The following is a 57,671-nucleotide window of genomic DNA, read 5'->3' on the forward strand; positions in this document are numbered from 1 at the left end:
TTCACGTTCGCGATGTCGACGCCCGTGCCGTCGCTCTTCACACGAACTTTTACGTTGTAATCCACTACCCGTTTGACCGGTACCAGGATCTTCATGAACTCGCTCCAAAGTTACGTTTACGTCAATCCGCTGCCATTATAACCACTCGGCTTATGACGTATTTATTGCATATTTGAGGCAATTTGTGGCAAAAATCCATGAGACGCTCTGATTTTTCCACGCATGCGCGATCTCGTGAAACTCGGTGTCGGTGCCTGACGGGACGCGCCTGAGCGCCGCATCCTCACCCCGAACGATCGTGCTATTTTTATGCAAATCGCCCATCACAGCCAGTTTCCTCGTGGTGCGTTTCCTCTAGAGAAATCGCACCAGCGCGCTGACGGCTATGATCGAATGGCGCACCAACAAATACACCAACGGTTTCACCGACAAATCGCAAAATCGCAGCGCCGTCGTGCGTATGACGGCCACCCGGGCATTGCGCCAGGAGGAGACATGACAACGCATTCGGAATCGCGCCTGCAAGCCAGCGACGGGTTGACGCTCCACGTCCATACCTGGCAACCGGAAAACGCCCGCACCGAGGGCATCGTGGGCATCGTGGGCACCGAGGACAGCAAGGGTGCCGAAGGTGTCGAACGCACCCCGCTTCGTGCCGTGGTCGCCATCGTGCATGGCATGGGCGAACATGGTGGACGGTACGCACGTCTGGCCGAGCACTTCGCGCAGCAGGGTATTGCGACCGTCGCCTACGATTTGCGTGGGCACGGCCGCTCGGAAGGCGCGCGCGTCTACGTCGATCGGTTCGACGAGTATCTGAACGACACCGAGATCTTCCTCACGCACGTGCGCACCACGTTCGGCCCGACACCGCTGTTCCTGCTCGGTCACAGCATGGGCGGCGCCATCGCCGCGCTCTATACGATCACGCGCGCGCCGGCCAATGTCAGCGGACTGATGCTGAGCAGCCCGGCGCTCGCGCCGGGCGAACCCGTCGCGCCCTGGATGGTCACGGCCGGACGCTGGGTGTCGCGCTGGTTGCCGAAGGTACCGGTCTTCAAGATCGATCCGACAGCCATCGCCCGCGACAAGGCCGTCGTCGATGCCGCGAAAAAGGATCCGCTCAACGCGTACCGCGGCACACCGGCGCGCACGGCCGCCGAGTTGCTCGACGCCATGGCGCGCATCCACGCCAATGCCGGCGCCCTGCATCTGCCGATCTACCTCTTCCACGGCACGGCGGACCGGCTCACCGCGCCATGGGCGAGCGAGCAGTTTCACGGCAATGTCGGCTCGCAGGACAAGACCCTGCGGCTCTATCCCGGTCACTTTCACGAAACGCTCAACGACCTGGACCGCGAGAAGGTCATCGACGATTTGACGGCCTGGCTGGTGGCGCACCTCCCGCAAATGCAGGCCCGGCAACCCGAAGCGTCGGAAGTAGAAGGGGTGCAAGGGGCGTCGGAACCCTCCGAACTGGAGATGGACGCGATGCAAGGCACGCGCAACGCCGGCACGGCCCGGACGCCTTTCGGCACACATCGGCGTATTTGACGCGCGACGCCGAACCGTCCTGCCCCGCGCAGGACGGAATCCGCCCTGCAAGCAGGGTCTCGCGATGGAATGCCTCGGTGCGCGTTACACTGAAGCGGTATGGATTCGCGAGGAGCCTACGGCATGCAAGCGCAGACGAAATACTCGCCGCAAACGGTCACCGGCATGCATTTCTGGACGCCGACGATCTTCAGCATCAAGACGACCCGCCCGCCCGGCCTGCAATTTACGGCCGGCCAGTTCGTGCGGCTCGGACTGCCGGGCGACGATGGCGCGCTGATCTGGCGCGCCTATTCCTTCGTGAACTCGCCCGCCGAAGATACATTGGAGTTCTATGTCATCACCATTCCCGAAGGGCAACTCACGCCGCGACTGGCGCAACTCAAGGTCGGTGACGCACTGTTCGTCGACCACACCGCATACGGCTTCCTCACGCTAGATCGCTTCACCGGCGGCGAAGACCTCTGGTTACTCGCCACCGGTACGGGGCTCGCGCCCTTCGTCTCGATCCTGCGCGACCCGACCGTATGGCAACGCTTCGAGCGTATCTTCGTCGTACACAGCGTGCGGTGGGCGCGCGACCTCGCGTATTACGAGGCGCTCAAGCATTTCTCTCACCCTGACGTCGATCCGTCGTGGGTGGACAAACTCCACTTCGCGGTGAGCGTGACGCGAGAGCAAACGCCGGGCGCACTTGACGGACGCATCACCTCGCTGCTGTCGTCGGGCGAACTCGAAAAAGCGCTGGGCGCGACGCTCGATCCGGCAACATCGCGCATCATGGTCTGCGGCAATCCCGACATGATCAAGGAACTGCGCACATGGTTCACCGGCCATGGTTACGCCGTCAGCCGCACGGCGACGCCGGGGCCGTTGGTGCTGGAAAAACAATGGTGAATGCACACGGCGTCATGCGCGAGCGAAACGCGGCTGGCGTGTCGGGTAGCCTGTCATGCGCCGCGCCACCCGAGCGCGGCGATCAGTCCGTCGGCTTCGCCCAATCGGGCGCACGTTTCTCGATGAACGCCTGTACGCCTTCGAGGGCACACGCGTCCATCATGTTGCATGCCATCGTCTGCCCGGCCATCTGGTACGCGGCCTCGATGCCGGTTTCGGCCTGCCGGTAGAACAACCCCTTGCCTGCGGCCACCGCTGCGGCGGGCTTGGCGAGAATCGAGCGACACAGCGCCGCCACTTCGGCATCGAGCCGCTCCATAGCCACCACACGATTGACGAGTCCGCGCTCGCGCGCCGTGTGTGCATCGATGAAATCGCCCGTCAGCAGCATTTCCATCGCCTGCTTGCGCGTGAGGTTGCGCGAGAGCGCAACGCCGGGCGTGGCACAGAACAAACCGACATTGATGCCGGAGACGGCAAAGCGGGCCACCGACGTCGCCACCGCAAGATCGCACATCGCCACGAGCTGACAGCCGGCGGCCGTCGCAATACCGTGCACACGCGCGATAACCGGCTGCGGCATGCGTTGTATCGTCAGCATGACGCGCGTGCACCGGTCGAACAACGCCCGATAGCCATCGAGCGACGGTTCGGCGCGCATCTCCTTGAGGTCGTGCCCCGCGCAAAACGCCGGACCGGCGGCGGCGAGCACCACCACGCGAGCGCTGTCGTCGCGCGCGACATCGTCGAGTGCGCCTTGCAGCGCGTCAAGCATCGCCTCGGAGAGTGCATTGAAATGACGCGGACGATTGAGTGTGAGCGTGACCACGCCGGCCAGCGCACCGTCTGCACGACTGACGCACACCAGCGGCTCGGGGGCCGCCGTCGCTTGCAATGACGTCATGTTGTCTCCTGTGCCACACGTTCGCGCCGCCGTGAGGAGGCACGCCAGGCGACTATCGAACCGGAACGCCGGCGTGCGGCCATCAGACGTCGGCGAGCACCTTCAGATGCGCCACCACACTGCGGCCGAGCGCCGAGAGGTTGTAACCACCTTCGAGGCAGCTCACGATGCGTCCCTTCGCGTGGCGATCCGCGATGGCCTTCACTTCCTTCGTGATCCAGGCGAAATCCGCCTCGGTCAGTCCCAGCCCGCCAAGGTCGTCTTCCCGGTGCGCATCGAAGCCCGCCGAGAAGAAAATCATCTCCGGACGGAACGCGTTCAGGCGTCCCAGCCAGCCGTACTCGATGGCTTCGCGCGCGGCCATGCCGGACGTGCGCGCTTCGAGCGGAATGTTGAGCATGTTCGGCGCCGGGTCCTTCGCGCCGGAGAACGGGTAGAACGGGTGCTGGAAAATGCCGCACATCAGCACGCGCTCGTCGTTGCCGAACGCCGCCTCCGTGCCGTTGCCGTGGTGCACGTCGAAGTCGACGATCGCCACGCGCGACAGTCCGTGGACTTCGAGCGCGTGAGCCGCCGCGATCGCCACGCTGTTGAACAGACAGAAGCCCATGGCGCGCGTGGGCGTGGCGTGGTGCCCCGGCGGACGCACGCTGCAAAACGCGTTGTCGAGTTCACCGCGAAGCACGGCGTCCGTCGCCGCCACGGCAGCCCCCGCCGCACGCGTTGCCGCACGCCACGAATACGGATTGAGCAGCGTATCGGGATCGATTGGGAAGTAGCCGGACTCGGGAATGTTGTCGCGAATAAAATCGATGTGGTCTTGGGTGTGCACGAGCCGCAGGCTGGCCTCGTCGGCCACCGGCGCTTCACGGCGTTCGAGCAGACCGTCGATGCGTCCGGCGATCAGTTGGTCCTCGATGGCACGCAGCCGCTCGGGGCATTCCGGATGCCACTCGCCCATCTCGTGACGGACGCAATCGGGATGTGTATAAAACCCGGTAGCCATTCGTTGTGTCGCCTATCGCTTCGAATCGTTATATTGGGACGGGCGGGGGATGCCCGCCGCGCCGTCGTCTCCACGTCCGGTAGCGGCCGGATGCGGAGCCTGGCTCGCGCCGCAACGATGTGACTGACAGCAGTCGACGACACCTGCAAACGCGTGCCGATGGCCGGCATCCCCCATGAACACTGTCACGGACAGTGCACAGGCCTTAAGGTATCACAGGTGCACTCGGTTATACTGCCAGGCAGTCTCCCAGCAGACCCGTGACAGCCGGCAACGGCCGTTCTCCCGAAATTCGGGACGGCAGGAACTGGCATGAATGGTTGACGCTCTAGGTAACAACGCACGCCGAGTCACTTATCGACGCCGATCGCATCAATACCGTGCGCATCGAAAATGGCTTCGACGAGAGCATCAACGCGACTAACGTGACGATGGCCCCAACGGCAGCGTCGCCTTCGGACTTCATACAGGCCTGACAGACAGCATGACATCACCGGTACGGATGTACGATTCTCTCCCGACGGCGCACGCGCGCCTCACCCATCGACCGGAGACTGGCCGCCATCCCGCGATGGCCGCACTCGGCAAACCTGCCGCACCAACGCCCCGGTCGCCCTCGGTTGCGCAACACACCCGCCGCTCGCGGGCTTCACGCTCGATGCGCGTCATCGGTTCGCTCGGTATTGCGCTGTGCATCGGCGCGTTGGCGCTCGCGAACGTGGGCGCGCACGCGCAGTCACGCGGCAAACAGGCGGCACAAACGGAGTTCGAGGAGGAAGTGGTGCCGCAGCGCTACGCGGCGAATCCGGAAGTCGACGCGTTCATCAACGATATCGTGGCGCGCGACGGCTTCGACCGTAACGAATTGCAGAAGGTCTTCTCGCGCGTCGTGTTCTCGCAGACGGCTGCCCGCCTTGCTGCCCCGCCCGCGAGCCCCGGTCAGAAGAACTGGACGAATTACGAGAAGCGCTTCCTCGACAACACGCGCATCAACGGCGGTGTGCGATTCTGGAATCAAAACGCCACGGCGCTCTCGCGCGCCTCGAAGGAATACGGCGTGCCCGAGGAGATCATCGTCGCGATCATCGGCGTCGAGACGATCTACGGGCGCAACATGGGCAACTTCCGCACCATCGATGCGCTCACCACGCTCGCGTTCGACTATCCCCCTGCACGCAACCGTTCGGAGCGTATGGCGTTGTTCCGCAAGGAACTGGAAAACCTGCTGCTCTACGCACGCGAGCGCGGTGTCGATCCGTTCAGCATCTATGGCTCATATGCGGGCGCGATCGGCATTCCGCAATTCATGCCGTCGTCGATCCGCAACTTCGCGGTCGATTACAGCGGCGACGGCAAGATCAACCTGACGACGGATGTCGCCGATGCCATCGGCAGCGTCGCCAACTTCCTCAAACAGCATGGTTGGCAACCGGGCCAGCCGGTCGTATGGAACATCGCGGCGGACCGCGGCAGTCAGGGGCTGGCGGAGGCCGGTGCCGACGGGCAACCCGAACCGCATTGGAAACTCGGCGACTTCATCAAGGCCGGCATGCTCATGAACGAGCCGCGCCTCGATGTCGGCTCGGCGCTCGACACGCCGGTGCTGATCGTCGATCTGCCGACGCCGGGACAAGCCACGCAGTACCGCATGGGCCTGACGAACTTCTATGTGCTCACGCGATACAACCGTAGCTTCTTCTACGCGATGTCCGTCTACGACCTGGCGGACGCCATCAAGGCGGCACGCGCTCCCTGACCCTCGTCGGCCGGCCGTCGTCATGAAAAACGGGACCCTCGGGTCCCGTTTTCGTTTAAGGCGTCATTGGCCGGCTCATGCCGGGAAAACGCCCGTCGAGAGGTAGCGGTCGCCACGGTCGCAGACGACGAATACGATGGTCGCGTTCTCGACTTCATGCGCGAGATTCAGGGCGATCTGGCATGCGCCGGCCGCCGAGATGCCGCAGAAAATCCCCTCTTCCGCCGCAAGCCGGCGCGCCATGATTTCCGCGTCGGCCTGCGTCACCGACACCGTACGATCAACGCGTGCGCGGTCGAAAATCTTCGGCAGGTACGCTTCGGGCCACTTGCGGATGCCGGGAATGCGCGAGCCTTCGGCCGGTTCCGCGCCGATGATCTGCACCGCCTCGCTCTGCTCCTTCAGATACTGCGAAACGCCCATGATCGTGCCCGTCGTTCCCATCGCGGACACAAAGTGCGTGACGCGGCCTTCGGTATCGCGCCAGATTTCCGGACCGGTGGTTTCGTAGTGGGCGAGCGGGTTATCGGGATTGGCGAACTGATCGAGGATGACGCCACGGCCGTCGCGCTGCATCTGTTCGGCGAGGTCACGCGCATATTCCATACCGCCTTTGACCGGCGTGAGGATGATCTCCGCACCGTAGGCGCCCATGCTCTGACGGCGCTCGATGGAGAGGTCTTCCGGCATGATCAGGACCATCTTGTAGCCGCGGATCGCGGCGGCCATCGCCAGTGCGATGCCGGTGTTGCCCGAGGTCGCTTCGATCAGCGTGTCGCCCGGTTTGATGCGGCCGCGCAACTCGGCGTGTTTGATCATCGACAGCGCGGGACGATCCTTCACCGAGCCCGCCGGGTTATTGCCCTCGAGCTTGCCGAGAATCACGTTGTTGCGGCGACGGATCTCGTCGTCGGGCAAACGCACCAGTTGCACCAGAGGCGTATTGCCGATGGTGTCTTCGATAGTCTTATAGGCCATTGCGCTAAGCTTTTTTCGGTCGGGAATCAGAACATTCTAATCCACCGGCCATGACCGCGCTCGGGCGCGGTCTCGCGGCCGGGCATCGCGCTGACGAATGCCCCGATGCATGCCCGGACGCACACCCGGCGAGTTGGGAATCAGGAATAGGGAATTCGGGCGCCGGTGACGTCAGTGTTCCGGGGCGCCGGCGCTCGCCGGTGCAAATCGCCGGACCAACAGGTCCATATCCCGCATGAACCGGAAGTAAGCATGTCGATCGTACGCCATGCCTGAGTCGTCCACGGACGCGCTCAGCGCATCGAGACTTGCCACAGTGGCCGTCTCGTCCAGAATCAGCAGCCCTCCACGAACCCGATGCAACAGCCCGGCGATTCGCGCAGTGTCGCCACGCTCAACTGCCATGTCGATCAACGCGCGATCCTCGAACCATTGTTCGAGAAAGAGACTTCTCAGTTTCGCCGAGGGTGTGTCGATCTCGGTCTCCCGCTCCGCCCGGGGCGTCAAGGGCATTTCCGGAAAAAATCTGCTGAGCATGCTTCGAATCTCGGACATCGATATCGGCTTGATCAATACGCCGTCAAAAACGGCCTCCGCCCCCGAGGCAACCGTGACATCCGCGCTGCACAGCAGCATCGGGATCCGCATGCCCATCGCTCGCAACTGTTCGCACAGAGACATCCCGCTCATGCCGGGCAGGTTCGAATCGGTCACCACCATGTCGTACTGCCGCCGGGAAACCATCGACATGGCCTGTTCGGCCGAATCGGCGAGGTCCACGACGGATATCCCGACAATCTGTAGCTGGTCGCGAAGCAGACGGGCGCTGACGCCGTCATCCTCGACGACCAGCGCCGTCAAATCGCGACCTCGCCACGCCTCGGCGCCCGGCCGCGCGTGTCCCGCCAGCGGCCGGGCGCTCTCCAGGAGGATTTCGGCAACGCCATCGAGCCACGCGCGCCCGCTGTATGCCGAGACTTGCAGGCGCGAACCGCGCCACGTCGGTGTAAAAGGTGCGTCGAGCGCGATCAGCAAACTACGCTGCGTGTCCGAGGCGCCGTCGGGCACGTCGTCCACGGACATCGCCACCATCACGCAGAGCGTTTTTTCGCCACGGGGAAGTCCTGCAAAGGCGTCGCCGAACCGCGCGGATTCGTCGAGTCTGACGACTGCGCCGGGAAACCATGCGCGGAACTGCTCTCTCAGCGACGTCGCCCACAGTGGGTGTTCGCAGCGAATGGCGATGTGTTCGGGGGCCGGCGAAATGCCCGGCGCGGCATCGCCCCCCACTTTCGGTGCCGGCAGCGACACGGAAAACAGCGTGCCGACACCGCACTCGCTTTGCACGGCAATCTCGCCGCCCATGTGCGCGACGATCTTTTCGCATAGCGCAAGCCCCAGCCCCGTGCCACCGCCCTGCCGATGTGCGGCGCCCCCCTGCACGAACGGCATGAAGATCCGGTCAATCTCGCTCTCCGGTATGCCACGGCCGGTGTCGGCAACGCGCAGCAACAGCCGATCGGCGTCGTCGACCGACAACGCCACCGTCACGGTCCCGTGATCGGTAAATTTCACGGCATTGCTTGTCAGGTTCATCATGACCTGCGACACCCGCACCGGATCGACATGCCAAACCCCGCGCGCCTGCGGCGCAATCAGGCAAAGCAAACGCACGCCTTTGGCCCGAGCAATCGGAAAGAGTGTGCGAACCGTCAGTTCGAGCGACTCGTCGACGCGGGTATCGACATTACGCAAGGCAAATTCAGCGTCGCTCAGTTTCGAAAAGTCGAGAACATCGTTGATCAGCGACAACAAGGTCTTGAACGAATCCATGGCAACTTCGAGATACCCGCGTTGGCCACGGCTCAGCGTGGACATGCCGAGGAGTTCGAGGTTGCCGAGCGCGCCGTGCAGCGGCGTTCGGATTTCGTGGCTGATCGTTGCGACGAAGACGCTTTTGGCGTTGTTCGCCTCCTCCGCCCTTCGTCGCGAGTCCAACAGCGTTCGCTCGATGTCTTTTTGCTGCGCAAGATTCACGAGCCCGATCACAAAGACCTCCTGGCCTTTGTATTGAGCGCTTGCGTAGGCCACGTCCAGTTCGGGCGCCATCTCGAACCGGCCGATATCCCCGGCGGCGGCCTCGCCTCGCGCGTGAGCGTTCACGCGTTGCCCCACCTGGGCCAAAAAGGCGGATGGCGTCACCCCGTCGTTCAATCGTGACGCCGCCAGTACGCTCAGCTCTTGCGCTTCCGTATTCTGCATAAGCACCTCGCCGGTCGAGCGGTCGACGACGGCGAGGCTCACCGGTGCGACATCCAATACGGAACGGCTGAACGCCTCGCTTTCCGCGAGCCGTTTGACCTGCTCGCTTGCCGGCCTGACAACGCGATTTCTGAGCCAGACGGCGCCGATCCATACGAGGCCAAGACCGAGCGTCGTCGCCAGCATGAGCCAAAACAACTCGGTTCTCACGCCCAGCAGCAAGTCCTGCCATGTGTAGGCGTAGACGGCAATCCAGTCCGGCCCCGGCACCCGCTGCGTGATCAAAAAAATGCCGTCACGCCAGAAGGTCTGCGTCTTGTTGCCGGACGCCAGGTGCAACTCAGGATATCGCTCGAATACGCGAATCCACTTGGCTTGATAGGGGTCGGACGAATCGATTCCCAGGAACCGGTTATTGCGGCATGTCACGACGAAGAAGTTCGGGTCGACATCCCCCTGAAGAAAATTGTGGCTGAACTTTTCACATGGGATCGTGAGCACAATGGTCGCGAGACGGCGACCGTGTTCGAAGACGGGCGCGGCGACATATGTGGTGGTCAGATCGCTCAACGGGTCTCGGGCAACCGTCAGCCAAAAGACCTTGTGGATCATTTCGTCGTCGGTCAGATTCCCTAGCCTCTGCTCGATCGGTGCGCTGCGGTCCTTGATGTATTGAACGATCGAGACGTTCCGAGGCGGGCCGGCGTCCAACGGTGCCGGCATGACCGATGGAGACGAGCCCAGAAACCGCCCGCTGGGGCTGTACACGAAGCCGCGCAGCGCATCCGTCGCGGCCGCATCGCGCAACACGCGCGATGTGGACATTACGCCGGTCAGTTCGAGCAGGTCCTGCAATTCATGTGGATCGTCGTGCTGGTCCGCGCTCAACAATATCGAGTACGGCGCGGTGGTCTGCCCGTTTTGCAACGGTAGCCACGGGGGCTCCTCGAGCCAATGCCCGGTTTGTGCAGCGCTGCCGGCATAAGGCGAGAATTGCCAGTTCCAGTGGGCGAACTCGAAGGTACTTACCAGTTGACGAACACTGGCCTCCTGCATGTCGACTTCCGTCTTCAACGACTCGCGGCGAGCGGCAAACGTCTGGAGGTATTCCTGCTTCTGATGCGACACCAGCAAGTAGCTAACGCCAGCCGCACACACGAGCATGAGCGCGCTAAGACACAGCGCTGACGCGAGTAGCAAGGGTTCCGTCAAGGCAACGCCGCGCGCTCCCGGGATTCGGGAGGGGCGCAAGCCGCTTCGAGACGTCATTGCCATGCCTGTGTCGGAGATGACTTAGCCGAAATATTCAACGTACAGGCGGTACAACTCGGCGTCGGATTTCGCGCCCAGCTTTTGCATCGCCTTGAGCTTTTGTGTACTGACGGTTTTAACGCTTCGGTTCGTTCGCATGGCGATTTCAGTGACCGATACGCCCTGACCGACGAGCCGGAAGACTTCGAGTTCGCGCTCGGAAAGACTGCTCAGCGTGCCGGTGTCCCCGTCGGGTCCCAGCAATTCGGCCGCCGTTTGCGGATCCAGATACTTTCCACCTGCGTTGATGTTGCGAATGATGCCGGGCAGGCGCGATATTTCGTCGCTCGATTTTCGAAGGAATCCGGCGACGCCCAGATTCATGACGCGGCGCACCAGCGATGCGATGTCGCGGTGGCCGGTCAGGACAATAATGGCAAGGTGGGGAAACTTTCGGCGAATGCGGTGCAGCAGATGCAATCCATCGGGCTCCGAATCTCGCTCGAAAGCGTAATCGCAGATCAATACGTCGCATTCAACGTCGTTCAATGTGCTCATCAGACTTTCGATCGTCACGCACACGGCCTGAAGTTGAATATACGAATGCCTGCTCAACACGGCGCCCACCCCTTCGCCGACCACGGGGTGGTCATCTGCAACAACCACTCGGACAACATGCGATGCCGCTCTGGAAGTGCGATCCATAAACTTACCTATGGAGAAGCGCGAACGTTCCCGCATGATACTGCTTATGGTCATTGGGGGGCGTTCGGTAAATTGGGACGCGCAGTTATTCTCTTGACCGGCGATACCGAGCCTGCGGCTTCATTGCCGGTGTTCACACGTAAGCGGGCGCGCCGCGATGAAAAACGGTCGAAATAATGGCCGAACGAACGGCCGGAATAACGACTGCAAATCGGTTATTCCGGCCGCCCGACGGATTGAAACAGCGCCGTTAGAACTCGAACCCCACACCGGCGCCCGCTGTAACGCGTCGGCTCATGTTGTCGTACGCGACACCGGCACGCGCCGAAAAGGTGTCACTGAATCGCCGCCCGGCGCCGACAGCAAAGGCGACGGCGCGACCCGACGTGCCCGTGGCGAGCGAAACCGACGTCTTGCCGACGGTGTACGGAATCACCAGGTTGGCCTGCGCGGCACTTTGCGCCATGAAGCCATCCACTTTCCGATCGAGCTTACCGACACGGCTCTCCAGCCCCGAAACACGGTTATCGAACGCATTCATTCGTTCCGTGTTTGCGGCGATTGCTTTGCTATTTCCGACGATGTCTGCCGTATTTTGACGAATGGAATTACCGTTACTATTGATCCGGTCTTCAAGTCCTACCATTAGATCAAGACCTGCATCAATGTCTTCTGCATTTGTCCGAATGGCATTGCCATGCCGACTGATGTTATGACCGATATCCTCAATTACCTTTCCATGCCCCACGACGAGTTCTCCAGTGCTGACCACCAAGTCCGTGTTAGCTTGGATCTGGTTGCCAAGAGCCTCTTGGTTTTGCGCTAGTGCCACAATGTCCATCCCGTTCTCGATCGTGCTGATCAGGTTCTCAACGCCAAGAGGGAGCTTGGCCTTTGCGCCGTCCGCATCACCGTCGCCTTTGGTCACGGGGACCAGCGTACCGCCTTTGCCTTGATCGGGAACATGGACCAGTGCACCGCCTTTGCCTTGATCGGGAACATGGACCAGCGCACCGCCTTTGCCTTGATCGGGAACATGGACCAGTGCACCGCCTTTGCCTTGATCGGGAACATGGACCAGCGCGCCGCCTTTGCCTTGATCGGGAACATGGACCAGCGCACCGCCTTTGCCTTGATCGGGAACATGGACCAGCGCACCGCCCGTGGCAACTGCCTTGACACTCGCGTCTGCGCCAGACTCGACTTTCTTGCTTTCAGCGTAAACATCGAAACTGAAGACTGGCAGCGACGCCAGGAAAATCGCCTTAACCTTAAAAGAATTAAAAATACTCATGAAAACTCCAGAAACATTATTCGAATAACCACTTAAAACGCAACCTGCGTCCAATGCGTGGGCTACCGGTGTATTTTCTGGAATCCCATTAGCACTTCACATACCAAAAGTCCGACATTCAAATAAGAAAATTCTTATTCGAAAAAGCGGACCCGATGAAACGAATCAGGCGACGCGCTATCCACCAACGCGATCATCAACGACTGAATAAGCGCCACAGATGCGAGGCACGAAACAAAACGGGGAGCCATCTGGCTCCCCGTGCGTCGGGCGAATCCCGACGTTGTGCTTTGCGCGGTCCGGCCGCGCTTCGGCGCGGTTACTGCGCTAACAACCACCGCACGTAACGCGACACTCCCTCGCCGACCGTGTAGAACGGCTGCTGATAGCCGCCGGCCTGCCGCAGATGCGCAACGCTCGCCTGCGTGAAGCATTGATACTTGCCGCGCAGGGCGTCCGGGAACGGGATGTACTCGACGAGTCCCTGCTTGACCATCTCGTCGAGCGAAAGCGGCGCTTCGCCGGCTTCCTCGCGCAACGTGTTGATCACGGCGATCGCAATGTCGTTGAACGGCTGCGCACGCCCCGTACCGAGGTTGAAGATGCCGCTGCGCTCCGGATGATCGAAGAAGTGCAGATTCACCTTCACGACGTCTTCGACCGACACGAAGTCACGGCTTTGCGTACCGGCCGCATAACCGTTGTACTCACCGAAGAGCTTCACACGGCCGTTAGCACGGAATTCGTTGAAGTTGTGAAACGCCACCGACGCCATACGCCCCTTATGCGCTTCGCGAGGGCCATACACGTTGAAGTATCGGAAGCCCGCGACCTGACTCGGCAGCTTGCCGCCGGCATCGCGCATGGCGCGACGCACGATCTGGTCGAACAGGAACTTCGAATAACCGTAGACGTTCAGCGGCTTCTCGTATTCGCGCGTCTCCACGAACGTCTCCGATGCCCCGTAAGTCGCCGCAGACGACGCATACAGGAACGGCACGGTCTGCGTCTGACAGGCGTCGAACAACGCCCGCGTGTAGCGGAAGTTGTTCTCCATCATGTAACGGCCATCCGTCTCCATCGTGTCGGAGCAGGCGCCTTCGTGGAAGATCGCCCGCACCCGACCGAATTCCCGACGCTGGAAACGCGCCACGAAGTCGGCCTTGTCGAGGTAGTCGCTGATCTCGCAATCGACCAGATTACGGAATTTGTCGGCGCGCGTGAGATTGTCGACCGCTACGATGTCGGTCTCTCCGCGCTCATTGAGGGCTTTGACGAGGTTGGCGCCGATGAAGCCCGCGGCGCCCGTCACGATGATGGTCATGTCAGCTCGGAAAAGAGTTCGGTGTAGTCAACGGTCGCCGTACCCAGCTTGCCGACGACGATGCTGCCCGCGCGATTGGCGAGCACGACCGCCTGCGGCAACGGCAGACCGGCGGAAAGCGATGCGGCCAGCGTGGCGATCACAGTGTCGCCCGCCCCCGACACGTCATACACTTCGCGCGCCTGCGCCGGCACGTGCAGCGCACCGCTTTCGGTGAAGAGCGTCATGCCCTCTTCCGAGCGCGTGAGCAGCAGCGCTTCCAGGTCGAGCGATTCACGCAGATTCTGCGCCCGCGCCGTCAGATCGTCTTCCGAGCGCCACACACCCACGACCTGCTGCAACTCGGAACGGTTCGGCGTCAGGATCGTGGCGCCGCGATAGCGCTCGTAATCGCTGCCCTTGGGGTCGACTAGCACGGCCTTGCCCGCAGTACGCGCAGCCTCGATCATCGGCTGCACATGCGTCAGGCCGCCCTTGGCATAGTCCGAGAGCAGCACGACATCGTAGTTGGAGAGCAACTGACGATACTGATCGAGCACCGCCAGCAACACCTCGCGCGCCGGCTGATTCTCGAAGTCGATACGCAGCAGTTGCTGTTGACGCGACACGATGCGCAGCTTGATGGTGGTCGCGAGATCGGCGTCGCGCGTCACGAACGCGGTCACGCCGCTGGCATCGAGCATGTCGACCACTCGCTCGGCAGGTTCGTCCTCACCGAGCACGCAAAGCAGACCGGCCTGCGCGCCGAGCGAGGTGGCGTTGAGCGCCACGTTGGCCGCGCCGCCCAAACGCTCTTCATTGCGCTTGACGTGCACCACAGGCACCGGCGCTTCCGGCGAAATGCGGTTGACGTCGCCAAACCAGTAGCGGTCGAGCATCACGTCGCCGACGATCAGCACCCGGGCACGGCTGAACGCCTCGCGGGGTACGTTGGGCACGCCCGGCGCCTGAACCGTACGTGTGAGCGAAGTTGCCGTCAAAGTCATCCGTCGTTCCTCGAAATTCAGGCGGACTCGCCCAGACCCCGGCCAATGCCGTGGTACTCGATACCCAGCTCTTGCATGGCTTCCGGATCGTACAGATTACGGCCGTCGAAGATCAGCGGCAGCGTCAACGCCTGCTTCACCTTGGCAAAGTCCGGGCTGCGGAATGCCTTCCATTCCGTGACGATGATCAGGGCGTCGGCACCGACCAGCGTGTCGTTCTGCGTCGCACAGAACTCGATGCGGCTGCGGGCCTGTGCGTCGTCGGCAAAGTCCAGCGCGATCACACGACGCGCTTCCTCGAGGGCCACCGGGTCGTAGGCACGCACACGTGCGCCGCGACGCACCAGTTCCGCGATCACACGGCGGCTCGGTGCCTCGCGCATGTCGTCCGTGTTCGGCTTGAACGCCAGCCCCCACAGCGAGAAGGTCTTGCCCTTCAGATCCTCGCCCAGACGCGCCACGACCTTGTCGATCAGCACCGTCTTCTGCGTTTCGTTGACGGCTTCCACCGCGTTCAGAATCCGCAGCGGCAGGCCGTAATCCTCGGCGGTGCGCACGAGCGCCTGCACGTCCTTGGGGAAGCACGAACCGCCGTAGCCGCAGCCGGCGTAAAGGAAGTGGTACCCGATTCGCGGATCCGAGCCGATGCCCTGGCGCACGTCCTCGATATCCACGCCCACGCGATCGGCCAGATTGGCCAGTTCGTTCATGAACGAAATCCGCGTCGCCAGCATGGCATTGGCGGCGTACTTCGTGAATTCCGCCGAGCGAACGTCCATGTAAAGCGTGCGCTCGTGATTGCGGTTGAACGGCGAATACAGGCGCTTCATCATCGCGCGCGCCTGCTGGCCGTCGGCGTCGTCGTCCACCCCGATCACGATGCGGTCAGGACGCATGAAATCGTCGACCGCCGCGCCTTCCTTCAAAAATTCGGGATTCGAGACGACCGAGAACTTCACATCTTCACCGCGTCTTGCCAGTTCTTCCGATACCGCGGCACGCACTTTGTCCGCCGTGCCGACCGGCACCGTCGACTTGTCGACGATCACCTTGAAGCTGTTGGCGTAACGGCCGATGTTACGCGCCGCAGCCACGACATATTGCAAGTCGGCCGAGCCGTCTTCATCGGGCGGCGTGCCGACCGCGATGAATTGCACATCGCCATGCGCCACGGAGGCTTCGACGTCCGTCGAGAATTGCAGACGGCCGGCTTCACGGTTGCGCGCGATGACCTCCTGGAGGCCCGGTTCGTGAATCGGCACGCCGCCGTTGTTCAGGATCTCGATCTTGCGCGGGTCGACGTCCAGACAGAACACGTCATTGCCGACGTCCGCGAGACAGGCGCCCGTAACAAGGCCGACGTAGCCGGAACCGATGATGGTGATCTTCATGATTTTGCGATGTTATGAAACTTATGATGCCGCCGGCACGTCGGCGCGGCGCGGCGTGTACGTCTCCCAGCCGTTACAGCCGGGGCACTGCCAATAGAAAAGTCGCGCGCGGAACCCGCATTGGTCGCAAACGTAACGTGGCAACGATTTGGTACGTTGCGTAATCAGCTTGCCCATGAGTTGCAGGTCCGACTGCGTGTCGCCGTGGGCGGTCGCCGCATGGGCTTCGAGCAGGCGCGCCATGCCGGGCGCACTCGGGGCACGATGCATCTGCTCGCGCATCAACGCGAGGGCGGCTTCCGGCCCATCGAGCGACAACGTCTTCTCGTATACGATTTCCAGCAGATCGTCCGACGGATTCTTGCGCAGTGCGTCGCGCAGCATCGTGAGCCCTTCCGGGGCACGGCCCAGCGCCTCGTAAGCCTTCATGACACGCTTCGCGGCCAGCCCGAGGTACATCGGGTTCTGCTCCTCGATCGTGCGCAGCACGCGCAGCGCGCCTTCGGCGTCGCCGGCGGCGAGCAGCATGTCGCCGCGTAGCAGCGGCGCACGCACGTTGGCCGGATTGACGGCGAGCGCGGCGTCCAGTTCACGTCCCACCGCTTCGGTATCTTTGCGTTGCAGCGCTTCCTGCGCCAGTTCGCAGTGGAACTGAGCGATCTCCTTGCGATAGGAGACGGCCGGGTCCAGATCGGTCAGCGTCTCGGCTTCTGCAAGCGCCTTGCGCCATTCCTTTTCGATCTGATAGATCGTGAGCTTTGCGTGCTGCGCGGCCTTCGCGTAGGCGCCGGTGTGCAAGCGGCTGAAGGCGTCTTCCGCACGGTCGAGCAGACCCGCCTTGAGAAAGTCGTGGCCCAGCTCATAGAGCGCATGCTCCTGATCCGCTTGCGGCAGATCGTCGCGCGAGAGCAGATTCTGATGCACGCGAATGGCGCGCTCGGTCTCGCCGCGACGACGGAACAGACTGCCAAGGGCGAAGTGCAGTTCGGTCGTTTCGGGATCGAGCTTGGCGACTTCGATGAAGGCGTCGATGGCCTTGTCCGGCTGTTCGTTCAGCAGGAAATTCAGACCGCGGAAGTAGGATGCCGGCAGATTGCGGCTTTCCGAGAGCAGGCTGCGCAAGTCCAGTCGCGCAGCCACCCAGCCGCAGCCGAAGATCACGGGGATGGCCAGTAGCCACCAGACCTCGAATTCCATGAATGCGTGTTGTCGTTGAAACAGTCGATGAGGATGGCGAGAGTCGTGCGCCGCGCCGCCTTAGACCGGCGGCAGCATCGGCGGCTGATCGCTCGCCTCGGGATCACGCTGGGCACGGACCAGATCGCGTCGCGTACGACGCAGTTCAAGACGCTGGCGCATCAGGCTCGGCAGCGTGGCGAGCACGCCGATGACGCCACCGACCACAAAAAACGCCAGCCCGATCATGATGAGCGGCGCCGTCCACGTATGCCCCAGGAACAGGTTCAACGTGACCTCGCCGGTATTGGCCAGCGCGAGACACAGCAACACCACGAATACAATCAGACGAACGATCCAAACAATCAGCTTCATGCCGAAAGGCTCCTGCGGCAGGATTGCCGTATGTTTTGCAACTTGGGCCGCCCGCATGAGGCATGAAAGCCATCAACGCACCGGGCCGCCACGTGGGCGTATTGTACCGGATGTGCTCTGCGAGGCGTCGTTCCTGCAAAGGGCTTCACATTTCCGGCGATTGTCCGCACCGGCGATCTCTCGTTGATCGCCAGAGACAAAAAAAGCGCCCGAAGGCGCTTTTCTTGCGTAGTAGATCCCAAAGGGCCTTATTGGTCCGACGCCTTGTGATCAACCCGCTCTCGCAACTCCTTGCCGGGCTTGAAGTGCGGCACGAATTTCTCCGGCACCATCACTTTCTCGCCCGACTTCGGGTTGCGGCCGACGCGCGGAGGCCGACGGTTGAGCCCGAAACTGCCGAAACCGCGGATCTCGATTCGATGACCGCGCGCAAGCGCGTCAGCCATCGCGTCGAGAATCGTCTTCACCGCGAAATCGGCATCCTTGAGCACCAACTGGGGAAACCGCGCCGCCAACTGGTTGACCAATTCAGACTTGGTCATAGGCCTTGGACCTTACTGATTCTGGCTGTCCAGCTTGGCCTTGAGCAGGGCACCGAGGTTCGTGGTGCCGCTCGCTGCCGAGCTATCCGACGACATCTTGCTCATCGCTTCCTGTTGTTCGGCCGAATCCTTAGCCTTGATCGACAGGTTGATGTTGCGCGACTTGCGATCGATGTTGACGATCATGGCGTTGACGGCTTCGCCTTCCTTCAGCACGTTACGGGCATCTTCCACACGGTCGTGCGAGATTTCCGAAGCGCGGAGGTAGCCTTCCACGTCATCGCCCAGCGACACGACGGCGCCCTTCGGGTCGACGGCCTTGATGGTGCCGTCAACGATCGAGCCCTTGTCGTGAATCGCCACGAAGGTGTTGAACGGATCGCCTTCGAGCTGCTTGATACCCAGCGAAATGCGTTCCTTCTCGACGTCGATGCCCAGAACCACGGCTTCGACTTCGTCGCCCTTCTTGTACTTGCGAACGGCTTCTTCGCCGGCTTCGCTCCACGACAGGTCCGAGAGGTGGACCAGGCCGTCGATGCCGCCAGGCAGACCGATGAACACGCCGAAGTCGGTGATCGACTTGATTGCGCCCTTGATCTTGTCGCCCTTCTTGAAGTTGCGCGAGAAGTCATCCCACGGATTCGGCTTGCATTGCTTCATGCCGAGGCTGATACGACGACGGTCTTCGTCGATCTCGAGCACCATGACTTCGACTTCGTCGCCCAGCTGGACAACCTTGGTCGGGGCAACGTTCTTGTTGGTCCAGTCCATTTCCGACACGTGGACCAGGCCTTCGATGCCCGATTCCACTTCGACGAATGCGCCGTAGTCGGTAATGTTGGTGACCTTGCCGAACAGGCGGGTGCCTTGCGGGTAACGGCGAGCAATGCCTTCCCACGGATCTTCGCCGAGTTGCTTGACGCCCAGCGAGACGCGACCCTTTTCCTGATCGAACTTGAGGATCTTGGCGGTGACTTCCTGGCCAACCGACAGGACTTCGCTCGGGTGACGCACGCGACGCCATGCGATGTCGGTGATGTGCAGCAGACCGTCGATGCCGCCGAGGTCGACGAACGCACCGTAGTCGGTGATGTTCTTGACCACGCCCTTGACGATCGCGCCTTCCTTGAGCGTTTCGAGCAGCTTGGCGCGCTCTTCGCCCTGGGTGGCTTCGATCACGGCGCGGCGCGACAGCACAACGTTGTTGCGCTTGCGGTCGAGCTTGATGACCTTGAATTCGAGGGTCTTGCCTTCGTACGGGGTCGTGTCCTTGACCGGACGCGTATCAACCAGCGAACCCGGCAGGAATGCACGGATGCCGTTGACCATCACGGTCAGACCGCCCTTGACCTTGCCGGTGATCGTACCGGTCACGAGGTCGCCCGATTCGAGGGCCTTTTCCAGTTGCAGCCACGAGGCCAGACGCTTGGCCTTGTCGCGCGACAGCACGGTGTCGCCGTAGCCGTTTTCCAGGGCGTCGATCGCCACGGAAACGAAATCGCCGGCCTGAACTTCGACCTCGCCCTGATCGTTCAGGAATTCTTCGATGGGGATGTACGCTTCGGACTTGAGGCCGGCGTTGACGACCACGAAGTTGTGGTCAACCCGAACGACTTCAGCGCTGATGACTTCACCAGCACGCATGTCTTGACGGGAGAGCGACTCTTCGAAAAGCGCCGCGAAAGATTCGTTGGTCGAGGTTTGCAGGTCGGACATAAAAGTGGATTACGCCGCTGACGTCCGTCACCCGAGGGGGGCTGACGATAACGCACAACGGTTGGGTTAAAGGTTAAACAAAGCCATGCCGGGTGACTGCATGAAACACCCGGTCAGGCGCCTTGCGGGTACTGCACTTGCGCGAACCATTCGAGCACCTGAGCCACCGCCTGATCGACGTTGAGCCCCGATGTGTCGAGTACCCGCGCACCCTCTGCTGGCCGCAGCGGCGCTTCGGCACGGGTACGATCCCGCGCATCACGCGCCTCAAGATCCAGCATGAGACTGTCTATGTTAGCAGAAAATCCTTTTTCTATCAATTGCTTATACCGCCTCTCAGCACGCGCCTGTGGCGTGGCGGTCAAAAACACTTTCAAATCGGCTTCCGGGAAGATCACCGTCCCCATGTCGCGACCGTCCGCCACCAGCCCCGGCGCGGTCTTGAAGCCCCGCTGGAGCGCCATGAGCGCTTGCCGCACCGCCTTGTGCACCGCAATGCTGGATGCCCGGTTGCCGATCGCCTCGGCCCGGATCGCATCGGTCACATCCTCGCCCGCCAGCCAGATACGCTGATCGCGGAAACGCACATCGAGGGTTTCCGCAAGCACGGCCAGCGCGCCGACATCGTCCGGATCGATCCCATGGCGAGCGCTCGCCAGCGCGGTCAGCCGGTAAAGCGCCCCGCTGTCGAGGTAATGAAACCCCAGTTCGTCGGCCACACGGTGCGCCACCGTACCTTTACCGGATGCCGTCGGTCCATCCACCGTAATGACCGGAATCGAGTCGTCCACCACCGTCAAATCAGGCATTCCTTCGTCTCTGTCTATCGAACACATTGAAAAATAAAACTTCCCATCTAAATAATAATGATTATCATTTAGATATAGGCGCTATTTGCGTCGCCGGAAGGTGTGACTGCCATGCAAAGCCGCGATTATCCCTTAGCCGCCCCCGAATGGGTGCCGCCGCCCGATCCGCAAAACGGGACGCCGCGCCGTGCGCAGCGCTGGATGGGGTTTGCCGGGGCGGGAACGCTCATCGCCGTCGGCTATATGGATCCGGGCAACTGGGCCACGGCGATCGCGGGAGGCGCCCGCTATGGCTACACGCTGCTGAGCGTGGTGCTGCTCTCGAGCGTCATGGCGTTGTTGTTGCAATGGTTGGCGGCACGCGTCGGTCTGGTGACCGGGCGCGATCTCGCGCAACTCTCACGTGACCAGTATAGCCGCCGCACTTCCCTGGCGTTATGGGGGCTTTGCGAGATCGCCATCATCGCCTGCGATCTGGCCGAAATCATCGGCAGCGCCGTCGCCCTGCAATTGCTGTTCGGCCTGTCGCTGCCGGTCGGTGTCGTGCTCGCCGGCGCGCTTGCCTTTGCCATGCTGGGCCTTCAAGGTTTTGGACAGCGCCGCCTGGAAGGCGCCGTCGCGGCCCTGATCCTGCTCACTGCCGGCTGCTTCGCAGCCCAACTGGCACTGGCCAATCCCGACTGGGGCGCGGCCATCTCCGGGCTGCGGCCGCGCAGCGAAATCGTCTCTCAGGCGGGCATGCTCTGGCTGGCGGTCGGTATTCTCGGCGCCACGGTAATGCCGCATAACCTGTACCTTCACTCCGCCTTGCTTCGCATGCGTGGCGAGGCGATGCCAGAACGCACGCCGTCCACGATGCATCAGGCGCTGCGGACAACCCAGTGGGACACCACGCTCTCGCTCGGCTTCGCCTTCCTCATCAACGCGGCGCTGCTGATCCTCGCTGCGGCCGTGTTTCACGCCAGTGGCAATACCACCGTGGAATCGCTTGGCGATGCGCACAAGTTGCTCACACCGCTACTCGGCAGTCAATGGGCGGGCGTCATGTTCGCGGCCGCCCTGCTCGCCTGCGGCCTGAACTCCACCGTGACAGCCACGCTCGCCGGTCAGGTCACGATGGAAGGCTTTCTGAATATGCGTATGAAGCCATGGCAGCGCGCGCTCATCACCCGCGGGCTGGCATTGGTTCCGGCATTGCTGATCGTCGGCCACGGCGGCGACGCGCAGACCACTAACCTGCTGATTTTCAGTCAGGTAGTGCTCAGTCTCCAATTACCGTTTGCCGTCATTCCCCTCGTGCGGTTTGCTGGCGATGCAACGCTGATGGGCCAATGGCGCGTTCGCGGCGCGTTGCTCACGACGGCATGGCTCATCGCCGCCGCCATCGTCCTGCTCAATGGCGTATTGCTCTGGCAAACGATGACGGGACAGGCGTGAGGATCGCCTGAGGATACCTTGCAGGCGCTTGCCGGCCCGATGCAGCCCCGTGCGAGATCGGCACAGGACTGCATCGGGCCCTGCCGATATCGCGCAAATTACGAGGCGACGCGCGAGAACTCGGCGAAGTAAGTCGGAAACGTCTTGGCAACGCACTTCGGATCATTGATCGTCACGGGCACACCGCCGAGACTCACCAGCGAGAAGCACATCGCCATACGGTGATCGTCATAGGTGTCGATCGCCGCGTTAGGCGTCAGCGCGGCCGGCGGCGTCACGCGCAGATAGTCCGCCCCCTCCTCCACTGTCGCCCCGACCTTGCGCAACTCGATAGCCATCGCCGCCAATCGGTCCGTTTCCTTCACACGCCAGCTCGCAATATTGCGTAGCGTCGTAGTCCCGTCGGCAAACAGCGCCGCCACGGCAATCGTCATCGCCGCATCCGGAATGTGATTGAAGTCCATATCCAGCGCGCGCAGCTTGCCGGTGGGCGTATCGATGCCATGGACTTCGATGGCGTCTTCGTGCAGCGTCACGCGGGCTCCCATTGCAGCGAGGGCGTCGACGAAACGCACATCGCCCTGAATGCTGTCACGCCCCACCCCTTCGACGCGCAAAGGACCTCCCCCGATCGCACCCGCCGCAAGGAAATACGATGCCGACGAGGCATCGCCTTCCACACGAATCTCGCCCGGGCTACGGTACTTGGCGCCCGCAGAGTCGGCGGCAGGCAGCGTGAATCGCGACCAGCCGTCCTGACGCACGTCGATGCCGAATCGGCGCAGCAGTCGCAGCGTGATGTCGATATACGGCTTGGAAATCAGCTCGCCGTCAACCTCGACAACGATTTCCCCCGTCTCTGACGGCAACAGCGGCAACGTGAGCAGCAAAGCCGTCAGGAACTGACTCGAGACATCACCACGAACGCGAATCGGCGTGGCAGGCGCCTTCACATCAGAGGGCTTGATATGCAGCGGCGGATATCCCGCGTTACCGAGATACTCGATCTGCGCGCCAAGCTGGCGCAGACCGTCGACCAGATCCCCGATCGGACGCTCGTGCATGCGCGCCACCCCCGACACCTCGTAGTCGCCGTGGCTCAGCGACAACGCTGCCGTCAGCGGACGAATCGCCGTACCCGCATTCCCCATGAACAGCTTCGCCGCTTTCACGGGAAACACGCCGCCACAGCCTTCGACGATAAAGTCACGCGAGTCGCCGACCTGCGTGCATTTGACGCCAAGCGCCGCGAGCGCGTCGAGCATGACCTGCGTGTCGTCCGACGCCAGCAGTTCGCGCACGCGAGTCGTGCCGCGTGAGAGCGCAGCGAGCAACAACACACGGTTCGAGATGCTTTTCGAGCCGGGCAGTCGAAGCGTGCCTTCGGCGTGGCCGTACGGGCCGAGATCGAGCGTTTCCATTACTTTTCCTGTTGCTTGGCCCAGTCCGTTCGCGCCTGGCTGGTGCGGGCGAACACGGCCTCGAGACCGGCGCCGTCGCCGGCATCGATCAATTCACGTAGCGAGCCGAGCGTGGCGAGATAGCCATCGAGTTCGGCCAGCAATGCATCGCGATTTGCCACGCAGATGTCGCGCCACATTTCCGGATTCGACGCGGCGATGCGCGTGAAATCGCGAAAGCCGCCGCCGGCGAACCCGAACTTCTGCGCAGCATCGGGAGCGTCGAGAATCTGTGCGATCAGCGCATACGACAGCACGTGGGGCAGATGACTGACCGATGCAAACACGCGGTCATGTTGCGTCTCCGTCATTTCGGAAACACGCGCGCCTGTCGCTTCCCACATCGCACGCACGCGAGCAACGTCTTCGCTTCGATTGCCCGCTTGAGGGCAGAGCACGACGCGGCGGTCACGATAGAGATCGACCTTCGCCGCATCCACGCCCGACAACTCTGCACCGGCAATGGGATGCCCCGGCACGAAACGCCATGCGTCGTCGCCCAGCGCCGAGCGCGCTGCGGCGACCGCGTCCGTCTTCGTGCTGCCCGCATCGGTCACGATGGTGTGACCTTCCAGATAAGGGCGAATGGCCGCGAGCAACGCAGGGGTTTGCGCGACCGGTGCGGCCAGCAGGACGATGTCGGCGCCGGCGACGGCATCCGCCATCGAGGTCGCCGCCCGGTCGATCACGCCGAGTTCGCATGCGCGCGCGAGCGACGACTCGGTGCGCCCCACGCCCACGATTTCTTTCACGGCACCGGCCGCTTTGAGCGCACGCGCGAGCGAGCCGCCGATCAGACCGACGCCGCAGATAACGAGCTTATTCAGACTCATGGTGTCTTGCTCCCCGGCGTCATGCGGAACGCGGGTACGAGCCGAGCACCTTGCAGTAGGCCGCGTTCTGCCGAAGCGCTTCGAGCGCCTTGGCGACGTTCGGATCGTCGCGATGCCCTTCGAAGTCGACGTAGAAGTAATACTCCCACGCCCCGCTCTTGGCCGGACGCGACTCGAAGCGTGTCATCGACACGCCGTTATTCGCCAACGGCTCGAGCAATGCGACGACCGCGCCGGCGCGGTTCGGCACCGAGAGAATCAGCGAGGTTTGATCGCGTCCGCTGGGTGCTGCATCCTGCGTTCCGATCACGACGAAACGCGTGCGATTGTGCGGGTCGTCCTGCACATGCGAAAACGCGATCTGCAAGCCGTATTGGGTGGCCGCCGACTCACCGGCAATCGCGGCGATGGTGGGGTCCGCAGCCGCCATGCGCGCCGCTTCGGCGTTGCTCGACACGGCCTGACGTTCAAGCTGCGGGAAGTGTGCCGTCAGCCAGTGCTGGCATTGGGCAAGCGACTGCGCGTGCGAACAGATACGCGTCACGCCATCGAGCGCCCCCGAACGGGACATCAGGTTATGGTGAATCGGCAACGCCACCTCACCGCCGATCGTCAGCGGGCTTTGCAGCAACAAATCGAGCGTGCGCGACACAACGCCTTCGGTCGAGTTTTCGACCGGCACCACGCCAAAGTCCGCGCTACCGGCCTCAACGGCACGGAACACTTCGTCCAGCGACGGGCATGGCAGGCCCTTCACGCTCTGACCGAAATAGTTCAGCGCCGCTTGCTCGCTGTAGGTACCCGCCGGGCCAAGATAGGCGACGGTCATCACCTTTTCCAGCGCACGACTGGCCGACATGATCTCGCGCCAGATGGACGCCAGATTGTCGCCGTACAACGGGCCGTCATTGGCTTGTTGCAGACGCGAAATCACCTGCAACTCGCGCTCGGGCCGAAACACCGGCGCACCAAAGCGCTTCTTGACCTCGCCCACTTCAAGGGCGATGGCGGCACGTTGATTGAGCAGCTTGAGCAGTTGCGCATCGATGGCATCGATTTTTTCGCGCAAGGGGCGCAGCGATGCGTTCAGATCGTCTTCCATGGAGCGTATTGTCTTCTTGCTATGTGACATGGTCAGGCACCTCGCGGCGTAACATCGTCAAGACATCGCGCCGGCCGTGCGCCCTCGTCAGCCGTGGCTGCGCTCGAATTCGCGCAGATAGTCGACCAGCGCCTCGACGCCGGCAAGCGGCATTGCGTTGTAGATCGAGGCGCGCATGCCTCCCACGGACTTGTGGCCCTTGAGTTGCAGCAGGCCGCGCTCTCGAGCACCAGCCAGGAATGTTTCGTTCAATGCGTCGTCGTGCAGGAAGAACGGCACGTTCATGCGCGAGCGGCAATCCGGCGCGACTGACGTGCGGTAAAAATCGCTGCCGTCGAGGAAACCGTACAACAGCTCCGCCTTCGCCTTGTTCACGGCGTCCATGGCGGCAAGACCGCCCTGGCGTTTAAGCCATTGGAACACGAGTCCCGCGATGTAGATTGCGTATGTCGGCGGTGTGTTGTACATCGAATCGTTATCTGCGACCGTCTTCCAGTCGAACGCGCTCGGCGTGAACGGCAACGCACGGCCGAGCAGGTCGTCGCGCACGATCACCACCGTCAGTCCCGACGGCCCGATGTTCTTCTGGGCACCGCCGTACATCACGCCGAACTTCGACACGTCCATCGGGCGCGAAAGAATGTGCGAGGAAACATCGGCGACCAGCGGCACGTCCGGCAACCCGGCGGCGGCGAGATCCGGCGTCCAGAAATACTCGACGCCGTGAATCGTTTCATTCGTGCAAATGTGAACGTAAGCCGGATCCTTCGAGAGCTTCCACTCGTCGATCTGCGGCAACCGCGTGAAATTCTCCGCTTCGGTACTCGCTGCGATATTGACGTCGCAATACTTGCGCGCTTCCTTTTGCGACTTCACCGACCACGAGCCGGTCACGACGTAATCGGCCGTACGGCGTTCGTTGGCACGGGCGCCACCGAGCAGGTTCATCGGAATGATCGCGTTCTCTGCGAGCGCACCGCCCTGCATGAAGAGAATCCGGTAGTTGTCCGGCACGGCAAGCAGTTCGCGCAGATCGGCTTGCGCCTGCGCCAGGATGCTCATGAACTCGCGGCCGCGATGGCTCATCTCCATCACGCCCATGCCGGCACCATGCCAGTCCAGCATTTCCTCAGCCGCCTGACGGAGTACCTCCTCGGGCAACGCCGCCGGACCGGCGGAAAAATTGAAAGCGCGCGTCATAGTGGTTTTGCAGCAGTAAAAGTGAAACGCAAGCCGGCGGATATTGACCCGTGCGGCTTGCGTTTCACGTCTTGCGAGGACTCGCGATGTGCCGGGATTCCCGGCCGAGCGGCGGCGGCAAAGACCAACTATACCGCCAGTTAGCCTTTAAGTGCGGGCGCAGGCCGTAATTCCGGCGCGCGATGATCATTTTACGGAAAATTCCGAGCAGAACCTGCCGGCAAACCTCTCGAATGCAAAATGGCCGTTTGCGATCTCTCGCAAACGGCCATGATCGGCGAATCCCCGAGGGGCCGGCCGGATTACTTCTTGGCCGGCGCCTTCGGTGCCGACTTGGCGGCCGCAGCGATTTCGGCGTCAGCTTGCTTGCTGGTCGCGTCGATCGATTGCGGCATGTACTTCTGCATCAGACCGCCAACCACTTCCTGGCCGACCTGATCCTGCACCTTGATGTACTTCTGGCCGACCGCGCTCTTGTAGAACGTCGTCAGACCCTTGATTTCGTCGGTCGTGTAGAACTTGCCGTACGCATTGTATTGCGCCTGGACGGCGTCGTTCTTGAAACCGTCGGTCGTGAAGACCTTGCCGGCGCCGTCGACCAGCTTCTGCACCGAATTCTGTTGCAGGGTCGGAACGATCGCCTGCTTCTGGGCATCGGTCAACGTCTTGTTTTCGACCAGTTGGCGCTCGAGCACTTGCGGAGCCAGTTGCTTGGCTTGCCCTTGTGCGCCCTCACCGATAGCGGCCACGAGCTTGTTCGCGTCGATGGCGTCCAGCAGTTCCTTGATGGCTGCCTTCTTGTCCGCGTCAAGCGGAGCGCTCTGCTGAGCCATTGCCATTGCCGGTGCTGCGAGCAGCAGCCACATCCACTTCTTGACGTTGCGTTGCATAGTAATAGTCACTCCAAAGTTCGTCGGTTTGCACCGACGATAAATAGATGCATCCTCGCCTGGGCACTTCACTGCATCGGGCCAGATTCTACTGACTTTTCGGGGCAATGCACCCCTAGATTACATCGAGTTACGCCGGTATTACTCGGTGACATCCGTTTCCGGCGTCTCATCGTCGCCCTGCGCGTCGCCGTTCTCGGCGACTTCCGCATCGGACTCAACGATGCGTTGCAGCCCCGAGAGCGTCGTGCCTTCGTCCAGGCTGATCAGCGTCACCCCCTGCGTTGCGCGCCCCATTTCGCGAATCTCCGAGACTCGCGTACGGATCAGCACCCCGCCTGTCGTGATCAGCATGATCTCGTCATCCGGCTCGACCAGCGTCGCGGCGACCACACGGCCGTTGCGCTCGCTCGTCTGGATCGCAATCATACCCTTAGTGCCACGGCCGTGGCGGGTATATTCCGTGATCGACGTGCGTTTGCCGTAGCCGTTTTCGGTCGCCGTCAGCACCGACTGCTGCTCGTTCTCCGCGACCAGTAACGCGATGACCGTCTGGCCGTCTTCGAGCTGCATGCCGCGAACGCCACGAGCCTCGCGACCCATCGGGCGCACGTCGTTCTCGTCGAAGCGCACAGCCTTGCCGGCGTCGGAGAACAACATGACGTCGTGAGCACCGTCGGTAATGGCCGCACCGATCAACACGTCGCCGTCATCGAGATTCACGGCGATGATGCCCTTCTTGAGCGGACGGCTGAAGGCCGCCAGCGGCGTCTTCTTGACCGTGCCCAAGCTCGTTGCCATGAACACGAAACGATCTTCGGTGTACTCCTTGACCGGCAGCACCACGTTGATCTTCTCGCCTTCCTGCAACGGGAACATATTGACGATCGGACGGCCACGAGAGTTCCGCGAACCTTGCGGCACCTCATACACCTTGATCCAGTAGACGCGGCCACGGTTCGAGAAACACAGGATCGTGTCGTGCGTGTTCGCAATGAACAGCGTATCGATCCAGTCGTCGTCCTTCGTGGCTGCCGCCTGCTTGCCGCGACCGCCACGCTTTTGCGCACGGTATTCCGACAGCGGCATCGACTTGATGTAACCCGAATGCGACAGCGTCACCACCATGTCCTGCGGCGTGATGAGGTCTTCGGTATCGAGTTCGGTGGCGTTGTGTTCGATGGTCGAGCGACGGGCGTCGCCGAACTCCGCGCGCACTGCGGTCAGTTCTTCGCTGATGATCGCCGTCACCCGCGGCGGGCTGGCCAGAATGTCGAGCAGGTCGGCGATCTGCGCCATCACTTCCTTGTACTCGGAGACGATCTTGTCCTGCTCGAGACCAGTCAGGCGTTGCAGGCGCATCTGCAGAATTTCCTGCGCCTGCGTCTCCGACAAACGGTACAGCCCGTCGGGCTGAACGCCGACCGCGGCATCGAGCCCGTCCGGACGATAGGCGGCCAGGCCCCCTTGCGTCTCGCTCTCGGCGCGCGCCAGCATCTCGCGCACGACCGACGAATCCCACGACTTTTCCATCAACGCGGCCTTCGCGATCGGCGGCGTCGGCGCCGCCTTGATGATCGCGATGAAGTCGTCGATGTTAGCGAGCGCTACCGCCAGACCTTCGAGCACGTGACCGCGCTCGCGGGCGCGGCGCAGTTCATAAATAGTGCGGCGAGTAATCACTTCGCGGCGATGGGCCAGGAAGTGCACCAGCATTTCGCGCAGGTTCAACAGCTTGGGCTGGCCGTCGACCAGCGCCACCATGTTCATGCCGAACGTGTCTTGCAACTGCGTGTGCTTATAGAGATTGTTGAGCACAACCTCCGGCACTTCGCCGCGCTTGAGTTCGATCACGACACGCATGCCGCTCTTGTCAGATTCGTCGCGAATGTCCGAAATACCTTCCAGACGCTTCTCATTGACGAGTTCCGCGATCCGTTCGAGCAGTGAGCGCTTGTTCACCTGATACGGCAGCTCGTCGACGATGATCGCCACACGCTGGCCGCGATCGATGTCTTCGAAGTGCGTCTTGGCGCGCATCACCACGCGGCCACGGCCGGTGCGATAGCCTTCACGCACGCCCGAGATGCCGTAGATGATGCCGGCGGTCGGGAAGTCGGGCGCCGGAATGATCTCGATCAGTTCATCGACGGTCGCTTCCGGATGCTTCAACACATGCAGACAGCCCTCGACGACTTCGTTGAGGTTGTGCGGCGGAATGTTGGTCGCCATACCGACCGCGATCCCGGACGAGCCGTTGAGCAACAGGTTCGGGATGCGCGCCGGCAGAATGAGCGGCTCTTTTTCGCTGCCGTCGTAGTTGGGACCGAAGTCGACGGTTTCCTTGTCGATATCGGCGAGCAGTTCGTGACCGATCTTGGCCATACGAACTTCGGTGTATCGCATGGCGGCGGCATTGTCGCCGTCGACCGAACCGAAGTTGCCCTGACCGTCGACGAGCATGTAGCGCAGCGAGAACGGCTGCGCCATACGAACGATGGTGTCGTATACAGAAGCGTCGCCGTGCGGATGGTACTTACCGATGACGTCACCGACGATACGTGCCGACTTCTTATAGGTACGGTTCCAGTCGTTGTTCAGCTCGTGCATGGCGAACAGCGCCCGGCGGTGAACCGGCTTCAGGCCGTCGCGCACATCCGGCAGAGCGCGGCCGACGATCACGCTCATGGCGTAATCGAGGTACGACCGCCGCATTTCTTCTTCGAGCGAAATCGGGAGAGTTTCTTTGGCGAACTGATCCATTATCCGTGTCTATCAAGCCCTAATCGCGATAGGCGGCTGCCGGCGATATGATCTTGCGATTCTAACATGCCCGTCATAGGCATCCGAAACGAGCGTGATGAGCACGTGATGCGACGCACAAGAGACGTTCGGCATGCCAAAACGCCAAACAAGGGAAAGAAATGAAACGGTTGGCGAGGGGCCTCAAAAGGTGTTGCGCTCAAACCACAACTGCGCCACGACGGGCGGCAAAGCTGGGGTTTTTCTCGCGACCGTCTGAGTCGCTATGGCAAAATGCCGTGGCATAAGTTAGACATTATTCGAAGTGCATGGGCCATGCTTTCGCGCACTTGCCGATGTTATACTTCGAGCGATGTAAGACTTTGGTTCTGTCGTCTAGGCTCGCAGTAAACCTGCGGTAATCTCATTTCGAGAGGAGAAATATGAATAAATTCGCTAAGCTCGCGATCGTTGCAGCTACCGCAGTGATGGCTGCTTCGGCTATGGCCCAAAACTACGTCCAGACCGCTCCGGGCCCGATCGCGGCCTCGAAGCAAGCCGTCAACGACAACTGGGTGAACGGCAGCGGCGAGTGGGCATGGAAGAACGGCACCGACGAACTGTGCTGGCGCGATGCCTACTGGACGCCGGCTACGGCTAATGCCAAGTGCGATGGCTCGATCATCCCGCAAGTGGCTCAAGCTCCGGCCCCGGCACCGACTCCGGTCGCTCCGGTCTCGCAAAAGGTCACGTACCAGGCTGACGCGCTGTTCGACTTCGACAAGGCCGTCCTGAAGCCGGCTGGCAAGCAGAAGCTGGACGACCTGGCTGGCAAGGTTCAGGCACTGAACCTCGAAGTCGTGGTTGCTACGGGTTACACCGACCGCATCGGTTCGGACAAGTACAACGACCGTCTGTCGCTGCGCCGTGCACAAGCTGTGAAGGCTTATCTGGTCAGCAAGGGCGTCGAAGCCAACCGCGTGTACACCGAAGGCAAGGGCAAGCGTAACCCGGTTACGACTGGTTGCAACCAGAAGAACCGTACGCAACTGATCAGCTGCCTGGCTCCGGATCGTCGCGTGGAAGTCGAAGTCGTCGGCACGAACAAGTAATACGGTTCGCCGACAACGAAAAAACCCCGCCGAGGCGGGGTTTTTTTTCGTCTGCCGTCGCAGGCATGGCAAGACGGGAAGCCTCAACCTGACCTCAGGCGATGTCAGGCCTCGCTGCCGAGCTGAGGATACTGACGCTTCACCATGAAAGACATCAGCGCCTTGACGGGGCGATCGCGCCACCACGAGCCGGTCTCCAGCGGCTTGAACATCATGCGTGTAGCCGCTTCCACCGGCATGTATTGCTTCATGACGTCACCCGACATGGCGAGGAAGGCGTCCCAACTCATCGTCTCGAACGGCGGCGGCGAGCGCCAGAACCGATTGAGCGGCTCGAAGGCAAACGCGATGTCCTCATCGCGCACGAGTTCGCTTCGGGCCACCATCGTGCGCAACCGACTGATCACACCGTGCTGCTCCACCGCGTTGTACCGGTCGAAGGTCTTGCGGAAGTAACGGTAGTGGCCGACCTCTTCGCTGCTCAGCTTGTGCATCATGGCTTTGAGTTCGTCGACCGGCATATACGATTCGAGGCAGCGATAAATCATGGCGGTCTGCGTCTCGGTGACGCACCGCGACAGCGCCTCGAGGGCGAGCGAAGGCCGCATGTACTGCACGTCGCAACGAGGTTTGTAGCGCGCCAGAAAAGCGTCGTACGCCTGTGTCCAGTCGAACTCCGGCCACACACGTGCGATATAGTCTTTGGCAAGCCGCCCGTGCTCGACCTCCTCGGGCAGCCAGGTATCCTGAAGCCACGTGCGCATCTCGTCGTCGTCGCCATACATCTGATTGAGCGTGGAAACGAACTCGGGGACACTGGTCTCGATGAACGACACCGTGGCAAGGGAATAGAAGATGAACGCGTTGCTACGAACAGACGACTCTGCTGCCATGACTCACTCTCCTATCGGCATAGGCGGTTGAACATGTACATGAAACGTCACGCAAAGGTCACAAAGGCATAGTATAGGAATTGGCCCAATGTCGCAGTGCGGCAACCTATCGATGACGAGTGCCTCGCCTGCGTCATGCCTCAGGCCATTGACGTGATGGCTTGTCTCTCAGGCGACCCGCTCGCATATCTTCCGACGCCAACCGCTAGCCACCCGGAACACGAAAACGACATGACGCAACGTTACTGGCTGATGAAGTCCGAACCCGACGAGGCAAGCATCGACGACCTCGCCAATGCCAAACAACACACCCTCCCCTGGACCGGTGTGCGCAACTATCAGGCGCGCAACTTCATGCGTGACGATATGGGGGTGGGCGACGGGGTACTCTTCTACCATTCGAGCTGTGCCGTACCGGGTATCGCAGGCCTCGCTACCGTGGCCTCCACAGCGTATCCGGATCCCACGCAGTTCGACCCAAAAAGCCCATACTTCGATCCCAAATCCAAGCCCGAGTCGCCTCGCTGGTTACTCGTAGACGTCAAACTCGATCGCAAGACACGGCTCGTGCCACTCACGGAAATGCGTCAGACGCCTGAACTCGATGGCATGTTGGTCCTCGCGCGCGGCAACCGTCTCTCGATCACCCCCGTGTCGCCCGAGCATTGGAAATTCATCAGCAAGCACTTACTTAGAGTCTGAGATTTACAGGAAGGATCCCAAAAGGGAACAAAATTGTTGCGATAGCGTCTGTATAACGTTGCTGACACACGCATAGCGCGTACTTACTTGCCACGCGTGTGTCGTCGACCGGTCAAACGTTCGCCGTCAAGATGCGAACTTACATTCGAAAAAGGACATAACTATGCGCAAGTCTCTCGCTGCCGCTCTTCTTATCGCCACTGCCGCCAATGCCGCCTATGCCCAATCGGGGGACGAATCGGCGCGTCAGGTGTCCGGCGTGCTGGGTCTCGAAGCGAGCGCCACGAAGGAAGTCGAACAGGACACAGTCCACATCACCATGTCGGCGCAGGAACAAGGTGCCGATGCCGCCACGGTGTCGCGCAACCTCACGCAAAGGGCGAACAAGGCGATGTCCGTCGCCAAGAGCCAGAGCGTGGTCGAAGTGCAGACCGGCAATGTGTCGCTCTACCCGACGACCAACCGCGACGGCAAGATCACCGCATGGCGTGGTCGCACGGAGTTGCAAATGACGTCGAAGGATTTCGGCGCGGCATCGCGTCTCGCGAGCCAGATCTCGGACCAGATGCAGATGGACGGCGTGTCGTTCTCGCTCTCGCGCGAAGCGCAGGAGAAGACGCAGGCCGAACTGACCAATCAGGCTATTCAGGCATTCCGCAATCAGGCGCAGAACAACGTGAAGGCGTTCGGCTATAGCGGCTACACGATCCGTCAGGTGCAAGTCGGTGCGAACGCGCCGATGATGCCGCGACCGTACGCCATGAAGGCGATGGCCATGAGAGAAAGCGCCGACGCGGCTCCGCCGATGCAACTCGAAGGCGGCAAGACGCAAGTGACCGTCACGGTCTCGGGCACCGTGCAAATGAAGTAAGTCGTGACGATGGTGTGAAAGCGCCATCGATCGCAGCAACGAAAATGCCGCCTCACGAACGTTGTCGAGGCGGCATTTTTTTATCGGACGCAGACCGGACCCACACCCCCATCGCACTCGGCGCGGCATGTTGTCGCATGATGCTACGCCCTCTCATGCCGCCCCTTCTCACGCATCACTCAACACATCGCTCAACACATCGCTCAACACATCGCTCAACACATCACTCAACACATCGCTCAGCGCAGCGTGAACGCACACCTGCCCCCCGGTCGCAAACGGCTTATCGGAAGCGATCGCGCAGCACGTTCTTCTGCACCTTGCCCATCGTATTGCGCGGCAACTCGCTCACGACATGCACGCGCTTCGGCACCTTGAAGTTGGCGATGCGCTGCTTGAGCGCATCGATCACCGCACGTTCATCAGGGGCCTGAGCCCCCTCTCGCGGGACGATGACAGCGACCACGGCTTCCCCGAAATCCGGATGCGGCACGCCGATCACCGCGGACTCGGCCACCCCCTCAATTTCGTCGATGAACCCCTCGATTTCCTTGGGGTAGACGTTGTAGCCGCCGGAGATGATGAGATCCTTCGAGCGTCCGACGATATGCAAGTACCCGTGCTCGTCGAACTTGCCGACGTCGCCTGTCTTGAAAAAACCGTCGTTCGTGAATTCTTCGGCGGTCTTCTCCGGCATGCGCCAGTATCCCGCAAAGACGTTAGGCCCCTTGACCTGGATGTGACCGATGTCGCCCTGCGCGCTCGGCAGGCCGTCTTCGCCGACCACGCGCACGCTCACCTCCGGCAACGGCACGCCGACCGTTCCGGCGCGACGCACCCTCTCCGCCTCGCCGCGATAAGGATTGGACACGAGCATCACCGTCTCGGACATGCCGTAGCGCTCCAGAATCGTGTGCCCCGTGCGCTCGCGAAAGGCGTCGAAAGTCTCGCGCAACAGCGGCGCCGATCCCGAGATGAACAACCGCATATGACGGCACACGTCGCGATTCAGTCCCGACTCCGCAAGCAACCGCACGTAGTACGTCGGCACGCCCATGAAGACCGTCGCGCGCGGCAACTGATGCAGGACGTCGCGCGCATCGAACTTCGACAGCCAGAGCATCTTGCTGCCCGAATAAAGCGCCGCATGGCTCGCAACGAATAACCCGTGCACGTGAAAGATCGGCAACGCATGCAACAACACGTCGCCCCCTTCCCTTTCCCCCCATCCCCAGAAGGCGTGCAGCACGCGCGTATTGCTCGCCAGATTGCCGTGCGAGAGCATTGCGCCCTTGCTACGACCGGTGGTGCCCGAGGTATAGAGGATGGCGGCGAGGTCGTCGGACGCGCGCGGCACCGTCTCGAAGGTATCGCCGAACCACGCCGCGCGCGCCAGCAGCGAACCGGTGCGATCGTCGCCCAGCGTGAAGACGTGCTTCGCGCCATTGGTGAAAGCGATTTTCGATACCCAGCCGAAGTTCGACGGACTGCATACCACGACGTCCGGCGCCGCATTCTCGACGAAGTAGGCGATCTCGGCCTCACGATAGGCCGTGTTGAGCGGCAGGTAGACGAAGCCGGCACGCAGCGTGGCGAGATAGAGCAGCAGGGCTTCCGGCGACTTCTCGACCTGCACGGCCACGCGTGCGCCCGGCGTCAGGTCGAGGCTCGCGAGCAGATTCGCCATGCGGGCACTGGCGCGCTCGAGATCGTCCCAGCTGTAATACAGCCCTTCGGGCGTCTCGATGGCGCACGCCGTTTTGTCGGCGGGAAAACGTTCGGCAAAGAGTCGGTAGAGGTTGGCGTCTTGCGTCATAAACAGAACCGGATTCGGAACAAAACATGCGTCGGTAAAAATTGTGTACGGACGAGGGCTTGCGGCTCATCGCCCCCGGAAATCGGGTGCGCGCTTGTCGAGAAAAGCGGCCACGCCCTCACGGTGGTCGTGGGAATTCCAGTACGAGAAGGCCATCTGCCACTCGGCCTCGGATAGCGGCGGCACCGCAGGCGCCAGCCGGGCGATCAGCCACTTGTTCAACTGCGCGGCGAGCGGCGCGCCAGCCGCGACGCGCCGGGCGCAAGTGTAGCCTGCTTCTTCCACCGCTTCGTCTTCGACGACGCGCGTGAGCAACCCCTTCTCCTTGGCCTCGGCCGCACCGAACACGCGGCCTTCGAGCAGGATTTCGAATGTGGTCGCGCGTCCGGCCAGCGCAAGCACGCCGCGCAACTCCCCCGGCGCCATCGGAAAGCCGAGCTTGTTGATGGGCACGCCGAATCGCGCACCTTGCGCCGCAACGCGCAAATCGCAATGCGCGGCAATCTCCAGCCCGCCGCCCACGCACACCCCTTCGATGAGCGCCACGCTCGGATGCCGGCAACGCGCCAGAGCGTCGAGCGTCGGGCCGATGATCTCGCCGTGATAGCGACGCAGCGCATCGTAGCTGCCCCGCTCCACCGGAAACTCCTCGATGTCCGCCCCAGCGGCGAAATTGCCCTGCGCGCCGCGAATGACGATGGCGCGCACGCGCGCGTCGTCGTCGAGCGTGTGCAAATGCGTGCGCAGCGCCAACCACATCGCCACCGAGATGGCATTGAGCTTGCCGGGGCTGGAGAGCGTGAGCGTCACCAATCCCTCGTCGAGCAAACTATCGTCGCGCAGAACGTCGCTCACGCGTGTCTCCTTAGGGTATTCGGATGGTCACAACAGGCGCGCGACGGCGCGTCCGAGCGCCGGCTCACCGTCGATGAGGCGTTGCAGATTGGCGTCGAGTTCGTCGGGCGCGTAGCGGTAGTTCACCATCATGCCGCACGACTGTTTCGCTCCTTTCCTGGAGAGGTCGGCATGCCAATTGATACGTTCGACCCGCGCGCCATTGCCGAGGTGAAAGCGTGCGACCGGATCGCGCGGCTGCCCCCGAACGGTCTCCCGAGCCAGATAGTGGGCGGCCAGCGATTCGCCGAGCGCGCGCTGCAACGCCTGCACGCCCTTGCGTTCGGGCGACGTCTGCAACCACGCCATCATCTGCGCGCCGGACGCCTCGTTCGCCAGCGACGGTTCCTGCGCGAGCAGTTTCACACGCTTCGGCCCGAGCACTTCGGCGAGCGCCGCCGCCGGCAGTTGCCGCAGCCAGTCGTTGAAGCCGGGGATCGGCGAGAGCGTCGCGAAGTTACGCAGCTTCGGAAAGTCGACATGCAACTCGTCGATCACCCGCTTGAGCAGGAAATTGCCGAAGCTCACGCCGCGCAGCCCCGGCTGTGTGTTCGAGATCGAATAGAAGATGGCCCAACGCACGCGACGCAGGTCTTCGAGCGGGGCCTTTTCGTCGAGCAGGGAGTGTACGTCCGCCGCCATCTCCGGCACGAACGCCACCTCGACGAAAATCAGCGGCTCGCGCGGCATGCGCGGATGGAAGAACGCGTAGCAACGACGGTCGGAATCGAGCCGGTTGCGCAAATCCGCCCACGACGAAATTTCATGCACCGCTTCATAGCGCATCAGCTTTTCCAGCAGCGACGCAGGCGAGTCCCAGGTGATGGGGCGCAACTCCAGCAGTCCGACGTCGAACCATGTCGAGAAAAGGCTGCCGAGGTCTTCCTCCAGCGAAGCGAGACCCGGCAATGTCGCGCGGTACTGCAACATGTCCGAGCGCCAGCGTACGAGGAAAGGCAGACCGTCGGGCAACGCATTGAAACGCTTCAGGAACCGCACGCGTGCGCTGCCCAGTGCGCCCGCCAGCCCGGTCGCGGCACGTCTGGCGTCCTTGCCATCCTTGCCATCGGTGTTGGCGTCGCCGTCGCTCGCGCAAACATCGGCCACGACCGTCAACAGCGCCAGTTGCTGCGCGGCAGGCGCGGCAAGATAGCGCGCCATGAAGTCACGCGCCGCGTCGTTGGCCGCCGAGTCCGTCAGGCGCGCCGACAAGCATTGCATCAACTGACGCCGCAACGCGCTCTGCGCACGCGCCGACAACGGCGCGGCGACGACCGTGCCGTCTCCTTTTCCATCCTTACCGTCCTTACCGTCTTTAGACGCGCCCCCGCCGGATCTGCCGGCGCGTCCGAACCACTGCCCGAGGCGCTCGCCCAGCGACGGCTTCGTCGACGGCACCGGGGCGCTCACCTGCGCCACGCCCTCCGGCGCAGTGCGCGACACCGACGCGGAAATCGTGGGCATGGCGGACACGATCGGCTCATCTTTCATGGCTTCCTCTCAAGCGCGTGCGGCCCGCCTTCACCCCATCAACCGATCCGGCAGCCACAGCGACAGACCGGGCAACAGGCAGATGAGCACGACGGCGACGACCATCAACACGACAAACGGCATGACGCCCCAGACGATCTCGCGCAACGCGATATCGGGCGCGGTATTCTTGATCACGAATATGTTGAGACCGACGGGCGGATGAATCAACCCCAACTCCATGACGATCGTCATGACAACCCCGAACCACACCAGATCGAACCCCGCAGCGCGCAACGGCGGCAGAATGATCGGCGCCGTCATCAGGATAATGCTCACCGGCGGCAGGAAGAAGCCCAGCACGACCACCATCAGCAAGATGGCGGCGAGCAGCACCCAGCGCGACAGGTGCAGCCCCACGATCCACTGCGCGGCCGACTGACTGATGTGCAGATAGCTCATCACGTAGGAATACAGCAGCGACATGCCGATGATGAACATGAGCATCGTCGACTCGCGCAGCGTGCCCGTGAGGATCGGCGCCAACTGACGCGGTTTCCACATCCGGTAAATCACGGCGATGAGCGCGAGCGCCAGCAGACCGCCCAGCCCGGCGGTCTCCGACGGCGTCGCGTAGCCGCCGTAAAGCGCCGCCATCACGCCGATGAGCAGGGTGACGAACGGCAGCACGCGCGGCAGCAGCGCCAGTTTCTCACGCATCGTGGCGGGCGGCTCCGTCGGGAACGGTGAAGGCGTGCCGTCGCGTGCGAGCGCGACCTGCGCACTGGCGTATTCCTTCCGGTAGCGCCATGCCGCGTAGCACGAGAACAAGGCCACGAGCAGCAGCGCCGGAACGATCCCCGCGAGGAACAAACGCCCCAGCGATTGTTCGGCGGCCACGGCATACAGAATCATCGTGATCGAAGGCGGCAGCAAAATGCCCAGCGTGCCGCCTGCCGCGATGAGGCCGGCGGCAAACCCCGGCGAATAACCGCGCTGGCGCATCTCGGGAATGCCGGCGCTGCCGATGGCCGAGCACGTGGCCGGACTCGATCCCGCCATCGCCGCGAACAGCCCGCATGCGAAGACGTTCGCGATGCCGAGCCCGCCGGGAATCCGTCGCATCCACGCATGCAGCGCGAGATACAGATCCTGCCCCGCACGCGACTTGCCGATGGCCGCCCCCTTCAGGATGAACAACGGAATCGACAGCAACGTGATGCTCGCCATCTCCTCGTAGACGTTCTGCGTGATCGTGTCGAGCGACGACGCAGGCATGAACCCGAACATGAACGCCACCGCGACCGCCCCCAGCGCGAACGCAATCGGCATGCCCGAAAACATGGCGACGAGCGTTGCGCCGCCATACAACAATCCGATACCGAGCTCGCTCATGCGCGCCCTCCCGTGCGATCCGGTGCGCGAGGCGCGGCAGCGCCACCCGCTCTGAGCGACGCCTCCCCTGCACCGGTCCCCACATCGCCCGCCAAATCGCGCGCCACATCGCCCGCCACATCGGTCCCAGTGCCCGTCCCGATCTCGCCAGCGCCGATCGCCACCTGCAACAGCAACTGCACCGTGAGCAGCGTCATGCCGAACGCCATCAGGCCATACGGAATCGACAACGGCGGTCCCCACGTCGAACTGCTGGTCTGCCCGTCGACGTAGGCTTCGTGAAAGAGGGTCCACGACTTCCACGCGAAGAAGCCGCAGAACGCCAGCGTAAGCACGTCGACGACCCAGCGTCGCACACGGTTCACGCGCGGCGGGAGCAACGCCGTGATCGCCTCGATGCCGATGTGTCCGCGCAGATGCTGCACGTGCGAGGCGGAGACGAAGGTCGCGCCGACCAGCATGAACACGGCCGCTTCGTCCTGCCAGTCGGTAGCGAGCTTGAGCACATGCCGCGCGAACACGCTGTAGCTGAGTACCAGCGCGGCGCCCACGAGCGCCAGCATGCACACGACCATGAGCCAGCGGCTCACGCCTTGCAACCCGGCATCGAGTCGCCGCAGCACGCGCGAGCATGCGGCCGCCGGTTCGGCGCTCGCAACGGCCCCGCTCATGCCGGCACCTTCTCGGCCAGCGCAAGCAGCTTCGCACAGGTGTCGGATTTGCTCGCATAGTCCTTCCACGCGGTGCGCCGGGCAATGTCGCGCCACTTCGTCACCGTCGCTTCGTCGAGGTCGTAGACCTTCGCCCCCGCCTTGGTATAGACGCTCGCAATCTGAGCATCGTCCCCCTTGGCCGCGTCGGTGCCGAACGACTCCAGCGCCGCCCCGACTTGCAGAATGACCTGCTGCTGGTCCTTCGGCAGCTTGTCGAAGATCGGCTTCGACATGAGCAACGGCTCCAGCATGAACCAGTAGGACTTGTTGCGGCCCGTGGTCAGATGCTTAGAGACTTCTTCGAGACGGAACGACATGAGGCTCGTGGACGATGTCATCGCCGCGTCCATCGCCCCGGTCTGCATGGCGGCGTAAAGCTCGTTGGACGGCAGCGAAATCACGGCGGCGCCGGCTTCCTTGAGCATCATGTCCATCTCGCGGCTGCCACCGCGCACCTTCAGTCCTCTGGCGTCTTCCGGTGCGACCAGCGGTTTGGCGCGGCTCGCCACGCCGCCTGCCTGCCAGACCCAACTGACGATCACGATGTTCTTTTCGGCGAGCACGTCCGTGAGCACTTTGCCGATTTCGCCGTGGCGCCAGGCATTGCCTTGCGCGTAGGACGTCACCAGCCCCGGCATCAATCCGATATTGAGCTCGCGCACTTCGCCGCCGGCATACGGCAGCGGATAGAGCGAAAGATCGAGTGCGCCGCGCCGCAAGGCGGCGAACTGCGCGTTCGTCTTCATGAGCGAGCTGCCAGGGTAGACCTGAAACTTCAGCGCGCCGTTAGTCCGCGTCTCGACTTCCTGCGCGAACTTGCGGCACAACCGGTCGCGGAAGTCGCCTTCCGTGAGCGTGCCTCCAGGGAATTGATGGGAAATCTTGAGCGGGCCGGATTGTGCGAAGGCGCCGCCCCAAGGGCTGGCCAATCCACCGGTCGCCAGCGCCGATGCGGCGCCAAGCATGAGTTGCCGCCGCAGCGGGGAAGGTGTTGTCTCCATGGCGTCTCCTGTCACTTCTGTCAGCGATGAACCAGCGAAGCCCGGTGCCTGACATCGCCCGCAACAGGTCGTCGAACCTGCGAGACCCCGTTGCGGGTGCACCGCCGGCGTGCCGGCACTGCATGTACGGATGACTGCTTTGTTTTGACGTTTCGAGGGCGCGAGTTGCCGCTCTCGGATTGAAATCGTATAGTTAATCCACCAACGTGTATACAAATAGGCCCTTTAAAAAATACACTGATGGTGTTTACCCCGATCTCCAGCGGGGGCGTTGCCGGCGACTTTGGCAGCCCGGCCCCCGAAACGGCCCCGTCTGACGGGATCGAAACCCGACCGAGCGAGACCGTCATGACCGTAAAACCCAAACGATCGGAAGCGTTGCGTCAGGCCATCGAGGAGAGGATCGCCGTGGGCGAGTACCCGCCCGGCATGCGGCTCGACGAAGTCGAACTCGCCACCGCCTTCGGCGTGTCGCGCACACCATTGCGCGAAGCGCTGATCCAGTTGGCGTCGTCGGGAGTGATCGAGATCCGGCCACGCCGGGGCGCGGTCGTCTCGCAGATCGACCCTCAGCGGCTTTGCGAGATGTTCGAGGTGATGGCCGAACTCGAATCGATGTGCGGTCGCCTCGCGGCGCGCCGCATCACGGAAGACGAACTCGACGAGTTACGTCGCACGCACGAAGCCAGCCGGGCGGCTGCCGAAGCGCGTGACATCGATACGTATTACGAGGTCAATGCGCGTTTCCACGCGCTGATCTATCAGGCGAGTCACAACACCTATCTTCAGGAGACGGCGCTGCAACTGCATCGCCGGCTGCGTGTGTATCGCCGGTTGCAACTGCGCGTTCGCGACCGGCCGCATCAATCGTTTTCGGAGCACGACGCCGTGTTTCGGGCCATCGAAACGGGCGACGCCGAGGCCGCGTCGGAACGTCTGCGGGCGCACGTCACCGTCCAGGGAGAGCGCTTCGCCGACCTCATGGCATCGTTGCATGCGCTGGCGCGCAAGACGGCGTAGGACGCTTCACGCCGGCATGGCGGTGGGCGCGACATGCACCGGGATGGCGCGCCCCGTCGGCGGCGTTGACTGTCGGCGATGCTAACTGTCGTCGGTGTTAAATGTCGTCGGTGTTAACTCTCGGCAGACCTCGCTCGCCAGTCACCGAACAACGGGCCTTGCGTCGCGCGCATCACACGACGTGGGGACGCCCGATCATCGACCGGCCAGCGCGCCGGTCGCTCCAGTTCGCGGAACCAAGCTTCGATGTCGCCGGCTGCGTCGAGTGTGTCGCCGTCGGTCAGCGCCTGCGCTTCACGGCTGTTATCGCCAAACCACGCCTGCATCATGTCGCGAATGCGCGCGGCGTAACTGGCGCCGCCGTGCGATGCCGGGCCGTAGAGCACACTCGCGACGTCGCAACCGTAACCTTTGAGCTGCGCCATCGCGCCGAGCCAGTGATGCAGCGCCCCTGCGTCGACGGACCGTCCCAGTTCCAGCAGGCGTGTCGCGAGCACTTCGCACAAGTGCTCGCCGTTGATTCGGCGGCGCGACTCGACGGTGTCCGTGGCGATCCACGCGTACAGCGCCAGCAACGTACTTTCGATGAGCCCGTAACGCGGCCAGGACACCCGATGCGCCGTGGCCCCGGCCAACGCGATCGGGTCGTATCCGTCGTATGTCATGGCATCGAGCCGGCCGCCGTAATCGAGGAAAAACGTCGACATCGCGGCGCCCCGCCCTGCGAGCGCCGCGTGGTGCAGCGCCGTGCCGCCAGCCACGTAGTCCAGACCGCACGCCGGCCCGCTCAGGTCGTCGCGCATCAACGGTTCGTTCGGATCGGCGTCGTAGCGGAGCAAAACGTTGAGCACGAGGTCGGGCACGCCCCGTGAGAGCGCGTAGATGAGCGGCGGCACGCCACCGAATGCCACGGCGGCGATACCCGCACCGCACCCCAGCACGATCGACAGAGCGGTCGCCACGTTTGCAACGCCCGTCACATCGGGTGCGGTGCGACCGACGAAGCTGTCGAGCAAGGCCTGCACGAAGCCGTGCCCGCCCATGGACTCGGGAAGGCGCATGTCGGCAAGCGTCGCGCCGCCGATGGCCCGGCCGATCAGGACGACGACGGCCATCCCGTCGCCGGCCAAGGACGCATGGGCGCTCGAATCGCGGGCCGCCAACCCGTTGACCAGCATATCGAGCACCTTCTCGACGGCCGTCGCCCCCGCCGTCAACATCGTCAGTACTTCGGACGACGTGAAGGGAATGAACGGCGTCGCCCGCAAGTGCGCCACCAGATGGCTCGCGGCGAGCCGGTCCACGCCGAGATGTTCGAGATGCTCGGACGTCCACGCGTCGACACGCTCACGCAGCAGGCATTCGATCTTTCGGGCCAGCGCCTGCGTCATGTCGCCGACGCGAATGCCGCACGCGTCGGCGATATCACCGGTCGCTGCCCACGCTGCGGGCATAGGCATGTGGTCGATCCTCATCAATACACGTCTCCGGCAATGTTTCGCCCCTGTCGGGCAAGGTCGTTGAGGAAAGCGAGGAAGTCCGCATCGAATCGCGCCCGATCGTGCGGCTCGCTCAACATCGACACGAGATACTCGTACGAGTAATTTGCGGAAGTGCCGTCCAGCAGGCCGGGAAACACATCCTGCGCGAGTCCTGCGTCGAGCGCCGGCAGGAGCATGCGCATCAATTGATTGAACGACGCAAGATTCACGATCGATTCGGGCGTCGATTGGCGCAGTGTCTGCACGAGCGGTGCGAGATCGACGGTACCGCCGCGCCACTCTTCACGGAGGTACACGCCTCTGAACTCGTGTGCCGGCTTGTACGCCCAGGGTTGCGGCGTCACGTCATCCTTCCATCCGATGGCCGCGTGGCCGCACTCGTGAAACAGGATGTCCGCGAAGTGATGCCCCGCAACGTTCGCCGCATGCGTGCCCTGAGCCGTGAAGATGTTCTGCACGAGATGTCGTGCGATGAGAATCAGCGGGACATCGTAGAACGTATTCATGGGGACGTCTGCCAGCGAGCCTGTCGTCATGCCGAGCAACAGCCCTCGCGCCGAGGCGCCGTTTTGCGGCTGGAAATCGGCAATTGCCGCCATGTCGTTCAGACGACGGAAGGTCGTCTCCAGCGCGGACCTGTTGCGCGCGAGCGTATCGCCGTGCAGCGCGACGAGGCGGCGTGCATTCGTTTGCGCATGCGCATCGTCCGGCACGAAATTACGATAAAGACGAATCAACGCCGGGCACGGATCGTTCAGCACGTGCAGCATCGTGTCGAGTTGCTGCGTAAGTTCTTCGCCTGCCTCCGTGAATAACCGCGCAAGTCCTGCGTCGTTCACGACCCACTTCAGATTGAAACGAGCGCCGCTCTCCTGCCCCGGCGCGTACGCCCAGCCGGGGCCGTCTGCGCGACTCACGAACATGGTGATTTCCATTTTCGCGCCCATGATGCGGTCGGCCAATCGGAACATACGATCGGCATCGCCGCCCGGGAGCGCCCGGTGCGCCACCACGGGCGTGGCGCAATCCTCGGCCGGCGGCATCGCAAACGCGTAGCTCGCGTCACCGACGAAAGTCATCGCATACGTCTGGCCGTCCGCCCCCAGATACTGGCCGTAAGGCGAACTGAACAGCAATGTCACCGGCGGCTCGCCCGCCTCGGGTGCGATCTCGACCGGAATGACGACGAGGCCCTCGGCATCGCCCCTGAAGTTCACCGACACGCACGCCGGATAAGGAAACGTGCCGAAGTCTTCGTCGCTGCGCATGAGCGCGCGCCCGGGACGGCAGGCGTCGCGCCATTCGGTGGTTCCCTTGAGGTGGCCCGCTTCATAACGGAACTCACGCTGGCAAACGATCGGGAAATCCGTCGGCAGCCCCATGCGCCGCGCTGCCGCAGGGGCAACCGCTTTGCTGAGTACAGCGGGCAGCGCTCTCGGCGCACACTCGACAGTCTCGCGAAACGCGACCGTCGAATCGAACTGCCAGCAGCCGACGTCGGCCAACGCGTTCGCGGCAACGACGTTGCACCAATCGCCCGGAAGCGCCGGCACACTCGACACCGGCATGTGCGCCTCGGCACTGGCGACCCACTCGGCGCACGCCTGCGCCGCGCTGGCGCGATGCATTGCCCCGGGCGTGAGCAGGTCGCGTCGCAGGGTCTCGATGACCGAGGAGAGCTTCGTCTGCGACGACTGACGCACGCCCGCGAAATCGTCAGCGAAATCGTCAACGGAAGCGTCAACGGAAGCGTCCGAACCATTCGAAACGCTGTCGGCATCGATCGCACCGCGACGCTCGACGATGCGCCCGCACGGACCGGTGAGCCTGATATCGCTCTGCGGCGAGCGCTGCGATGCGCCGCTGAAGTCGGGCAGACGTCGTGTGACGCCGTGCGCGTCGGAGGCTTTCGCATCGCTTCCCGCGATGCCCCGATAAATCTCGACCCGCTCACGCAGGTCCCTGATCGTTCCGAACCCCGGCTCTGCCCCCGTCCACCCCATTGCGCCCTGCCCCCCCTGGAAACCATGGAAACGTATGATGCTGTCGGGCCGGTGCCTTCGCGTGGTCGTGTCCCGGCGACAGCAAGAGCTTACCGGCGGGCATCGGAGACAACATGTAGAAATCGACCAATGACGGGGCGAGCGACAGGTCGGCAGGGGGCGCGCAAGTGGGCAGGCGCCGCTCGGAAACGGCGTAAACGACAACGGGCCGCCGGAGACGTCTCCGGCGGCCCGTCATGGATGGCGGAACCGCTTGATCGTACTTGGTCGTGCTTGTTCGTGCTTGGTCGTGCCCGTTCGTTCGAGCGCACCGGTGGCGGGGCGACGCGGTTACACCGCCGACGTCGCCGGCCCACGTCGATACGTCCACACCAGCATGATCACGCCCGCGACGATCATCGGCAGCGAGAGCCACTGGCCCATCGACAAGCCGAACGACAGCAGGCCGAGGAAGGCATCCGGCTCGCGCGTGAACTCGGCAAGGAAGCGGAACAGACCATACCCCACGAGGAACATGCCCGACACCGCGCCGACCGGACGCGCACGTCGCGCGAAGCACCACAGCAGCACGAACAGCGCCACGCCTTCGAGCGCGACCTCGAACAACTGCGACGGATAACGCGGCAGGCCGTGGAATTGCGCGAACACCATCGCCATCGCGTTATCGGCCATCGCTTGCGGATGCGTCAGCGCCCACTGCGCATCTTCCGCAGCTGCTTGCGGGAACAGCATCGCAAAACGCGAGTCGGGCGACGTCACGCGTCCCCACAGTTCGCCGTTGATGAAATTGCCGAGACGCCCCGCCGCCAGACCGAGCGGAATCATCGGTGCGATCAGATCGGTGCCTTCGAGCAGCGAGTGGCCGCGTCGGCGAGTGAACAGCCACATCGCAACGAGCACGCCGAGGAAGCCGCCGTGGAACGACATGCCGCCTTCCCACACCTTGAAGATGTCGAGCGGATTCGCCAGGTAGAACGAGAGCTTGTAGAAGATCACGTAACCCAGACGTCCGCCGAGAATCACGCCGAGCACGCCGTAGAACAGCATATCGTCGAGATCCTGCGCCTTCCAGCCTTGCGCCGCGATGGACGGTTGACGCACGCGCAGACGGCCCACCAGCAGGAAAAGAATGAAACCGACCAGATACATCAGGCCGTACCAGCGGATAGCGAGCGGGCCGAGATGAATCGCGACCGGGTCGAATTGAGGATGAATCAGCATGGATCAGAAGAATCGATTCGTGAACAAAAGTTCCGCCAGCAAGGATGGGATGCCCTTCGTCAGGCTGTCGTCGCCATCGGCTTGCGCCGCTCGGTGACACGTGCGTGCCGCAGGCGACGGGATGGCCAGCACAATACCACGAGCGCACGACGTCGCGACATGCGCGACACACGTCTCCACGATTGCCGGGTGCATTGCACACTGACTTTTCACGCATCGCCGCGCGTTGCCCGGGATTCAGGCCGAGAGCGTGGCCCCCGGCGGCGTATGCGCGACCCCGCGGGCCGTCTCCAGAAAGCCTTCGAGCACCGGCGTGACTTCGGCGGTGCGCCAGAGCAGGCCCGTCTCGATGAGCGCGCTCGTCTCGCGCAGCGCCCGGTAGGTCACGCCGGTGCGTCGCAAATGACACAGCGACTGCGGCACGAGCGCCACCCCCATGCCCGCCGACACAAGGCTCACGATGGTCTGCATCTGAATCGCCTCCTGCCCCACGCGCGGCGTGAGGCCCAGCGCGGCGTAGCATCCCATGATGATGTCGTAGAACGCCGGCGCGACACGGCGCGGGAAGATGACGAGCGGTTCGTCCGCGAAATCGGCCAGACTCACCGGCGCGCCGGGTTGGCCGCCGGCGCTGTCGTGGGCCTCGCCGCCCCTGCCGTCATTGCCGCCATGCCCGGCGGGCAACGCCAGCATCAGCGGCTCACGGATGATCGGCAGATACGACAATTCGTTCGCGTAACGCGCAGGCACCGGCGGGATGAAAAGCCCCGCATCGATGCGCCCCTCCATAAGCGCCTCGATCTGAATATCGCTCGTCGCTTCGAGCAGTTGCAAACGCACCCGCGGATACCGCTCGCCGAACTCGCGCAGCAGCGGCGGCAGAATGCCGTAGTCCGCCGTGGAGACGAAGCCGAGCGACAGCGTGCCGACCTCGCCGTGCGCCAGCCCCTGCGCGAGCGCAGGCAGCGCGTCGGCGTCCGCCAGAATGCGACGGACCTCGGGCAGCAATTGCCGCCCCACAGCGGTCAGCTCGACCGAGCGGTTGGTCCGCACGAACAATGGCGCACCGAGCGACGCCTCCAGCGCCCGAATCTGCTGCGAGAGCGGCGGCTGGGTCATCGAGAGGCGCTGCGCGGCGCGCCCGAAATGGCGTTCTTCGGCTACGGCGACGAAGTATCGGAACTGACGCAGGTCCATGATATGTTTTTCGACTCAATCCGAGTTAAATAATATATTTGACAAGCATTCGAGGAAAGACGAATCTTGACGTCCGGCCGGATCGACCCGCTGACCCGCCGACCCGCTGCCCCGCGAGTACGACGGTTCGATGCATGGCGCTGGAAAGCGCCGCACGGCACCGGTTTTTTCGTTGACCCCACAAGCACAAAGCGTTTCCAGGACGACCATGCCTCAATACCGTTCCCGTACCTCCACCCACGGCCGCAACATGGCCGGCGCCCGCGCCCTGTGGCGTGCCACCGGCATGACCGACGCCGACTTCGGCAAGCCGATCATCGCCGTGGTGAACTCGTTCACGCAGTTCGTGCCGGGTCACGTGCACCTGCGCGATCTGGGCGCCATCGTGGCCAAGGAGATCGAAGCAGCGGGCGGCGTGGCCAAGGAATTCAACACCATCGCCGTGGACGACGGCATCGCCATGGGCCACGGCGGCATGTTGTACTCGCTGCCGTCGCGCGAACTGATCGCCGACTCGGTCGAATACATGGTCAACGCGCACTGCGCCGACGCCATGGTCTGTATCTCCAACTGCGACAAGATCACCCCGGGCATGCTCATGGCCGCCATGCGCCTGAACATTCCGGTCGTGTTCGTCTCGGGCGGTCCGATGGAAGCCGGCAAGGTCAAGAACGGCGACGGTCAGGTGATCGCCAAGATCGACCTGATCGACGCCATGATCAAGGCCGCCGATCCGAAGATCAGCGACGCCGAAGTGGCCGAAGTCGAGCGCAGCGCCTGCCCGACGTGCGGTTCGTGCTCGGGCATGTTCACCGCCAACTCGATGAACTGCCTGACCGAGGCCATCGGTCTCGCCCTGCCGGGCAACGGGACGATCGTCGCCACGCACGGCTGGCGTCGCGGTCTGTTCGAACAGGCCGGCCGCCTCGTGGTCGATCTGTGCCGCCGCTACTATCAGGAAGACGACGCCTCGGTCCTGCCGCGCAACATCGCCACCAAGGCCGCGTTCGAAAACGCCATGGCGCTCGACGTCGCCATGGGCGGCTCGACCAACACCGTGCTGCACTTGCTGGCCGCCGCGCAGGAAGCCGGCGTCGACTTCAAGATGGCGGACATCGATCGCATCTCGCGCAATGTCCCCTGCCTGTGCAAGGCTGCGCCGGCGACCGACAAGTACCACATTGAAGATGTGCACCGCGCAGGCGGCATCATCGGCATTCTGGGCGAACTGGCGCGCGGCGGTCTGCTCGATACGTCGTGCGGCAACGTTCACAGCGGCACGCTCGGCGAGGCTATCGCCAAGTGGGACGTGAAGAACGCCGCCAACGACAAGGCGCAAACGTTCTACAGCGCCGCCCCCGGCGGTGTGCCCACGACCATCGCGTTCAGCCAGACGTCGACCTATCCGTCGCTCGACCTGAACCGCGAAACCGGTTGCATCCGCGATAAGGAACACGCCTACACGAAGGACGGCGGCCTGGCCGTGCTGTACGGCAACCTCGCCGAGAAGGGCTGTATCGTGAAGACGGCCGGCGTGGACGAATCGCAGTGGGTCTTCACCGGTCGCGCCCGCGTGTTCGAGAGCCAGGACGATGCCGTCGAAGGCATTCTCGGCGACACGGTGCAACCGGGTGACGTGGTCGTGATTCGCTACGAAGGGCCGAAGGGCGGTCCGGGCATGCAGGAAATGCTGTATCCGACGTCTTACCTGAAGTCGAAGGGACTGGGCAAAACCTGCGCCCTGTTCACGGACGGCCGTTTCTCGGGCGGGTCGTCGGGGCTCGTCATCGGTCACGCGTCGCCGGAAGCGGCCGAAGGCGGCACGATCGGCCTGGTGGAAGACGGCGACGTGATCGAGATCGACATCACGCAGCGCAAGATGCATCTGGCCGTATCGGACGAAGAACTCGCCCGCCGCCGTGCCGCCATGCAAGCCCGTGGCGATCAGGCATGGCAGCCGGTGAACCGCGAGCGCGTGGTCTCGCAGGCACTGCAAGCCTACGCCGCGCTGGCCACCTCGGCCGACCGTGGTGCGGTGCGCGATCTGTCGCAACTGAAGCTGGGCAAGCGCGGCTGATCGCGACGCTTCGGTCATCGGTTGAAGCGGGCGCCGCCGCAGGTTTGCGGCGGCGCCCGTGCCGTCAGGCAATATGGCAGGACAGCGTGATACAACAACGCCTATGTGCGACGCTGCGACAGCCCGTGGCGTGGCCCATCCCCACAGGAGAGAGACGTCATGGCATTCAACCGTCGTTCGCGCAACGTCACGCAAGGCGTGGCACGCTCGCCCAACCGCTCGATGTATTACGCGCTGGGCTACAAGGAAGAAGACTTCGGCAATCCGATGATCGGCGTGGCTAACGGCCATTCGACGATCACCCCGTGCAATGCGGGGTTGCAGCGTCTGACAGACGCCGCCGTGGACGCCATCAAGACCCATCGGGCCAACCCGCAGACCTTCGGCACCCCGACCATTTCGGACGGTATGTCGATGGGCACGGAAGGCATGAAATACTCGCTCGTCTCACGCGAAGTCATCGCGGACTGTATCGAGACGGCCGTGCAGGGCCAATGGATGGACGGCGTGGTGGTCATCGGCGGCTGCGACAAGAACATGCCGGGCGGCATGATCGCACTCGCGCGTATCAACGTGCCGGGCATCTATGTGTACGGCGGCACGATCAAACCGGGCAACTGGAAAGGCAAGGACCTCACCATCGTCTCCTCGTTCGAGGCCGTGGGGGAATTTACCGCCGGGCGCATGAGCGAAGCCGACTTCAAGGGCATCGAGAAGAACGCCTGCCCGACGACAGGCTCCTGCGGCGGCATGTACACCGCCAACACGATGAGTTCGTCGTTCGAGGCGCTGGGCATGTCGCTGCTCTACTCGTCGACGATGGCCAACCCCGATCAGGAAAAAGTCGATTCGGCCGCCGAATCCGCGCGTGTGCTGATCGAAGCCGTCAAGCAAGACCTCAAGCCGCGCGACATCATTACGCGCAAGTCCATCGAGAATGCCGTCGCCCTGATCATGGCCACGGGCGGCTCCACCAATGCCGTGCTGCACTATCTGGCCATCGCGCACGCCGCCGAGGTCGAGTGGCGCATCGAGGACTTCGAGCGCATTCGCGCGCGCGTGCCGGTCATCTGCGATCTGAAGCCGTCCGGCAAGTACGTCGCGACCGATCTGCACAAGGCCGGCGGCATTCCGCAGGTGCTCAAGATTTTGCTCGACGCGGGCCTTTTGCACGGCGATTGCCTGACCATCACCGGCCGCACCATCGCCGAAGAACTCAAGGACGTGCCGTCGGTGCCGCGCGCCGATCAGCAAGTGATCTTCCCCATCGACCGCGCGCTCTACAAGGAAGGCCACCTCGCCATTCTCAAGGGCAATCTGGCCGAAGACGGCGCGGTTGCCAAGATCACCGGGCTGAAGCATCCCGTGATCACCGGACCGGCGCGCGTGTTCGACGACGAACAGAGCGCGATGGAAGCGATTCTCGGCGACAGGATCCAGGCGGGCGATATTCTGGTGCTGCGCTACCTCGGACCGAAGGGCGGGCCGGGCATGCCGGAAATGCTTGCCCCGACGTCGGCGATCATCGGCAAGGGGCTTGGCGAATCGGTCGGTTTCATCACCGATGGCCGCTTCTCGGGGGGCACGTGGGGCATGGTCGTCGGACACGTGGCGCCGGAGGCGTTCGTCGGCGGCACCATTGCGCTGGTGCAGGAAGGCGACTCGATCACCATCGACGCCCACAAGCTGCTGCTGCAACTGAATGTGGCCGACGATGAACTCGCCCGCCGTCGGGCCGCCTGGAAGGCCCCCGCGCCGCGTTACACCCGCGGCGTTCTGGCCAAATACGCCGCACTCGCTCAGCCGGCCAACAAGGGCGGCGCGACGGGCTGACAGCTAACGTCCCGCGGCCACCCGGCTGGCACCGCGCGGCGCGCTTCGCACAGAGGGCGAGCGCGCCGTTTTTCATGCGTCGCCGTGATGCGCCCAGGTGCCCAGGCGGCTTGACGTCACGGCGTCATGGCGTCATGGCGTCAAGGCGTCGGCCCGTCGCCGTATAATGGCGCGTCGATGCGCCTGCCCATTACCCGCAGGTCGATATCGCGTCGTCCCGCCTTGCCCGGACGACCGCGAACGGCCCACGCCGGCAGCCTCGCATCGTGATTCCGTCAACGGTCGGGGAGTACCAAATGAAGGGATTTGCCGGCGCTTGTGCCGGAACGATGTTGAGTGTTGGGCTCACGCTTGCCGCCGGCACGGCCCTCGCGCAATCCGACGCGCCGTCGGTGTCCGCGTCCGACGTGCCCGACGCACGGGCGATGGAGAAGCTCGCCCGCGCCCGAAACTGCATGACTTGCCACGCCGCCGACAAAACGCTGCTTGCACCGTCTTACCGGGACATCGCGAAACGCTATGCCGGACAGCCGGGCGCGGCCGATATCCTGGCACGCTCGATTTCCGAAGGCAGCCAGGGGAAGTGGGGAAAGATCCCAATGCCAGCGAGCCTGCAACTCGCCCCGGGCGAGGCCGGCCGTCTGGCGCAGTGGATTCTTGGGATGGCGCCCGCGTCGCGCCCCTGAACCGCGCGGCCGGGGCGACGTTCGAACCGGGATGCCGGCATCGGGGCGCCGACTCAGGCGCCTGCCAGTGCACGCGCAGAATGGGCGGGTGGACGGATGAGCGGGTGGGATACGCCCGGACATGCGTGCGAGGCGACCGGCAAAGGCTCGCGCGGCCGCGCGTCAGCCCTGCGAGCGGACCTGCTTCGCGACCTCTTCGATCACCGCCTGCCGGATGCGATCCGGCAGTTGTGCCTGCAAGGCGTCGGCGACCTGCTTGCCGATCAGCTGGACGAGCCAAGACGTCTGATCGATCAGCGCATCGTGACAGCGACGCTCCACCATCGTCGTGATTTCGTCGGCCAGTTGCAGCGTGAGCCGGGCGCTCACGCGCTCGGCGAAGACCGCCACATCGGCCGGCACCCCCTGCTGCGCCAGCGGGGCGGCATCGGCGATATCTCCGATCCCGCCAATGTCGGGCAGCGGTGCGCCTTCTCCCGGCGCGAGCACTTCGGTCAGCGTGGGAATGCCGGGATCGTTGCGCTCGGGCTCGTTCGTCACGGTCAACCTCGTTGGTCGTAGTTGTTCAGGGTGTAGCCACGGTCGCGGTAAAAACGATACCGCTCGCGTGCGCCGGCCAGGTCCTCCGGCGAGTCGCCGATGATCTCCACGACCCGCTCGAACCGGGCGAAATGCGTCGGCACGCTGCCGGCCAGATTCAGCAGCACCTGATGATGCTGAGCCTCCTCGTCGGGCGCAGCGAGCACCACCGGCGTTCTGGCGGCGAGCGGGTCGCGCGTGAAGCAGTGCGGCACGAACTCCAGCGGTGAAAACGTCCACAGGGCCTGATCGAACGCACGCAGCATATCGGCTTCACCGACCACCACGAGCGTCTGCCCGGCCCCGTAGACCTTACGCGCGAACCGGCACGCGTAATCCAGCCGGTTCGTGACATGCGTGTGAAAGTCGACGCGGGTCACCGGGCTTCGCGATCGATCAGGAATTGCGTGAGCAACGGCACCGGACGGCCCGTCGCGCCCTTGGCTGCGCCACTCTTCCAGGCGGTGCCGGCAATGTCCAGGTGCGCCCACTCGTACTTCTCGGTGAAGCGCGCGAGGAAGCAGGCCGCCGTCACGCTGCCGGCAGGACGCCCGCCGATGTTCGCCACGTCGGCGAAGTTCGACTTGAGCTGCTCCTGATATTCGTCCTCGACCGGCAGACGCCAGGCGGTGTCGCCCGTCGTGCGGCCAGCGGCGAGCAGTTCGTCGGCGAGTGCATCGCTCTTGGAGAACAGACCCGAGTTCACGTGACCGAGCGCGATGATGCAGGCGCCGGTGAGCGTGGCCACATCGATCACCGCCGCCGGCTTGAAGCGCTCGGCATAAGTCAGCGCATCGCACAGGATCAGACGGCCTTCGGCATCGGTGTTGAGCACCTCGATGGTCTGGCCGGACATGCTGGTCACGACATCGCCCGGCTTGGTCGCCTGACCGCTCGGCATGTTCTCCGTCGCCGGTACGATGGCGACGACGTTGAGCTTGAGACCCATTTCGGCAACGGCGCGGATCGTGCCGAGCACGGAGCCCGCGCCGCACATGTCGTACTTCATCTCGTCCATGCCCTCGCCCGGCTTGAGCGAGATGCCGCCCGTATCGAACGTAACGCCCTTGCCCACGAGCACGATCGGGGCCTGTCTGGCGCTGCCGCCTTCATATTTGAGGACGATGAACTGCGGCGGCTCGACCGAACCGCGCGCAACCGACAGGAAAGACCCCATCTTGAGCGCCTCGATCTGCTTCGGTCCGAGGATTTCCGACTTGAGCTTGAACTCGCGGGCAAGCTTGCGGGCCGTGTCGGCCAGATACGTCGGCGTGCACACGTTGCCCGGCAGGTTGCCGAGGTCTTTGGTGAGCGTCATGCCGTTGGCGATGGCTTCGCCCTGCTTGGCGGCCAGCTTGGCGGCCTTCAGGTCGTCCGGGGCGACCGAGAAGACGACCTTGCGCAGCGCGGTATTGGCCGGCTCTGCCTTGCTCTTCATCTGAGTGAAGCGATAGGTCGCGTCGCGCAGCGCGAGCACCGAGGCGCGCACGGCCCAGGCGGTGTCCTGCGTGAGCACCCTGGCTTGCGGCAGCGTCCAGAGGGCGTCGGTGGCGCGCGAAGCGAGCACGGCGCGAACGGCGGCGCGGGTGGCCTCGTTGAAGTGCTTCTGCGAGAGCTGGTCCTCACGGCCCAGGCCGACGAACAGCACACGCGCCGGGCTCCAGCCAGCGACTTCGTGCAGCATCAGCGTGCTGCCGAGCTTGCCGTCGAGTTCGCCACGCTTGACCATGCGGGCGAGCAAGCCCTTGCTCGCGGCGTCGAGCGCCTTGGCCAGCCCGGCGAGCGGCTGCTGCTCGAACACGCCAACCACCAGACATTCGGTCTTTGCGTTGGCGAGACCGGCTTGGCCCGCCTTGGTCGAATCGAAGGCTTTTGTGCTAAAGTCCATCGCGCTTTCCTCGGGTAAAATTCGTACGAGCCGCAATTATCCGCTTTTTTCCGCGCTCGCCCAACCGCGAGAGCACCCCAACCGTCATCACATGATTTTTCAGCGTTCCCTGCAGCGCGAGCTGAACTACACCGCCGGGGCCGTCTTCATGGTGCTGATCACCGTCATGCTCACCACCATGATGATCCGCATCCTGGGCTTCGCCGCGTCGGGGAAAGCCGATCCGCGCGACGTGCTCGTGCTTATCGGTCTGGCCGTGATCGGCTACCTCGCCGTCATTCTGATCGTGACGCTGTTCGTCTCGATCCTGTTCGTCCTCACCCGGTGGTACCGCGACTCGGAAATGGTCGTGTGGTTCGCCTCGGGCCTGTCGATCACCGACTTCATCAAGCCGGTGCTGCGTTTCGCCGCCCCTTATCTGGCCGTCGTGACGTTCTGCGCACTGGTCGCGTGGCCGTGGGCGAACCAGCAGATCTCCCTGCTCGAAGCGCGTTTCGCCCAGCGCGACGACGTCTCGATGATCTCGCCGGGCCAGTTCCGCGAGAGCGCCGCGAGCCATCGCGTGTTCTTCGTCGAGACCGTCTCTCCGGACGCCACGAAGGTCCACAACGTCTTCGTCTCCGGCACGGAGAACGGCAAGGTCAACGTCGTGGTCTCGAAAGACGGCCACATCGAGACGGCCAAGGACGGCAACCGTTACATCGTGCTGGACAAGGGCCGTCGCTACGACGGTGTGCCCGGACAGCCCGATTACCGCGTGATGGAATTCGAGCGCTACGGCGTGAAGATCGACAATCCGACCGCGGCCGATCCCGACAATACACCGACCAAGGGTGTGCCCACGGCACGTCTGTTCCGCGAAATCCAGAACCCGATCTTCCGCGGGGAAATCGTCTGGCGCATCGGTCTGCCATTGCTCGCCCTGTCGCTGGTGCTGCTGGCGGTGCCGCTCGCCTATCAGAACCCGCGGCACGGACGTACCGTCAACCTCGTCATGGCCGTGCTGATCTATCTGGCTTACACCAACCTGCTGAGCCTGTCGCAGGCGTGGGTGGCACAGGAGCGTCTGCCGCTGGCCGTTGGCGTATGGCTGCTGCACGCGCTGGCGCTGGCCATCATCGTGCTGCTCTATGTACGCCGGATGCGCTTCCGTGGCCTGTTCGGCCTGCGCCGCAATAGCGGCGCCGGCGGCGTGCGTGCATCGGGAGGCACTCGATGATGCGCGTCTACGAGAAGTACTTTGCGCGCCAGATCTATCTGGCGTTCCTCTTCGTCCTGCTCGCGTTCGTCGGCCTGTTCGTGTTCTTCGATCTGGTCAGTGAACTCGGCGACGTCGGCCGGGGCGGCTACCGCTTCCAGCACGCGCTGGCCTACGTGCTGCTGTTTGCGCCGCAGCGTATGTACGAAATCATTCCGGTCGCCTCGCTGATCGCCGCCATCTACGTCTGCGCGCAACTGGCCGGCAATTCGGAATTCACGATCTTCCGTGTCTCGGGATTGTCGACGGGACAGGCGCTGCGCTCACTGCTCAAGATCGGTTTCCCGGTAGTGCTGATCACGTTCGTGATCGGTGAGTACATCGCGCCGAGCGCCGAGCAACTGGCGCAGAAGATCCGTCTCGAAGCGTTGGGAAGTTCGGTCTCGGCGGGCTTCCGCTCCGGCGTCTGGGTGAAAGACACCGTCGATCAGGACGGCAAGCGTGTCACCCGCTTCATCAACGTCGGCACGCTCAATCCGGACAACACCATCGCCAATGTGCGCATCTACGAGTTCGACGACAAGTTGCGCCTCGACAGCGTGCGTCTGGCCAAACTCGGGCAGTTCGACGCACCGAATTTCTGGAAACTGACGGACGTATCGGAGACCGTTTTCACCGCGACGACCGATGCCACGACCAGCAACGACCCGCTGCGCGCGCTCGTGCAGAGCAAGCAGGTGCACATCGACACGGTGCAGATGCGCTCCGAGCTCACGCCCCAGATCCTGTCCGTGCTGATGGTCTCGCCCGACAATATGGCGATCGGCAGCCTGTATCGTTACATCGGCCACCTGAAGGAAAACCAGCAAAACGCCGACCGCTACAACCTCGCGCTGTGGCAGAAACTGCTGTATCCGTTCGCCGTCTTCGTGATGATGGCGCTGGCGCTGCCGTTCGCCTACCTGCACGCCCGCGCCGGGGCCATCGGTCTGAAGGTGTTCGGCGGGATC

At 63.1% G+C, this 57,671-nt stretch carries 47 protein-coding genes and 1 pseudogene (1 of these 48 running past the window's edge); 13 read left to right on the forward strand and 35 right to left on the reverse strand.

The features are described 5' to 3' along the window. Nucleotides 1-95 (reverse strand): annotated as a pseudogene (locus PAN31108_RS11610) (electron transfer flavoprotein subunit beta/FixA family protein); the annotation flags it as partial. Nucleotides 96-495: 400 nt separating this feature from the next. On the opposite strand from PAN31108_RS11610, the gene PAN31108_RS11615 reads away from it, so the two are divergent. Both PAN31108_RS11615 and PAN31108_RS11620 read left to right on the forward strand, forming a co-directional pair. Further along, the gene (locus PAN31108_RS11615; protein WP_246183906.1) at nucleotides 496-1,554 is read left to right on the forward strand and encodes an alpha/beta hydrolase; all 1,059 of its coding nucleotides are present in this window, start codon (nucleotides 496-498) and stop codon (nucleotides 1,552-1,554) included. Nucleotides 1,555-1,677: 123 nt separating this feature from the next. Continuing rightward, the gene (locus PAN31108_RS11620; protein ID WP_150669022.1) at nucleotides 1,678-2,451 is read left to right on the forward strand and encodes a ferredoxin--NADP reductase; all 774 of its coding nucleotides are present in this window, start codon (nucleotides 1,678-1,680) and stop codon (nucleotides 2,449-2,451) included. 82 nt (nucleotides 2,452-2,533) lie between these two features. Here the strand turns inward: PAN31108_RS11620 and PAN31108_RS11625 are convergent, their stop codons facing one another. Together PAN31108_RS11625 and PAN31108_RS11630 are read right to left on the reverse strand one after the other, a co-directional pair. After that, complete coding sequence (locus tag PAN31108_RS11625) at nucleotides 2,534-3,355, reverse strand: enoyl-CoA hydratase (RefSeq protein WP_150669023.1); 822 nt, start codon at nucleotides 3,353-3,355, stop codon at nucleotides 2,534-2,536. 82 nt (nucleotides 3,356-3,437) lie between these two features. Then, on the reverse strand, nucleotides 3,438-4,361 hold the full coding sequence (locus PAN31108_RS11630; protein WP_150669024.1) for a histone deacetylase family protein: 924 nt from the start codon (nucleotides 4,359-4,361) through the stop codon (nucleotides 3,438-3,440). 502 nt (nucleotides 4,362-4,863) lie between these two features. On the opposite strand from PAN31108_RS11630, the gene mltB reads away from it, so the two are divergent. After that, entirely contained in the window at nucleotides 4,864-6,117 is a 1,254-nt protein-coding gene (gene mltB, locus PAN31108_RS11635; RefSeq protein WP_150669208.1) for a lytic murein transglycosylase B, read from the forward strand. Between the two features lie 75 nt (nucleotides 6,118-6,192). Here the strand turns inward: mltB and cysM are convergent, their stop codons facing one another. The 12 genes from cysM to cmk form a co-directional block, all read right to left on the reverse strand. Then, the gene (cysM, locus tag PAN31108_RS11640; RefSeq protein ID WP_150669025.1) at nucleotides 6,193-7,095 is read right to left on the reverse strand and encodes a cysteine synthase CysM; all 903 of its coding nucleotides are present in this window, start codon (nucleotides 7,093-7,095) and stop codon (nucleotides 6,193-6,195) included. Nucleotides 7,096-7,266: 171 nt separating this feature from the next. Further along, nucleotides 7,267-10,569 (reverse strand): ATP-binding protein, encoded by a 3,303-nt coding sequence (locus tag PAN31108_RS11645; RefSeq protein WP_174994943.1) that lies wholly within the window; start codon nucleotides 10,567-10,569, stop codon nucleotides 7,267-7,269. 81 nt (nucleotides 10,570-10,650) lie between these two features. Further along, nucleotides 10,651-11,313, reverse strand: a complete 663-nt coding sequence (locus PAN31108_RS11650) for a response regulator (protein WP_174994944.1) — start codon at nucleotides 11,311-11,313, stop codon at nucleotides 10,651-10,653. A 250-nt stretch (nucleotides 11,314-11,563) separates the two neighbouring features. Then, nucleotides 11,564-12,607 carry a YadA C-terminal domain-containing protein gene (locus PAN31108_RS11655; RefSeq protein ID WP_150669028.1) on the reverse strand — a complete coding sequence of 348 codons (1,044 nt, stop codon included), beginning with the start codon at nucleotides 12,605-12,607 and terminating at the stop codon, nucleotides 11,564-11,566. A gap of 319 nt (nucleotides 12,608-12,926) precedes the next feature. Continuing rightward, entirely contained in the window at nucleotides 12,927-13,931 is a 1,005-nt protein-coding gene (rfaD, locus tag PAN31108_RS11660; RefSeq protein ID WP_150669029.1) for an ADP-glyceromanno-heptose 6-epimerase, read from the reverse strand. Further along, nucleotides 13,928-14,917, reverse strand: coding sequence for a D-glycero-beta-D-manno-heptose-7-phosphate kinase (gene rfaE1, locus PAN31108_RS11665; RefSeq protein WP_150669030.1), 990 nt, complete (start codon nucleotides 14,915-14,917; stop codon nucleotides 13,928-13,930). The genes rfaD and rfaE1 overlap by 4 nt, the downstream gene beginning before the upstream one ends. 17 nt (nucleotides 14,918-14,934) lie before the next feature. After that, nucleotides 14,935-16,308: a UDP-glucose dehydrogenase family protein gene (locus PAN31108_RS11670; RefSeq protein ID WP_150669031.1), complete on the reverse strand. Its 1,374-nt coding sequence runs from the start codon at nucleotides 16,306-16,308 to the stop codon at nucleotides 14,935-14,937. A 21-nt stretch (nucleotides 16,309-16,329) separates the two neighbouring features. Continuing rightward, the gene (gene lapB / locus PAN31108_RS11675) at nucleotides 16,330-17,505 is read right to left on the reverse strand and encodes a lipopolysaccharide assembly protein LapB (RefSeq protein ID WP_150669032.1); all 1,176 of its coding nucleotides are present in this window, start codon (nucleotides 17,503-17,505) and stop codon (nucleotides 16,330-16,332) included. 60 nt (nucleotides 17,506-17,565) lie between these two features. Continuing rightward, entirely contained in the window at nucleotides 17,566-17,859 is a 294-nt protein-coding gene (locus PAN31108_RS11680) for a LapA family protein (protein WP_150669033.1), read from the reverse strand. Nucleotides 17,860-18,107: 248 nt separating this feature from the next. Continuing rightward, nucleotides 18,108-18,401, reverse strand: a complete 294-nt coding sequence (locus PAN31108_RS11685) for an integration host factor subunit beta (protein WP_017232087.1) — start codon at nucleotides 18,399-18,401, stop codon at nucleotides 18,108-18,110. 12 nt (nucleotides 18,402-18,413) lie between these two features. After that, on the reverse strand, nucleotides 18,414-20,117 hold the full coding sequence (rpsA, locus tag PAN31108_RS11690) for a 30S ribosomal protein S1 (protein WP_044454718.1): 1,704 nt from the start codon (nucleotides 20,115-20,117) through the stop codon (nucleotides 18,414-18,416). Between the two features lie 113 nt (nucleotides 20,118-20,230). Then, nucleotides 20,231-20,926 carry a (d)CMP kinase gene (cmk, locus tag PAN31108_RS11695; RefSeq protein WP_217426299.1) on the reverse strand — a complete coding sequence of 232 codons (696 nt, stop codon included), beginning with the start codon at nucleotides 20,924-20,926 and terminating at the stop codon, nucleotides 20,231-20,233. A gap of 111 nt (nucleotides 20,927-21,037) precedes the next feature. Between cmk and PAN31108_RS11700 the strand changes: the two genes are divergently transcribed. After that, entirely contained in the window at nucleotides 21,038-22,363 is a 1,326-nt protein-coding gene (locus tag PAN31108_RS11700; protein WP_150669035.1) for an Nramp family divalent metal transporter, read from the forward strand. 98 nt (nucleotides 22,364-22,461) lie between these two features. Here the strand turns inward: PAN31108_RS11700 and aroA are convergent, their stop codons facing one another. The 6 genes from aroA to gyrA all read right to left on the reverse strand — a co-directional run bounded on the left by aroA (nucleotide 22,462) and on the right by gyrA (nucleotide 30,611). Beyond that, nucleotides 22,462-23,784, reverse strand: coding sequence for a 3-phosphoshikimate 1-carboxyvinyltransferase (gene aroA, locus PAN31108_RS11705; RefSeq protein ID WP_150669036.1), 1,323 nt, complete (start codon nucleotides 23,782-23,784; stop codon nucleotides 22,462-22,464). Beyond that, entirely contained in the window at nucleotides 23,784-24,656 is an 873-nt protein-coding gene (locus tag PAN31108_RS11710; RefSeq protein WP_150669037.1) for a prephenate dehydrogenase, read from the reverse strand. Before PAN31108_RS11710 ends, aroA begins: the two co-directional genes overlap by 1 nt. Nucleotides 24,657-24,675: 19 nt before the next feature. Beyond that, a complete protein-coding gene (pheA, locus tag PAN31108_RS11715; protein WP_150669038.1) occupies nucleotides 24,676-25,758 on the reverse strand; it encodes a prephenate dehydratase in 1,083 nt (360 codons plus the stop codon). Nucleotides 25,759-25,845: 87 nt separating this feature from the next. Beyond that, nucleotides 25,846-26,958, reverse strand: coding sequence for a 3-phosphoserine/phosphohydroxythreonine transaminase (gene serC, locus PAN31108_RS11720; protein ID WP_150669039.1), 1,113 nt, complete (start codon nucleotides 26,956-26,958; stop codon nucleotides 25,846-25,848). Between the two features lie 302 nt (nucleotides 26,959-27,260). Beyond that, nucleotides 27,261-27,848: a DUF2059 domain-containing protein gene (locus PAN31108_RS11725; RefSeq protein ID WP_150669040.1), complete on the reverse strand. Its 588-nt coding sequence runs from the start codon at nucleotides 27,846-27,848 to the stop codon at nucleotides 27,261-27,263. Nucleotides 27,849-27,989: 141 nt separating this feature from the next. Next, complete coding sequence (gyrA, locus tag PAN31108_RS11730) at nucleotides 27,990-30,611, reverse strand: DNA gyrase subunit A (RefSeq protein WP_150669041.1); 2,622 nt, start codon at nucleotides 30,609-30,611, stop codon at nucleotides 27,990-27,992. Between the two features lie 422 nt (nucleotides 30,612-31,033). Between gyrA and ompA the strand changes: the two genes are divergently transcribed. Beyond that, complete coding sequence (gene ompA / locus PAN31108_RS11735; protein ID WP_150669042.1) at nucleotides 31,034-31,702, forward strand: outer membrane protein OmpA; 669 nt, start codon at nucleotides 31,034-31,036, stop codon at nucleotides 31,700-31,702. Between the two features lie 104 nt (nucleotides 31,703-31,806). Here the strand turns inward: ompA and PAN31108_RS11740 are convergent, their stop codons facing one another. Next, nucleotides 31,807-32,595, reverse strand: coding sequence for a hypothetical protein (locus PAN31108_RS11740; protein ID WP_150669043.1), 789 nt, complete (start codon nucleotides 32,593-32,595; stop codon nucleotides 31,807-31,809). Between the two features lie 231 nt (nucleotides 32,596-32,826). Here PAN31108_RS11740 and PAN31108_RS11745 point away from each other — a divergent pair, with 231 nt between their 5' ends. After that, entirely contained in the window at nucleotides 32,827-33,297 is a 471-nt protein-coding gene (locus tag PAN31108_RS11745; protein ID WP_150669044.1) for an EVE domain-containing protein, read from the forward strand. Between the two features lie 163 nt (nucleotides 33,298-33,460). Continuing rightward, on the forward strand, nucleotides 33,461-34,168 hold the full coding sequence (locus PAN31108_RS11750; RefSeq protein WP_150669045.1) for an SIMPL domain-containing protein: 708 nt from the start codon (nucleotides 33,461-33,463) through the stop codon (nucleotides 34,166-34,168). A gap of 283 nt (nucleotides 34,169-34,451) precedes the next feature. Here the strand turns inward: PAN31108_RS11750 and PAN31108_RS11755 are convergent, their stop codons facing one another. From PAN31108_RS11755 to dctP, 6 genes are all read right to left on the reverse strand, one after another. Then, nucleotides 34,452-35,984: a malonate--CoA ligase gene (locus tag PAN31108_RS11755; RefSeq protein ID WP_150669046.1), complete on the reverse strand. Its 1,533-nt coding sequence runs from the start codon at nucleotides 35,982-35,984 to the stop codon at nucleotides 34,452-34,454. A gap of 66 nt (nucleotides 35,985-36,050) precedes the next feature. Continuing rightward, a complete protein-coding gene (locus PAN31108_RS11760; protein WP_246183907.1) occupies nucleotides 36,051-36,839 on the reverse strand; it encodes an enoyl-CoA hydratase/isomerase family protein in 789 nt (262 codons plus the stop codon). A 27-nt stretch (nucleotides 36,840-36,866) separates the two neighbouring features. Beyond that, complete coding sequence (locus PAN31108_RS11765) at nucleotides 36,867-38,369, reverse strand: malonyl-CoA decarboxylase domain-containing protein (protein WP_442417678.1); 1,503 nt, start codon at nucleotides 38,367-38,369, stop codon at nucleotides 36,867-36,869. Nucleotides 38,370-38,399: 30 nt separating this feature from the next. Continuing rightward, entirely contained in the window at nucleotides 38,400-39,743 is a 1,344-nt protein-coding gene (locus PAN31108_RS11770) for a TRAP transporter large permease (RefSeq protein WP_150669047.1), read from the reverse strand. Beyond that, nucleotides 39,740-40,414 carry a TRAP transporter small permease gene (locus PAN31108_RS11775; protein ID WP_150669048.1) on the reverse strand — a complete coding sequence of 225 codons (675 nt, stop codon included), beginning with the start codon at nucleotides 40,412-40,414 and terminating at the stop codon, nucleotides 39,740-39,742. The genes PAN31108_RS11770 and PAN31108_RS11775 overlap by 4 nt, the downstream gene beginning before the upstream one ends. Further along, entirely contained in the window at nucleotides 40,411-41,457 is a 1,047-nt protein-coding gene (gene dctP, locus PAN31108_RS11780) for a TRAP transporter substrate-binding protein DctP (protein ID WP_150669049.1), read from the reverse strand. The genes PAN31108_RS11775 and dctP overlap by 4 nt, the downstream gene beginning before the upstream one ends. Before the next feature lie 348 nt (nucleotides 41,458-41,805). Here dctP and PAN31108_RS11785 point away from each other — a divergent pair, with 348 nt between their 5' ends. Next, nucleotides 41,806-42,477: a GntR family transcriptional regulator gene (locus PAN31108_RS11785; RefSeq protein WP_150669050.1), complete on the forward strand. Its 672-nt coding sequence runs from the start codon at nucleotides 41,806-41,808 to the stop codon at nucleotides 42,475-42,477. A 113-nt stretch (nucleotides 42,478-42,590) separates the two neighbouring features. On the opposite strand, the gene PAN31108_RS11790 is transcribed toward PAN31108_RS11785, so the two are convergent. From PAN31108_RS11790 to PAN31108_RS11805, 4 genes are all read right to left on the reverse strand, one after another. Next, nucleotides 42,591-43,937 carry an ankyrin repeat domain-containing protein gene (locus tag PAN31108_RS11790; protein ID WP_150669051.1) on the reverse strand — a complete coding sequence of 449 codons (1,347 nt, stop codon included), beginning with the start codon at nucleotides 43,935-43,937 and terminating at the stop codon, nucleotides 42,591-42,593. A gap of 14 nt (nucleotides 43,938-43,951) precedes the next feature. Then, nucleotides 43,952-45,982: a hypothetical protein gene (locus PAN31108_RS11795; RefSeq protein WP_150669052.1), complete on the reverse strand. Its 2,031-nt coding sequence runs from the start codon at nucleotides 45,980-45,982 to the stop codon at nucleotides 43,952-43,954. Between the two features lie 330 nt (nucleotides 45,983-46,312). Beyond that, nucleotides 46,313-47,203: a prolipoprotein diacylglyceryl transferase gene (gene lgt / locus PAN31108_RS11800; RefSeq protein WP_150669053.1), complete on the reverse strand. Its 891-nt coding sequence runs from the start codon at nucleotides 47,201-47,203 to the stop codon at nucleotides 46,313-46,315. 237 nt (nucleotides 47,204-47,440) lie between these two features. Further along, complete coding sequence (locus PAN31108_RS11805; protein WP_150669054.1) at nucleotides 47,441-48,400, reverse strand: LysR family transcriptional regulator; 960 nt, start codon at nucleotides 48,398-48,400, stop codon at nucleotides 47,441-47,443. A 208-nt stretch (nucleotides 48,401-48,608) separates the two neighbouring features. Between PAN31108_RS11805 and ilvD (PAN31108_RS11810) the strand changes: the two genes are divergently transcribed. From ilvD (PAN31108_RS11810) to PAN31108_RS11820, 3 genes are all read left to right on the forward strand, one after another. After that, on the forward strand, nucleotides 48,609-50,477 hold the full coding sequence (ilvD, locus tag PAN31108_RS11810) for a dihydroxy-acid dehydratase (protein WP_150669055.1): 1,869 nt from the start codon (nucleotides 48,609-48,611) through the stop codon (nucleotides 50,475-50,477). A gap of 159 nt (nucleotides 50,478-50,636) precedes the next feature. Further along, a complete protein-coding gene (gene ilvD / locus PAN31108_RS11815) occupies nucleotides 50,637-52,310 on the forward strand; it encodes a dihydroxy-acid dehydratase (protein ID WP_150669056.1) in 1,674 nt (557 codons plus the stop codon). A 296-nt stretch (nucleotides 52,311-52,606) separates the two neighbouring features. Next, complete coding sequence (locus tag PAN31108_RS11820) at nucleotides 52,607-52,996, forward strand: c-type cytochrome (protein WP_246183908.1); 390 nt, start codon at nucleotides 52,607-52,609, stop codon at nucleotides 52,994-52,996. A gap of 162 nt (nucleotides 52,997-53,158) precedes the next feature. Here the strand turns inward: PAN31108_RS11820 and PAN31108_RS11825 are convergent, their stop codons facing one another. From PAN31108_RS11825 to PAN31108_RS11835, 3 genes are read right to left on the reverse strand one after another with little or no spacing between them, the layout of a single operon-like run. Further along, nucleotides 53,159-53,536, reverse strand: a complete 378-nt coding sequence (locus PAN31108_RS11825; protein ID WP_174994945.1) for a DUF2486 family protein — start codon at nucleotides 53,534-53,536, stop codon at nucleotides 53,159-53,161. Between the two features lie 2 nt (nucleotides 53,537-53,538). Then, nucleotides 53,539-53,955 carry a DNA polymerase III subunit chi gene (locus PAN31108_RS11830; RefSeq protein WP_150669058.1) on the reverse strand — a complete coding sequence of 139 codons (417 nt, stop codon included), beginning with the start codon at nucleotides 53,953-53,955 and terminating at the stop codon, nucleotides 53,539-53,541. Next, nucleotides 53,952-55,463, reverse strand: a complete 1,512-nt coding sequence (locus PAN31108_RS11835; protein WP_150669059.1) for a leucyl aminopeptidase — start codon at nucleotides 55,461-55,463, stop codon at nucleotides 53,952-53,954. Before PAN31108_RS11835 ends, PAN31108_RS11830 begins: the two co-directional genes overlap by 4 nt. A 91-nt stretch (nucleotides 55,464-55,554) precedes the next feature. Here PAN31108_RS11835 and lptF point away from each other — a divergent pair, with 91 nt between their 5' ends. Then, entirely contained in the window at nucleotides 55,555-56,682 is a 1,128-nt protein-coding gene (gene lptF, locus PAN31108_RS11840) for an LPS export ABC transporter permease LptF (protein WP_150669060.1), read from the forward strand. Beyond that, nucleotides 56,682-57,671 carry the 5' portion of an LPS export ABC transporter permease LptG gene (lptG, locus tag PAN31108_RS11845; RefSeq protein ID WP_150669212.1) on the forward strand. 150 nt of this gene lie beyond the right edge of the window, so the window shows 990 of its 1,140 coding nt (coding positions 1-990); it begins with the start codon at nucleotides 56,682-56,684; the stop codon falls past the right edge of the window. The genes lptF and lptG overlap by 1 nt, the downstream gene beginning before the upstream one ends.

This window comes from Pandoraea anhela (genome assembly GCF_902459655.1).
In the GTDB taxonomy this organism is placed as follows: domain Bacteria; phylum Pseudomonadota; class Gammaproteobacteria; order Burkholderiales; family Burkholderiaceae; genus Pandoraea; species Pandoraea anhela.

Bases quoted from the DNA above. Each gene is read 5' to 3' on its own strand.
- PAN31108_RS11615 (WP_246183906.1), top strand. From the start codon at position 496: ATGACAACGCATTCGGAATCGCGCCTGCAAGCCAGCGACGGGTTGACG.
- PAN31108_RS11620 (WP_150669022.1), top strand. From the start codon at position 1,678: ATGCAAGCGCAGACGAAATACTCGCCGCAAACGGTCACCGGCATGCAT.
- PAN31108_RS11625 (WP_150669023.1), bottom strand. From the start codon at position 3,355: ATGACGTCATTGCAAGCGACGGCGGCCCCCGAGCCGCTGGTGTGCGTC.
- PAN31108_RS11630 (WP_150669024.1), bottom strand. From the start codon at position 4,361: ATGGCTACCGGGTTTTATACACATCCCGATTGCGTCCGTCACGAGATG.
- mltB (WP_150669208.1), top strand. From the start codon at position 4,864: ATGTACGATTCTCTCCCGACGGCGCACGCGCGCCTCACCCATCGACCG.
- cysM (WP_150669025.1), bottom strand. From the start codon at position 7,095: ATGGCCTATAAGACTATCGAAGACACCATCGGCAATACGCCTCTGGTG.
- PAN31108_RS11650 (WP_174994944.1), bottom strand. From the start codon at position 11,313: ATGGATCGCACTTCCAGAGCGGCATCGCATGTTGTCCGAGTGGTTGTT.
- PAN31108_RS11655 (WP_150669028.1), bottom strand. From the start codon at position 12,607: ATGAGTATTTTTAATTCTTTTAAGGTTAAGGCGATTTTCCTGGCGTCG.
- rfaD (WP_150669029.1), bottom strand. From the start codon at position 13,931: ATGACCATCATCGTGACGGGCGCCGCGGGCTTCATCGGCGCCAACCTC.
- rfaE1 (WP_150669030.1), bottom strand. From the start codon at position 14,917: ATGACTTTGACGGCAACTTCGCTCACACGTACGGTTCAGGCGCCGGGC.
- PAN31108_RS11670 (WP_150669031.1), bottom strand. From the start codon at position 16,308: ATGAAGATCACCATCATCGGTTCCGGCTACGTCGGCCTTGTTACGGGC.
- lapB (WP_150669032.1), bottom strand. From the start codon at position 17,505: ATGGAATTCGAGGTCTGGTGGCTACTGGCCATCCCCGTGATCTTCGGC.
- PAN31108_RS11680 (WP_150669033.1), bottom strand. From the start codon at position 17,859: ATGAAGCTGATTGTTTGGATCGTTCGTCTGATTGTATTCGTGGTGTTG.
- PAN31108_RS11685 (WP_017232087.1), bottom strand. From the start codon at position 18,401: ATGACCAAGTCTGAATTGGTCAACCAGTTGGCGGCGCGGTTTCCCCAG.
- rpsA (WP_044454718.1), bottom strand. From the start codon at position 20,117: ATGTCCGACCTGCAAACCTCGACCAACGAATCTTTCGCGGCGCTTTTC.
- cmk (WP_217426299.1), bottom strand. From the start codon at position 20,926: ATGCCTGATTTGACGGTGGTGGACGACTCGATTCCGGTCATTACGGTG.
- PAN31108_RS11700 (WP_150669035.1), top strand. From the start codon at position 21,038: ATGCAAAGCCGCGATTATCCCTTAGCCGCCCCCGAATGGGTGCCGCCG.
- aroA (WP_150669036.1), bottom strand. From the start codon at position 23,784: ATGGAAACGCTCGATCTCGGCCCGTACGGCCACGCCGAAGGCACGCTT.
- PAN31108_RS11710 (WP_150669037.1), bottom strand. From the start codon at position 24,656: ATGAGTCTGAATAAGCTCGTTATCTGCGGCGTCGGTCTGATCGGCGGC.
- pheA (WP_150669038.1), bottom strand. From the start codon at position 25,758: ATGGAAGACGATCTGAACGCATCGCTGCGCCCCTTGCGCGAAAAAATC.
- serC (WP_150669039.1), bottom strand. From the start codon at position 26,958: ATGACGCGCGCTTTCAATTTTTCCGCCGGTCCGGCGGCGTTGCCCGAG.
- PAN31108_RS11725 (WP_150669040.1), bottom strand. From the start codon at position 27,848: ATGCAACGCAACGTCAAGAAGTGGATGTGGCTGCTGCTCGCAGCACCG.
- gyrA (WP_150669041.1), bottom strand. From the start codon at position 30,611: ATGGATCAGTTCGCCAAAGAAACTCTCCCGATTTCGCTCGAAGAAGAA.
- ompA (WP_150669042.1), top strand. From the start codon at position 31,034: ATGAATAAATTCGCTAAGCTCGCGATCGTTGCAGCTACCGCAGTGATG.
- PAN31108_RS11740 (WP_150669043.1), bottom strand. From the start codon at position 32,595: ATGGCAGCAGAGTCGTCTGTTCGTAGCAACGCGTTCATCTTCTATTCC.
- PAN31108_RS11745 (WP_150669044.1), top strand. From the start codon at position 32,827: ATGACGCAACGTTACTGGCTGATGAAGTCCGAACCCGACGAGGCAAGC.
- PAN31108_RS11750 (WP_150669045.1), top strand. From the start codon at position 33,461: ATGCGCAAGTCTCTCGCTGCCGCTCTTCTTATCGCCACTGCCGCCAAT.
- PAN31108_RS11755 (WP_150669046.1), bottom strand. From the start codon at position 35,984: ATGACGCAAGACGCCAACCTCTACCGACTCTTTGCCGAACGTTTTCCC.
- PAN31108_RS11765 (WP_442417678.1), bottom strand. From the start codon at position 38,369: ATGAAAGATGAGCCGATCGTGTCCGCCATGCCCACGATTTCCGCGTCG.
- PAN31108_RS11770 (WP_150669047.1), bottom strand. From the start codon at position 39,743: ATGAGCGAGCTCGGTATCGGATTGTTGTATGGCGGCGCAACGCTCGTC.
- PAN31108_RS11775 (WP_150669048.1), bottom strand. From the start codon at position 40,414: ATGAGCGGGGCCGTTGCGAGCGCCGAACCGGCGGCCGCATGCTCGCGC.
- dctP (WP_150669049.1), bottom strand. From the start codon at position 41,457: ATGGAGACAACACCTTCCCCGCTGCGGCGGCAACTCATGCTTGGCGCC.
- PAN31108_RS11785 (WP_150669050.1), top strand. From the start codon at position 41,806: ATGACCGTAAAACCCAAACGATCGGAAGCGTTGCGTCAGGCCATCGAG.
- PAN31108_RS11790 (WP_150669051.1), bottom strand. From the start codon at position 43,937: ATGCCTATGCCCGCAGCGTGGGCAGCGACCGGTGATATCGCCGACGCG.
- PAN31108_RS11795 (WP_150669052.1), bottom strand. From the start codon at position 45,982: ATGGGGTGGACGGGGGCAGAGCCGGGGTTCGGAACGATCAGGGACCTG.
- lgt (WP_150669053.1), bottom strand. From the start codon at position 47,203: ATGCTGATTCATCCTCAATTCGACCCGGTCGCGATTCATCTCGGCCCG.
- PAN31108_RS11805 (WP_150669054.1), bottom strand. From the start codon at position 48,400: ATGGACCTGCGTCAGTTCCGATACTTCGTCGCCGTAGCCGAAGAACGC.
- ilvD (WP_150669055.1), top strand. From the start codon at position 48,609: ATGCCTCAATACCGTTCCCGTACCTCCACCCACGGCCGCAACATGGCC.
- ilvD (WP_150669056.1), top strand. From the start codon at position 50,637: ATGGCATTCAACCGTCGTTCGCGCAACGTCACGCAAGGCGTGGCACGC.
- PAN31108_RS11820 (WP_246183908.1), top strand. From the start codon at position 52,607: ATGAAGGGATTTGCCGGCGCTTGTGCCGGAACGATGTTGAGTGTTGGG.
- PAN31108_RS11835 (WP_150669059.1), bottom strand. From the start codon at position 55,463: ATGGACTTTAGCACAAAAGCCTTCGATTCGACCAAGGCGGGCCAAGCC.
- lptF (WP_150669060.1), top strand. From the start codon at position 55,555: ATGATTTTTCAGCGTTCCCTGCAGCGCGAGCTGAACTACACCGCCGGG.